Source organism: Thermomonospora echinospora (assembly GCF_900108175.1).
Classification (GTDB): Bacteria; Actinomycetota; Actinomycetes; order Streptosporangiales; family Streptosporangiaceae; genus Thermomonospora; species Thermomonospora echinospora.
The window spans coordinates 111,758-168,253 of record NZ_FNVO01000012.1; the positions used below are offsets into that span (position 1 = coordinate 111,758).

Below are 56,496 nucleotides of genomic sequence, written 5' to 3' on the forward strand. Positions count from 1 at the left end.
ATTGTGGGAGCTGGCCGACCATCGGATGCTGGGGGAGGTCGTCACCGGGCTGCGCGGCCGGATCAGCGCGTTCCTGCGCGCCGCGACGGCCGCACTGGAACCCGACGCACTCGAACGGCACGCCGCCTCACACGATGAGCTGCTGGAAGCGATCACCAGCGGCGACGCGGAGATCGGTCGCGCGGAGATGACCCGACACATAGAGCTGGCCACTGAACGGCTGCGCGGCACGCTGGACGAAGGGGATGGCGATGACTGAGCCGCCGCTGGTGGTCATCACCGACTCCGACCTGCCGGGCGATGAGCCAGAGCGGATCCTCCGGTCGGCCGGCCTGCGGGTGCGCCGTGCCTCCTGCCGCAGGGCCGAGGAGGTCGCCGAGGCGGCCCGGGACGCGACGGCGCTGCTGGTGCAGTGGGCACCGATCACCGCACCGGTGCTGGACCGGCTGGACCGGCTGCGCTTCGTCAGCCGCCTGGGAATCGGCTACGACATGATCGACCTCGCCGGCGCCACGGCGCGGGGAATAGCCGTGGCCAACACCCCTGACTACTGCGTCGAGGAGGTCGCGGCCCACACCATCGCCATGGTCATGGCGTTGGCGCGGCGGCTGCCCGGCCTCGACCGGGCGGTGCGGGGCGGCCGCTGGTCGGCGACCGGCGACGGGGCCGGCGCGCTGCGTCCCTCGCGGGCCACTGTGGCCGTCATCGGCTTCGGCCGGATCGGCTCGCTCGTCGCCGCACACGCCGCCGCCCTGGGGTTCCGCGTGGTGGTGCATGACCCGCATGTGGACGAGGCGGCCGTCCGGGCGGCCGGACACAAGCCGTCGCAGCTGGAAGAGGCACTGGCCGTCGCCGACATCGTCACTTTGCACGTGCCGCTGACCGACCTCACCCGGCACCTGCTGAACGGCGAGACCATCGCCCGGATGCGGCCCGGTGCGCGGATCGTGAACACCTGCCGGGGCGAGCTGATCGACGAGACGGCGCTCGCCGGCGCCCTGGCGTCGGGTCATATCGCCGCGGCGGCGCTCGACGTGTTCGAGCAGGAGCCGCTGCCCGCCGCCAGCCCACTGCGGGATGCGCCCGGCGTGCTGCTGACGCCCCATGCCGCCTGGTACTCACCGGACTCCCTCCAGGAACTGCCACGCCGCGCGGCTCGCCAGATCGTCGATTTCCTGCAGGGCAGGCCCGTCCCCTCGATCGTCAATCCCGAGTACGCGACCGCTCGCACAGGAGGCAGCGCGTGAGTGGAGAACGCATGGCCCTGATCACCGGGGCGAGCGGCGGTATCGGCGCGGCGACCGCGAGGACGCTGGCCCGGCGCGGCGTGGACGTCTGGATCACCTATTCAGCAGACGAGGACGGCGCCCGGCGCACCGCCGAGTACTGCGCCGCCCAAGGGGTGCGGACGGCGCTGTCCCGGCTGGATCTTCGTTCCCCCGAGGACGCCCGCCGCCTGGTGGCCCAGGTCCACGGTGAATGGGGTGCGTTGCACGTCCTGGTCAACAACGCGGGCGTATGCCCGTACACCGCCTGGCCGGACATCGAGCCGGACGAGTGGGACACCGTCATGGACATCAATGCGCGCGGCACGTTCTTCCTGATCAAGGAAGCGATCGCACTGCTGCGCCGTGCCGGCGGGGACAGAGCGATCGTCAACGTCGCCTCGCTGGCCGGACAGGTCGGCGGCATTTCCACCAGCGTTCACTACGCGGCGAGCAAGGCCGCCGTGCTGGCGATGACCCGCTCGTTCGCCCGCCTGCTGGCCGGTGAGGGAATCCGAGTCAACGCCGTCTCGCCAGGGCCGGTGAGCACGGCGATGACCGATGCGCTCGACCCGGCCGTACGCGACGGACTCACCGGGTCCGTGCCGCTGGGGCGGCTCGGACGGCCCGAGGACGTCGCACACGCGATCTGCCTGCTCGCCTCCCCGGAGGCCGCGTTCACGACGGGCGCCACCTATGACGTCAATGGTGGGCTGAGGACGGATTGAGCGCCGTTGCGGCTGAGATGGCTCGCCCGTGAGGGCCATCGCCCGCCTGTGACCGGGCCACGGGCCGATGGCGGCCGGGACGTGGAATCGCCCGGCCGCCCGCGGTCACAGATCGGCGGCCAGATCGCAGATCCGTTCGATGAGCCGGACCCGGTCGGCGTGTGTGCCGGCGACGGGTGTGACGCTGAGGGTGGTGACGCCGGACTCGGCGAGTGCGGCGAGGCGCTCGCGCACGTACGACTCGGTGCCGATCAGCGAGGTGTCCTTGAGCAACTGGTAGGGGACCTTGGCGGCGGCCTCGTCCTTGCGCCCGGCGAGGTACAGGTCCTGGATCTGCTCGGCCTCGCGTTCATAGCCGTACCTGCGGACGAGATCGTTGTAGAAGTTCCTGCCCTTGGCGCCCATGCCGCCGACGTAGAGGGCCACGCCCGGGCGGGCGAGATCGAGCACCCCTTCGACGTCGGCGCCGATCGCCAGGAAGGCGGTCGCGACGATGTCCAGCTCACCCAGCGCCGGGTCCCGTTTCGCCCTGCCCTCGGCCAGCGCGGCGCCCCAGACCTGCCCGGCCCGCTCCGGCAGGTAGAGGATGGGCTTCCAGCCCTCGGCCAACTCGGCGGTCAACGCGACGTTCTTGGGGCCCAGCGCCGCGATGAGGATCGGGATCCGATCGCGCTCGGGGCGGTTGATCAGCTTGAGCGGCTTGCCCAGGCCGGTGCCCTCGCCGGGCGGCAGCGGGATCCGGTAGTGCGTGCCGTGGTGCTCCAGCCGCTCGCGGCGCCACACCGCACGGCAGATCTCGATGGTCTCGCGGGTGCGGTCGAGCGGCGCAGAGTACGGCACGCCGTGCCAGCCCTCGATCACCTGCGGGCCGGAGGCGCCGATGCCGAGGACGAACCGCCCGTCGGAGACATGGTCCAGGCCGGCGGCGGTCATCGCGGTCAAGGTGGGCGTCCGCGAGTAGAGCGGTAGGATCGCCGAGGCGATCTGCAGCCGCTCGGTCCTGGCCGCGATGTAGCCCATCTGGCTCACCGCGTCGAAACTGTACGCCTCGGGCACGAACACGATGTCCAGCCCGGCGCGCTCGTAGTCGGCCAGTTCCTGGACGGTCTCCTTGAATCCCCCCGCATAGCTGAGCGACATTCCGATGCGCATCCGCGACCTGCCCTTTCCAAGCCGAGCGGGACCCGGCATGCCTCCCGCGGTCACGCGTGGTCCTCGGTGGGCCCGGCGAGTGACCGGTCCCGCCAGTACTCGTCCCGGAGCAGCCGCTTGTACAGCTTGCCCGTCGGTTGCCGGGGCAGCGGCGAACGGAAATCGATCGAGCGTGGGCACTTGTAGTGGGCGATACGCTCCCGGCAGTGGTCGATCAGCTCGGCGGCGAGTTCGGGGGAGCCGCTCACCCCGTCGGCCGGCTCGACGACGGCGTGGACCCGCTCTCCCATCTCCTCATCCGGGACGCCGAAGACCGCGGCGTCGGCCACCTTCGGGTGCAGCGCGAGAACGTTCTCGGCCTCCTGGGGATAGATGTTCACGCCGCCTGAGTTGATGACGTACGCGCGGCGGTCGGTCAGGTACAGGAACCCGTCGGCGTCGAGATATCCGATGTCGCCGAGCGTGCTCCAGCCCCGTCCGCGCGGATCGCGGGTGCCCCGGGTCTGCTCCGGATCGCCGTGGTACTCGAAGGGGGACGACCCCTCGAAGTAGATCGTCCCGGGCTGTCCCACAGGAAGCTCCGTCCCGTCCTCGCCGAGGACATGGACCGGCATGTCGAACATCGCTCTGCCCACGGTGCCCTTGTGTGCGAGCCACTCCTGACAGTCGCAGTAGACGAAGCCGCACCCCTCGGTCCCGGTGTAGTACTCGTGGATCACCGGGCCCCACCACTCGATCATGCGCTCCTTCACCTCCACCGGGCATGGCGCGGCGGTGTGCACGACGCCACGGAGGGAGGAACAGTCGTACCTGTGACGCAGCTTCTCGGGCAGCCGCAGCAGGCGGATGAACATCGTGGGCACCACCTGGGTGAAGGTGACCCGGAACCGTTCGATCGCGCGGAGGAACTCCTCGGCCTCGAACCGCTCCTGGAGGACCACCGTCCCGCCCATGCGGTGGACGATGAGCGCCACGAACAGTGGGGCCGCGTGATAGAGCGGCGCCGGCGAAAGGTGGATGGTGGTGTCGGTGATGCCGAAGAGCCCGGCGATCGCCTCGCCCGCCGGATCGTGCGGATACTCCTCGGTGGGCAGCGGCAGCTTGACGCCCTTGGGGCGGCCGGTGGTCCCGGAACTGTAGAGCATCCGCGCGCCCTCGGCCTGATCGGCGATGGGGGTCGCGGGCCGCCCGGCCAGCGCGGTTTCGAGCGGCTCCCATCCCACCGGCACGTCCTGGCGGCCGCCGATCAGAAGGCGGCGCTCGACCGCGGGGGCGTCGATCGCCTGGGCCGCCGCGATCGTCGCGTCCGTGGCGACGAGGACCCGGGCCGTGCAGTCGTTGACGATGCGGCCGAGCTCCTCGGCGTTCAGCAGGGTGGAGCACGCGGTGTAGTGGAGTCCTGAACGCTGGGCGGCCCAGACCACCACGAAGAACTCGGGTCTGTTCTCGGCCACCAGCGCGATGTGGTCGCCGCGGCGCAGCCCGGCCGACCGGAACAGATGCGCCAGCTGGTTGGCGGCCTTCTCCAGTTCGGCGTAGCTGATGGATCGGCCGTCCGCCATGACGACGGCCGGCTTGTCCGGGGTGCTGAGCGCATAGGCCCCCGGGTGCATGGCTGTCTCTCCCAGCATCGAGGTCACCTCGCCTCGTGGTGCGCGTAGCCGGGCGGCGGCTGGAAACCGCCGAGGAGGTCCCGCAGGAGCCGGGCGAATCCGGTGGCGGTGCGATCCTCCAGGTAGGGGGCCACGATCTGGATTCCGACCGGAAGGCCGCTGCGGGTGCGCCCGATCGGTGCCATCGCCGACGGCAGCAGCGGCATGTTGATCAGCCCCGACCAGGTCGTCATGTCGGAGAGGTAGCTGCGGGTCTCACCGTTGACGGTGGTCCTGCGATCCTCCTGCTCGGGGGTGTGGTCGTGCGGAATGGCCGCGGTGGGCACCACCGGGCAGAGCAGCACGTCGTGGTCCTTGAAGAACTCGGCCCATCGGGCGCGGATCCGGTGCCGCTCCTCGTCGTAACGGTGCCAGTCGCGCGCCCGCTGGGTGACCAGCCGGGGATGGAAGACCGCGTCGATCTCCTCGGCCTCCATCGCCAGGGCGGCCCCGAACTCCTCGTCGCCGAGCACGCCGGCGCCGACGCCCATCAGCAGCCCGAGATAGACCCGATGCGACTCCTCCAGCCCGACCGGCCGCGCCGTGTCGTCGACCTTGGCGCCCGCCTTCCGGATCGCCTCGACCGCGTCCTGCATGACCTCGAGCACCTCGCGGTCCACCGTGCAGTAGGGGTCGTCGAGCCAGGCCGCGATGCGGAAGTCCGCCAGCGAGGTGGCGCGCGGAGGAGGCAGTTCCAGGCGCCAGGCGACCGCGCGTTCCGGGGCGGCGCCGCTCAGGATGTCCAGCCCGAGATCGAGGTCTTCGGGGGAGCGTCCCATCGGACCCAGAACGGCGAGGTCCATCTCGCCCAGCCCGCCCGGGGAGGGGGGAATGTGGCCGTGAGCCGGGATGATGCCATGGCTGGCCTTCAGCCCGTAGACGCCGCAGTAGTGCGCGGGGGTGCGGATCGAGCCGGCGATGTCGCTGCCCAGTTCGAACCCGGCCAGTCCGGCCGCCAGTGCCGCGGCCGAACCGCCGGAGGACCCGCCCGGCGTGCGGTCGACGTTCCAAGGGTTGTTGGTACAGCCGAATATCGGGTTGAACGACTGCCAGTCCGTACTTCCCACCGGCACGTTGGTCTTGCCGAAGATTACGGCCCCGGCCTTGCGCAGCCGCGCCACCGTGTCGGCGTCGGTGTCCGGAACGTGCTCGGCCAGCTCCGGCACGCCGCCCGTGGTACGGATCCCGGCGGTCTCGATGGCGTCCTTCACCGTCATGGGCAGACCGTGGAGCGGGCCCCACAGCTCGCCTCTGGCCAGCGCCTCGTCGGCGGCCAGCGCGCGGCGGCGGGCCTCTTCCTCCGCGAGGGTCACCACCGTGTTGAGCCCGGGGTTGAACCGCGCCACCCGGCTCAGGTACTCCTCCAGCAGCTCCCGGCTGGAGATCTCCTTGTTCCGTAGGGCCTTGGCCAGCTCGCTGGCCGAACGGAAGGCAATGTGGGTCACGATGTCTCTCCTTCGCTCACTCGGTCATTTCGCCTGGACGGCCGGGCCCCCGCCGGGCGTGCCGGCGAGGGCGGCGACCACTTCGGCCGCGGCGCGCTCTCCGGAACGGACGGCGCCGTCCATGTAGTTCATCCAGATCGCGGAGGTCTCGGCCCCCGCCCAGTGGATCGCGCCGACGGGCTCGCGCAACGCCGGTCCGTAGCGCGTCCAGGCGCCCGGCGGCAGGTTCGAGCCGTAACACCCGTGCGTCCAGTCCTCGGTGGACCAGTCGGTCTCGGCGTAGTGGGTCGGCTGCATGGCCTGCCGGCCGAAGTAGCGCACGAAACTGCCCACCACGGCCGCCCGCCGGTCGCCTGCCGGCAACCGGGCGAGAGCGCGAGCACGGTCGGCGACGACGAATCCGATCAACGCTCCGTAGCTGCCGTCCGGCGGCGAGTCGTCGAAGACGGCCGATACGCACTCCTCCGGGGACAGTGCGCTCCCGGAGCGTCCGTCCGCTCGCCAGAACGGTGTCTCGTAGCGGCAATGGATCTTGATGGTGACCCCGGTCGCCATCCGCTGGTGAAGTTGCCGACGACTGCTGGGCAGAGCCGGCTCGTAAGCGATCCGGTCGGCGAGCGCGATCGGCACCGCGACGATCACCCGGCGGGTGGTGATCAAGCGTCCCGCGGCCTCCACGACGGCGCCGTCCCGGTTGTGTCGGATGCGGTGTACCGGCGAGCCGAGCCGCACGCCGCCTCCGCCCATGGCCCCGGCCCCATCGGTGCCGGTCGGGGAGGACAGCCGTTCCGCGAGACGGACCGCGAGGAGATGCGAGCCCCCGCTGAACCGCCGCTCCTGGGCGCCTCCGGCCACGTCGGTCAGCATGCTCGTCGATCCGGCGGAACGGATGTAGGTCAGCACGTGGAGCAGGGACAGCTCATCGGCCTCGGCCGCGAGAACGGACGAGAAGGCCAGCCGCAGGAGGGCCATCGTGGTCGGCTCGGTGACCCGGGAGGAAAGCCAGGTGTGCAGCGTCTGGGCATCCCATTCGCGGGCGCGCTCGGCCTGCCAGGGCGCCTCGACCGGAATCTCGGCGGCCAGCCGGTCCAGCTCGTCGAGCACGGGACGGGCCAGCTCGAACGTCTCGGGGGTACGGGCACCCCGCCAGGTCGTGCGCCCTTCGTAGTAGGTGGGGAAGGTCTCGACTCCCACCTCCTCGGCCAGGGCGGCCAGCCGGTCCTGAGTGGGCCCGATGTACTGCCCGCCCGCCTCGATCGTCCAGCCGTCGGGCATCGGCCGGTTCCAGGTCCGCCCGCCGACCCGGTCCCGCGCCTCGACCACGATCGCGCTGAGACCCGCCCGCCGTACATCCCGCGCGGCGACCAGACCGGCCAGACCAGCGCCGACCACCGTGACGTCCGCGTACTCCTCGACACTCAACCGACCCACCCCAACGTCATGTGTGCGTAGATCCAAGGTCACCCATGTCTAGCAGCGCGAATGAAGGCTGGCAAGACCGGTATTACCAGTCATTCAGAGGCCATTGAAGACTCGGGCTGGTTCGAGTATCTTGGCGCCACTGGTAATACCTGCTTTACCTGATCGAGGAGTGTCAGCTTGAGCGGCGCCGAACTGGGTGCTCCGGTGGTATCCATCGGCTTCCACCGCTCCCTCACCGCCGAGCAGCGCGGATGGGCGGCCTTCTGGTCCGTTCCCGGTCCGCGCGACGGCGAGGAGGAGTTCCCTCAACCCGGCGGCGGCGAGCGGTCGCGTCGACGCCGGGGCGACCTCGGTGGCGCTCGCCGGGGCCGTGGCCGTCGACAGAACCCACATCGGCACGTAGAGACGCGTGGTCCTGCGCCCCCAGGGCACCGGATCAGGAAGGACGCGGTAGATGGTATGTCAGGCATGACCAACTGAGCCGATGCCGCCATCGAGCGCCGTGGAGGGGACCATGAACCGAGCCGAAGTGGGAACGTCTCGAAAGGAGTCGCAGGCGAATCGCATCGCCCGGCTCCTGGTCGAGGACATCCGGCGGGGCACCTACCCCGTGGGCGACCGAATTCCCAGCGAGCGCCGCCTCGCGGAGCGCTTCGGCGTGTCACGTCCCGTGATCCGCGAGGCGGTGTCGACACTCACCGGTTACGGCCTGCTCGAGGTGCAGATGGGCCGCGGCACGTTCGTGACCGGGCAACCCACGGACGGCACCCCGGCCGAGCGTCTCAGTCTCCAGGACGTCGTCAACGTCCGCGAGGTGCTGGAGGTCGGGGCGCTGAGACTCTCCGCACGCCAGGGAAGCGACCAGGCAAAGGCGAAGGTCGCCGCCATCCTCGACGAGCTGAGCCGCGCGGTGGCGGCGCGGGCGGAGACCGCCGAGCTCGACAGCGCCCTGCACGCGGCGGTCGTCGAGGCGAGCGGCAGCCCGCTCCTGGTGTCCCTGTGCCAGGGACTGCAGCAGCAGATAGACGCGACCATCCGCATCTCACCGCACGGTCACAGCATGAGCGCCGAGATCCTCGCCCTGCACCGCGTGCTCGCGGACGGAGTGCTGCACGACCGCGTGGAGGAGGCCGTGGACGCATGCCGGCAACTGTACGAGGAGCACCGCGAATTCCTGCGAGGGCTGCTCGGCTGAGCCCGGAGGGGCCCGAACCTCTCCGCCCGGCCACCCCCGGACCGATCAATACCGATCTCTTCAGTTCCCTTCCGTGCACCCGTATCTCCGGTCCGCCGGTGCACAACGAGATAGAGGCCCCCATGACGAACTCTCATCACGTGAACGAGATCCACCCCGTCCCGTCCGGCCCACTTGAGGCGGTCCGGCTGCGCTCCCAGCACCTGGCCGATCCGCTCGCGGTGGACACCGCCCACCCGGTGTTCTCCTGGGTTCCCACGGGACCGGGCGGCGACCAGACCGCCTACCAGCTTCTGGTGGCCGGGGACCCCGAGTCGCTCACCCCCGGCGGCGCGGACCTGTGGGATTCGGGCCGGGTCGCCGGCGACCAGGTGAACGGCGTCGCCTATCAGGGCCGGCCGCTGACCAGCGGGCAGCGTTACTGGTGGACCGTACGCCTGTGGGGAGCGGACGGCGCGCCCGGGCCGTGGGCGTCGCCGGCCACGTTCGAGACGGGCCTGCTGGGCCAGGAGGAATGGCACGCGAAGTGGATCGCGGCCGAGGCCGGCATCTCCTCGCCGCTGCTGCGGACCGAGTTCGAGGTGCCCGGTCGTGTCCGCCGTGCCCGTGCGCACGTCGCCGCGCTCGGCTATTACGAGATGCGGCTCAACGGGCAACGTGTGGGCGACCACGTGCTGGATCCGGCCCCCACCGACTACGACCATGACCCCGGCCTGGTCGACGGCGAGGGCGAAGCCGCGCGGATCACCGGCCCGCGGGTGCTGTACTCCACGTACGACATCACCGACTTGGTGGTGGGCGGCGCGGACGGTGCCGCCGCGCTCAACGCGGTCGGGCTCGTCCTCGGACACGGCTGGTACAGCGGCGAGGACGACCTCGGGCCCAAGCCGTTCCACCGCACCCCGCTCGGGGACCGCCCGGCGGCGCTCCTGCAGATCGAGATCGAGCTGGACGACGCCCGCAGGCTGACGGTGGTCTCGGACGGCGACTGGCACACCGCGCCCGGCCCCGTTCTCTACAACGACTACGTTCATGGCGAGCGCCACGACGCCCGGCGCGAGCTCCCCGGGTGGGATCGCCCCGGATTCGCCGGCGGCCCGGAGTGGCGGCCGGTGACCGTCAGGCCCGCCCCGGCGGGGACGCTGCGCGCACAGCTCGTGGAGCCGATCCGGGTCATCGAGACGCGGGCCGCGCAACGCACGGTCTCCGATCGCGACGGCCGGCGGGTCGTGGACTTCGGCCAGCACGTCTCCGGCTGGACCAGGATCCGGGTGAGCGGGCCCGCCGGCGCGGAGGTCACGGTGCAGCACGCGGGCGAGGTGGACGACACCGGCGCGCTGGACCCCTCCGCCAATCTCGCGCCCTGGATGCCGGCGCGGCAGACCGACGTCTACGTGCTGCGGGGCTCTTCGGCCGGTGCCGGGGAGCAGGAGGTCTGGGAGCCGCGGTTCACCCTGCACGGCTTCCGCTACGCCGAGGTGAGCGTGTCCGACCCCGAGGTCACGGTGCATGAGATCGAGGCCCGGGTCGTCCACTCCGACGTGGAGATGCCCGGCGAGTTCCACTGCTCGGACGAGATGCTCGAACGGATCCACGCCAATGTGGTGTGGAGCCTGCGCGCCAGCCTCCAGGGGTTTCCGCAGGACGCGGCGGACCGGGCCGAACGGGTCGGTTGGCTCGGCGACCCCGGCTGGACGATCGAGGACTATCTCTACGGCTTCGACGCGCTCGGGTTCTGGCTGAAGTGGCTGGACGACCTGGCCGGCGCGCAGCTTCCGAACGGCCGATTCCCGATCGTCTGCCCCATCGCGTGGCGCGGCCGGCTGGCCGACTCACTGCCCGAGGAGATCCTCGACCAGATGGACGAGGAGGGGGAGGACTTCACGAAGATCTTCTGGCCGTACATGGACAAACCCGACTTCACGATGAGCACGTACCCGAGCATCGTGTGGAACCTCTACCGCTTCTACGGTGACCGGTCCATTCTCCAGGCCCATTACGGGCGGATGCGCCGCGGGCTGGACTTCATGCGTTCCCGCGCCGATGACTTCATCATCGAGGAGGGCTGGGGCGACCACATGGAGCCCCAGCCGGACGGCACGTGCAGCATCGACCCCAAGCGCACCCCCATCGCGCTGACCTCGACCGCGTGGTTCCACGCGGTGGCCACGATGGTCGCCGACACGGCCGAGACCATCGGGGCCCACGGCGACGCCATTCGCTACCGCGAGCTCGCCGAGTCCATCCGCACCGCGTTCAACAAACGCTTCTTCGATCCGGCCACCGGGCGCTATGCCACCGGATCGCAGACCGCGCAGGCGCTGTCGCTGTGGCTCGGCCTGGTGCCGGCCGAGCATCGCGACCGGGTCGTACGCGCGCTGATCGAGGAGATCAGAGATCGCGACGGGGGGCGGCTGAACACCGGGACCATGGGCACCGCGGCGCTGCAGCACGTCCTCAGCGAGGTCGGCGCGGCCGACGTGATGTACGAGATCGCCACCCAGCCGGCGTATCCGGGATGGGCGTACCAGGTGGCCAACGGGGCGACGACCCTCTGGGAGACCTGGGGCGGCGATATGCACTACAGCCGGAACATGAAGCTGATGGCCTCGATCGAGAAGTTCCTCTACAACGACGTGGCCGGTCTGGCCCCTGCGGCGCCCGGATGGCGGCGGATCAAGGTGAAGCCCGCCCTGACGCACCGGATGACCGCCGCGTCCGCCCGGGTGCGGACGGTACGGGGCGACGCGGTCGTCGACTGGCGGGCCGAGGACGGCGTACTGCGCATGGACCTGGAGGTCCCCGCCACCAGCGTGGCCGAGGTGTGGCTGCCCCTGTCCTCCCATGCGGAGACCCCCGTCCTGACGGCGGGCGAGGACCTCGTCTGGACCCCGGACGGCCTCGCCGATGGCGCCCGGAGCCGGGGAGTCCGGAGCGCCCGGCGTGCCGCCGAGCACGTCGTGATCGAGGTGGCGGGCGGCCTGCACACCCTGACGCTGACCACGAAAGGGGTGCGGCGATGAGCCGCGGGTCCCGCATCCTGGCATGCGGCGCGCTGCTGGTTCCCCTGCTGGCGGCGGGATGCGCGAACGAGGCTCGCGACGCCGACACCCTTGAGATCTCGACGATCTCCGGGGGGCCCAACGACCCCATCGATACCGTCGTACGGGAGTTCCGCGCCGCCAACCCCGGCATCACCGTCACCGTCAAGAAGGTCCCGTTCGACCAGCACCTGCAGGGCATACGCAGGCGGTTGAGCACCGGCCGGCCGCCCGACGTGGTCACCACCCTGCCGGGCTACGGCGAGTCCTCGTCCTCGGCCTCGCTCGCGGACAAGGGTCTGCTCCTCGACCTGAGCGCGAGCCCGTGGAGCAAGGAGATCCTCGAGGCCGACCGGCGCATCACCGGCGACGGAACACGGACCTTCGTCTACCCGGTGAGCTCACAAGCCGTCGGGACGTTCTACGACCCGAAGGTCCTCGCCCGGGAAGGGTTGTCGGTCCCCACGACGTTCTCCGAGGTCCTGACGCTGTGCCGGACCGTCGCGCGCAAGGGGAAGGTGGCGTTCGCGATGACCGGGCAGGAGGGGGCCGGCCTGACGATCTTCGTGGGTCTCGCGCTCGCGGCCTCGGACGTGTTCGCCGACGACCCCCGGTTCGGCGAACGCCGCCTGGCGGGTCAGGCGACGTTCGCCGGCACCGCTGGATGGGCCCGGTCGATGGAGCACTTCCAGCAGATGAAGGATGCCGGCTGTTTCGACAAGGGCGCCGCGGGCTCCAGCCGCGAGGCGGCGGCCCAGGCCTTCGCGAAGGGCGAGGCCCTGATGGCGGTCGGAACGACGGTGACGTTGCAGCTGTTCCAGGCCGGCGACGCGAACCTGAAGCTCAAGATGTTCCCCTTCCCCGGCAGCGACGACCCGGCCAAGGTGCGGATCCCCATCGGGCCCGCGGTCGGCCTGGTGGTGCCGAAGAAGGCCGGCAACCCCGGGCTCGCCAAGAAGTTCCTCGACTTCTACGCCGCGGGAAGGGAGCGGTACGCCCGGCTGGACGCCAGCGTCCCCGCCATCCCGGTGCGCACGAACAAGCCGGACGTGCCGGACTACGCGGAGGCGCTGAGACCGTACCTGCAGGCCGGCAAGACCGCCCCGATCATGGACCAGCACTGGCCGAATCCGGAGGTCCACACGCAGTACGCAAGCGGCCTGACCGAGATCCTCCTCGGCAAGAAGGACCCGGGGCAGACGTTGAAGGCCATGGACGCGGCCTGGACCGAGCGGGCGCCGTAAGGACGTAAGGACCCGTGAGGAGACACGATGACGGACACGATCACCCGCCCGTACGGACCGGTCACCGCCGCGCCGAGCCCGGTGAGGCCGAGACCGTGGTGACTTCGGTGCGGCGGCGCGAAGCACTCCGGGAGGCGACCGCCTGGGTCCGAAGAACCGGCGAGACCGGCCGAGCCGCCGCCTCGGCGCGCCGGGTGCCCTGGATCTTCGTGGCGCCGGCGGCCGCCCTGTGCTCGGCGGTACTGCTCATCCCGTCCCTGCTGGGCGCGTTCTACGCCTTCACCGAATGGGACGGGCTGACCGCCCCGAAATGGGTCGGGCTGGGCAACTTCGCCGAGTTCTTCACCAGGCCGGAAGGCACCGGCGTGCTGGCCCACACCCTGGTGATCGTGGTCTGCTACGTGGTCGGGGTGAACGCCGTCGGGCTCGGCCTGGCCCTCGGCCTGGAGCGCGCACTGCGGACCCGGAACGTGCTGCGGACGCTGTTCTTCGTGCCGGCCGTGGTGAGCCCGCTGGTCGTGGCGTACGTCTGGAAGTTCATCCTCGATACGCACGGCCCTCTCAACACCGCGCTGGAGGCCCTCGGGCTCGGCGCGGTCGCGCAGCCCTGGCTGGCCAAGCCCGAGACGGCGCTGCCGGCGATCATCGGCGTGATGGTGTGGCAGTTCTCCGGCTACCACATGCTGATCTACCTGGCCGGACTCCAGGGGATACAGGCCGAGACCCGCGAGGCGGCGATGGTCGACGGCGCGGGGAGCTGGCTGCTCTTCCGGCACATCATCCTGCCGCAGCTCAGGCCCGCGATCACGATCGGCGTCGCACTGTCGACGATCATTTCGTTCACACTGTTCGACCAGGTGATGGCGCTCACCGGGGGCGGTCCCTCCGGGAAGACGGAGACCCTCGGCACCTACGTCTACAAGCAGGCGTTCGTCAACGGCCAGTACGGCTACAGCGCCGCGGTCGCCCTGCTCCTGGTGGGCGTCGTGTGCGTGGCGGCGGCCGGCCAGCTCCGGGCGCTCCGCAGGGAGGATTCCTGATGCACCGGTATACGCGCTGGTCGGCCTTCCGCGAGATCTCCCTCTGGATCGCCGCGGTTCCCGTCCTGGCGCCGATGTATTTCGTCATCACGACCGCGCTGCGGCCACCCGGGGAAACGGCCGGATCGTCGCTGGCTCCGCCCGCCCGGCCCACCGTCGGCAACTTCTCCCAGGCCTGGGGGCAGGCGGGCGGGGACACGGTGTCGTTCGGGCAGGCGCTGCTCAACAGCACGCTGACCACCGTCATGGTGGTGGCGCTGCTCGTGGCCGCGGCCGCGCCCGCCGGATACGCGCTGGCCCGCCGTGGCTCCCGGCTCTCCGGCCTGATCTCCAGCCTGTTCACGCTCGCGCTGATCCTGCCGATCCAGCTCGGACTGATCCCCTTGTACGTCTTCATGGTCGAGACCGGTCTGGCCGGAACGCTGGCCGGGCTGGTGCTCGTCTACACCGGGCTGCAGATGCCGCTGGCGGTCTTCCTCTACACCGGATTCTTCCGGGCACTTCCGACCGCCTACGAGGAGGCGGCCCTGGTGGACGGCGCGTCCCCGATACGGATCTTCGCCCAGGTCGCGCTTCCCCTGGTACGTCCGGTAACCGTCGTGGTCGCGGTGCTGACGGGCCTGTTCGTGTGGAACGACTTCTTCATCGCGGTGGTGTTCGTCGGCGACACCGACAAGGCCACCCTGCCCGTCGCGGTCTACTCGTTCGTCGGCCAGTTCTCCACCAATTGGTCACTGGTCCTGGCCGGCGCCACGATCGCCCTCGTTCCCGTCCTCCTGCTCTACGCATTCATGCAACGCTCAATCACGCAAGGCTTCACCAGCACCCTCCACGGGTAAGTCCCTGTCCCGCTCGGAAACCGGGTCGTCAATGCCCTCGAAGAGAGCATGGTCATGATCCGTGACCAAGAGCGGTGGGGCCGCGTGGTCTGTGGCGGCAGGCAGGACAGCGCCAGAGGGTCGCGACTGAACGCCAGAGAGGATCGGCCCGGATTTGGCGTCAGCGGTACCAGAGTGCTGTGAGCGCCCGAAACCGCAGGCACTGGAACGAGAGGGGGTAGGCGGGCGATCCAACCTGGGACAGCACACCGGGTGCTGCGGGAAGGTGGGAGCGGCCCATGACCACCGGTACTGACGTTGAGCTCTGCGAGGAGCCTCGTACCGATGATCCGTCGCAGGCGTGCGCGGCCTCCTGCCTGCCCGGCATCGACCGGTGCCTGGCCCACGCTGGAGAGCAGGCCCGTGAGGAGTTCCTGGCCGGCCTGGTTCCTGGCGCGGCCATCGACATGGGCGGCGTGCCCTTTACCGCAGACCTGCTGGCCCGGCTCCTTGACGCCGTCCGCGACCCCCGGGCCGATAACCGCCCTAGCCTTGGCCGAGCTAGCTTCGTCGGGGCGTCGTTCTCTGGGAACGCCGACTTCGGTGGGGCGTCGTTCTCCAGGGACGCCCACTTCGGCAGGGCATCGTTCTCCCGGTACGCCGACTTCGGCGGGACGTCGTTCCTCGGGGATGCCGACTTCGTCGGAGCGTCGTTCTCTGGGGACACCCGCTTCAGCGGGGCGTCGTTCTCCGGGAACGCCCACTTCGGCAGGACGTCGTTCTCCGGGTACGCCGACTTCGGCGAGGCGTCGTTCTCCGGGAACGCCCGCTTCAGATGGGCGTCGTTCTCTGGGAAAGCCGACTTCGGCTGGACGTCGTTCTCCGGGTACGCCGACTTCATCAGGGCGTCGTTCTCCGGGGACGTCTACTTCGTCAGGGCTTTGTTCTCCGAGGACGCCTACTTCAACGAGGCGAAGTTTGCCAGTGAGGCAGGGTGGTTCTCCTGCCGGATCGGGATCTTGTCCCTGGACGATGTGGTGGCCGAAGGGGAGGTACGGGTGGAGGCAACGGCCGGCCAGGTGTCGGCCTGGCGGCTGCGGTCGGCGGGGCGGGTCGCCTTGCGGCTGCGCACAGCGCGGGTGGACCTGTCGGAGCTGGTGTGCAGCGGGCCGGTGAGCGTGCACGCTCTGGCCCGGCCGATCCCCGGCGTGCCGGATCTGGACGGCCCCACCCGGGTGGCGGTGACCTCGCTGCGCGGAGTGGACGCCGGGTCGCTGACGCTGACCGATGTGGATCTGAGGCAGTGCCTGTTCGCCGGGTTGCACCGGGCCGATCAGATTCAGCTGGACGGTCACTGCACCTTCGCCCCCGGCCCGGGGGGACGGCGGCGGGTGCTGGCCGAAGAACACCACTGGCACGCCGCACGCCGTACCGCCCGCCGCGGCGCCCCCGGCCCCTGGCGGCCCGCTCCCGACGGTGTTGAGGTGGTCGGGCCGCGGCGGATCGAGGTGATCTACCGGCAACTCCGCAAGGCCCTGGAAGAGGGCAAGAACGAGCCCGGCGCGGCCGACTTCTACTACGGTGAGATGCAGATGCGCCGCGCCGCCGCCCGCCGAGGAGAGCGCCTGCTGCTGTGGCTGTACTGGGTGACTTCCGGCTACGGACTACGCGCAGGCCGCGCCCTGACCGCCCTCATCGTTGCGGTCGCCGCTCTCGCGTTGGCAATGCAGCACGCCGGGTTCCCGGGCGCGCCGCCGTCCTACCTGGACGCCCTGCTGTACGCCTTCCGCTCAGCGTTCGCCGTCGACATCAAGACCCCCACCGTGCCCGAGACCGTCACCCGCTGGGGACAGGTCATTCGCATCGCCCTGCGTATCGCCGGGCCTCTGTTCATCGGCCTGGCCGCCCTGGCCATTCGCAACCAGGTCAAACGCTGAACCCCGCCACCAAGTCCGCAGCGCCACCGCGACAACCCGGCCTCAGCCTCCGACAGTGGCCGACCGGCCACGGCGCTTCCGCTGGTGTCAGGTTCACCGGGACCCGAACGGCCCAAGGCGTCTCACCCCACCTGACGCAGCCCAGGTCACAGCCTCGGATCTGTATCAGGCTAGTTGAGACAGGACAAGGACGGACGCGGCGACCGCCAGAGCGTCGATGGCCAGCGCCATCAAGTCGTCCCTGAACCGTCCCGTATTGCCGGTCGTGTGGGCCCCACGCGTCCGCCGGTGCTGCCAGCCGCCGTCGTCGGGCCGGTTGTTCCGGCGGGTAGCCATACCGGTCCGGCCAGGCCGTCCGGGGTTGTGATGCAGGTATGGACGGCGGTGGCCACCGGCGCATCGTTCCTGCCGGCAGCCGGTTACAACCTGAAGGCGGTGCAGGAGACGCTGCGGCTGCCCTCGATCACCGCCGCGGCCGTGGGCCGCAGGTGGGACGCCCTCTGGACATGATCAACTAGGGCGACTGCAACCCGGACTGCAACCAGAAACGATCAGGGGGGTTGCCGGTCTCGGTACCCGCCCTGGTCAGCGCTGGTGAGTCGCGTGGGACTCGAACCCACAACCTACGGATTAAAAGTGGTCCCCGACCATGTCGCCCAGTGCCACTCCAGCCCGGAAAGTGCCGATCCATTCGCATCAGCGCCACCCGCTATGTCATCCGGTGCCGTCCCGTGCCGATCGCTGAGAAAACCTCAGCGGGAGAAACGGCGGGCGGCGAAGCAGAGCGCCGCCAGGCTGAACAGGACCATGATGAGGAGTTCCAGTGCGATCGAGGGGGTCCAGCCGGCCCAGCTCGGCGAGGAGATACGGCCTGCGGGCAGTTCCAGGGCGACGGTTCGGCGCAGTGCGTCCACCGCGTAGGTCAGTGGGTTGACCAGTGTGAGAACGCTCAGCCAATCGGGCAGCCCGCGGACCGAGAACATGGCTCCAGAGGTGAAGAACAGCGGCATGAGCGCCAGGCCGAGTACCGCCTGGAACGTCTCGGTTCGTTTGATGAAGCTGGCCGCGAGCATCCCGACCATGGTCAGCATGAGTGCGATGAGAGCCAGCTCTCCCAGCAACAGCATGAGTAGCCCGGAGTCGTACGGAAGCCCTGACAGCCCGGCCAAGGCGAGAAGCAGCCCGCTCTGGATGGTGGCCGCCGTGGCACCTCCCAGGCACTTGCCGACCAGAAGCGTGCCGCGTCCGACCGGCGCCACGAGCATGCTTCGCAGGAAGCCTATTTCACGGTCCTGGACGATCGACGCCCCGGCGCTCAGCGCGGGCATCTGCACCGCCATGAGAAGTACCCCGGGAAAGATGTAGGTACGGTAGTCGACTCCTTCCGCAGCACTGTCGATCATGGCGCCCAGGCCGGTGCCGAGCACCAGCAGGAAGAGCACCGGATTGACCAGCATGAGTACTGCCTGAGAGCGGTTGCGCAGGACCCGGATCACCTCACGCTGCCAGAGAACGCGCACGGCGCGCAGCTCATGACCCGCCTGGCGCCGAATCTGAGGAGGGATCATCCGGTTCGGAAACGCCCCGGATGGCGGTTGGCGCGGACTGCCGACATCAGAAAGCATCATTTCGATCCTTTTCCGTCCGGCGCCGCCGATAGCGGGGCACGTTCATCGCGCCACCGCGGAGGGCCGGGAACTCCGCGGCCGGTGTAGTGGAGGAAGACGTCGTCCAGACTTGGCCTGGTGACCATGATCGAGTGAACGGGGACCGCGCTCGCAGCGCACAGTCGGGGCACCAACTCCGCCCCATTGGCCGCGTGTACCCGGACACCGTCCGGCCCCAGTGCGGGATTCAGGCCGAATCTGTCGCGTATCGACCGCGCCGCGACCGCGTTGTCTGCTGTCTGCAAGTGCACGACGTCGCTGCCCACCTCGGCCTTGAGCTGCTGCGGTGAGCCTTCCGCGATCACGCCGCCACCGTCCACGACTGCGATTCTGTGGCAGTGTTCGGCCTCCTCTAGGTAATGCGTGGTCAGAAATATGGTGATCACCTGCTGCTGCTGTAGTCGGTGCAGGTGGTCCCAGACCAGGGCACGGCTGTGCGGATCGAGGCCGGCTGTCGGTTCGTCGAGGAAGAGGACCTCCGGCCGGTGCATCAGGCTCCGCGCGATCTCAAGCCTCCTCTTCAGACCTGTCGAAAAAGTTCCCACCAGCGCCTTGCGCCGAGAGGACAGTGCCAGCAGATCGAGCAGGAAGTCCGCTCTTCTCCGCGACTCGCGCCGTGAGATTCCATACAGTTCCGCGTGGAAGCGCAGGTTCTCCTCGGCGGTCAGGTCGTTGTCCGCCGTCGATTCCTGGAAGACGACACCGACCCTACGGCGGACGTCATGAGGAGCCCTGACCACGTCGGCACCAGCCACCTCCGCTCGCCCGGCGGTGGGCCGGAGCAGGGTGCACAGCATGGCTATGGTGGTGGACTTGCCCGCACCGTTCGGCCCCAGAAAACCGAATGTTTCCCCCGCGTCCACCGTGATGTCCAGACTGCGCAGCGCCTCAACAGCGCCATAGGTCTTCCGCAGGCCACGGGTGCGTATGGCCGCCCCTCCGCCGCCGATCATATTCATCAGAGGCTCGGTACGGTCATGACGACATGGAAGGACCGGATATCCTTGATGTTCTCATTGATGGGTTCTCCGTCCACGGCGACCCACGCATGGGCTCCGAAAGGCTGCGTGCGCACACCGGTGCACCAGTCCGGCCAGCAGCCTCTCATCCGGCACAGCAGCGCGGTCGCGATGGATCGCTGCAGACACCATTGCCCTTTACAGCGCATACTGACGGCCACTACCGCATTGCGGGCGCGCAATGCGTCCTGTCTGGTGGCCGGGCGGGCGCCCCTGCGCGCGAACTCCAACGCCCGGCGCAGGCGCCGTGGCGGAAGCTTGGCCAGCACCCGAGCGATGCCGACGGCGCACAGGGCGGCTGGCCACTGGTACCAGGGCGGTGCCACGCCGGTCTCAATGAGTACCCGCTCGCTCATGAGGACAGCACCCTTGCATTCAACAACGCAGTGACCAGTGCTGTCACGTCGGCTTCGATCCGTTCGGCAGCTGCTGGATGGCGTTCGCGCAGATCAGTGATCACCGACTCGGCATTCCCCTCTTCCAGAATTCGACGCAATACCGTCGCTCCCGTGCCGTTCATCTGCCAGTATCGTCCATTGTTCTCGTCCAGCAGAACCATGCCGTGCTCGGTTTCGGTGATCATTATATGTGAGGCGAGTGAGTAGGTCATTCTGCCCTCCCTCTGGGAACGAGCACGCCACTCGGTCCAGCCGTCTGCGAAAGCGCTTGAAGCCAGGTCTCACAGGCCAGCGTGGGACCGAGGGGGACGTAGGGCCTGGTGTCCTTGTACAGCCCCAGCAGGACGTTGCGGAGCGCATCGGCATCGATGAGTCCCATTTTCGCGAGAAGCGAGTCGTCACAGAGTTCCAGCAACTCTTTCCTGTTCTTCGTCAGCCCGGTGAAGAACTCGGCACTGTAGTCGCCCTTCGTGCTCCGGCCGAGATGCCGCTGCGGTGCGATACCGCGCATCGCCGCGCTGAGCACGGGCTTGAACTGCCTGGTGGAGAGGCGGTCCTCCAGCCGTACCGACAGCGCGACCTCGACAACCCGGTCATCCAGATAGGGTGCCTCCAGGCTCACCCCGAATGCGGAGGCCATCCGGGAGTGCTGCCGATGGGCCGTGCCGTTTACTCGTGTTATCTGGATCATGTCATGCTGTACCGGCAGGTCGGACACCGGACGCAGGCCGTCTTCCGCGCTCTGTAGAAGTAGTTGCCGGACTTTCCCGACGGCGTCCCGCGTCGCCCACGGCGGCATCTTCGGAGCGATTTCCCAGTCGCCTTCCGGGGTTTCCCGGTGATCTGTGAGGTGATCGGCCACGGAGGAGACCCAGCGCGGATAGGACTTGCCGTTCAGCAGAAATCGCAGTGTGGTGGCCGTGGTCCAGCGGCGCTGTGCCTTCTTGGCCCGGATGTGCGGGATGGACTTCAGCGGGTGCCGACGGGCGAACGTGTGCAGACAGGCCAATCTCAAGTGGAAAAGTTCGTCCCCGTTGAGTCCGCGCAGGTGCCGGCTGGCGCCGGCATCGGAGACGACCCGTGCTAGATGCTCTGTCATCGCACGGACATGAAAGAAAGGCGTTGGTCCGTCGATCTCCTTGTCGGTCACCGCGGTCGGGGTGCACCAGGTGGGTGCGGTGTCGCGTTGGATGACCAGGTGGCGGGTGTTGGACAGGGCGGTCTGGCATTGGTCGGCCCAGGTCTTGTCGTCGTTGGAGGGGTCGAGGGGTTCGTAGTGGACGGTGATGAGGGGGTTGTCTCCGCGGGCTGCCAGGAAGCACAGGCTGGTGGAGTCCATGCCGCCCGATAGGTCGGCGCTGATGACCTGGCCTGGTCTGGTGCGTGCTTGGACCGCTTCGATCAGTGTTTGGCGCAACGTGGTGGCTCCTCGGTCCAGTGGCATGTCTGGTTCCGGTGGGGTCCACCACTGGATGGTCCGGGCGGTTCCGTCGCCGTCGATGCGCAGGTAGTGCCCTCCGTGCAGGGCGTGGATCCCTTTCCACAGGCATGCGTCGTTCAGGGGCCACGGTGGTCCGTAGGGGGCCAGCAAGTGCAGTGCGATCAGTTCGGTGTCGACCTCTGCACCGGTCAGCGATGCCAGGGTCCACGGCCGGTCGGCGGCCACGGTCACTCCGGCCACGGTTCCATGGAAGACCTGCCGGGCGGTTGAAATGCTGCCTTGGATCCGTACCGTTCCCTGAATCGAGGAGACCAGGTGGAAGCATCCCGGTACGAACCGTGCCACCGTGTCCAGGTCGCTGACCGAACGCACGCCGCGAAGTCGCTCGGTCAGCGTCGTCCGGCTCACTCCCGCCGGGCCGAACAGCACCACTTTGTTGTTTCCCGCATCAGCCGACACCACGTCGTTGTCCGACCAGCGGCCCACGATCCACGGCCGGCCTGAGCAATGCGAGATCACCTGTACATCCCCCGGCCACGGCAACGAAGCCGCCACCTCGGCGCCCACCGGATGATCCGGAAGAACCACAAAATCCATGAGAGTGAACCTTTTCCACACCCGTTCTGCCTACTCATCGACGTGACGTCCCGTCTTTGCACGCTCCGAACCGGTTGCGTGACCTGCGCCGTGCGGCCGGTCGCGGACCCGGGCGCCCGTTGCGCGGCTCCAGGCCACATGTTGAAAGAGGTCCAATGCCCCTGTGCCCGGACGATTCCGGTCTTCCGGCGCACAGCACTCGCCTCGCCCGGCTGCTGAGGTACAGAACGTGTTCGGTGCCGGAACACTGGCACCGAACACATTCCCGCATCGATCGGTTCGACTAGTCGAGCCACCAGCCGCCGAACAGGTCGACGTAGCCGCCCTTGTCGGTGATGCGCGTCAGCTCGGTGAAGTCACCGAGCTCGATCAGCGCCGGCGGCTCATAGGGCATGGCCGATTCGATCATGGGTATTACCTCCTCTCCACTGGTAAGAAACGGCCGGGCGAACGCATTGCCGCAGGTGCGCCCGGTGGCACCGTTCTCGTCGAGTCCAGTGCCTACTGATATGACTATGACGAATATGACCTGGAGAGTCCTTGGCCGTTAGGGCCCTATGCTTGACCATCAGCGCACTTGATCGTTCACGGCACGAACTCCTGACTAGGTCGTTCTCTGCAGGGCTCATCCGGACGGCCGATGAGTGAACCTTTCCACCATGTGGCCCTGGGCCCCGGGCGGCGGTGACCGGGCCCCGGGACGAGCCGTGCGGTGCAGGTCACGCGGTCGCTTCAGAGCGCGGAGGAACGGACCGATCGCCTTGTTCGCCAGGCGGAAATGATGTGAAAGAAAATCAGTGGCCATCGACTTGCTCGCTCAGGCCACGGTCGCCCGCCTCTCGCTTCCAGCGGCCCGATGTGCGCCCACATGTGCTCCCTATCGGTCTGCGTGCATCCGGTGGGCCGCGCTTTTCAGCATATTGTTGCGGTAGTCTTTCGGTGGCGTCCCGTAAGTGGCGCGAAAGATCCGACTAAAATGCGCACCATCGGTGAATCCCCAGTGCATGGCGATGGCATAGATGGGGCGCGTGCCGAGTTGAGGATTGGCAAGGTCATGTCGGCATTGTTCAAGTCGTCGGTGACGTATCCAGGACGCCACCGTGGTGCCCTTTTCCTGGAACAGCTTATGTAGGTATCGTGTGGAGATCTGGTGGGCTGCGGCTATACTTTCGGGACACAGCTCCGGATTGCCAAGGCTTTGCTGGATGAAGCCGAGGATCTCCGTGATCAGGGCCTGTTTCCCCGACAGCAGCGACTGCGGCATGTGGACGTGGAGCCGGTGAGCACAGGCGGCCTCCACCAGGTCCACCGTGACCCGTGCCAGTCCAAGTTCGTCAACCGTCGTGTACTCGTGCGCATGCCGCATGAGCTGGACAAGGTGGTTCCACAGCACGGCGGCGACCCCCGTCCGGGCAGAGAACGGAACCGAAACAATCCGGTTGATGTCGTTGGAGCGCAACTGGAGCGATGTTCGCGGGATCTGGACCACCATGACCGCAGTGTCGCCGCCCCGAGAAGAGAGGCATCCATGGAAGGGTCGTGAACTGTCGATGATGACGATCTTGCTGGTGCCAAGCGTGGCAGTCCGGCCGTTCTGTGAAATTTCTCCGCCACCATTAATTATTGCGCAGTAGGTGTCAGGATTCTTCTGCTGTATCAGCTTGGTGCTTCGATGGAACCGGACCGGGGGATGCTCCAGTTCCGAGATCAAGACTCCATTGAGATCGAGCACGCGCAGTGAGGCGTGAAAGTCGTCTGCGTGTTCGCTTGAAATTCGGCAGGGTGCGTGGAAACGTGACACTGTTTCGATCCAACGGGAGAGGCGCTCCTCCGGATGTAGCTCCGCGGTGCTGAAATATGTGATCAATTTCACACTCTCGTCGAGAACGTACCGGGTGCTGGTACGGGGAGCACGCACATGCCGAACGGGTGGCTCTGCCGCGGCCGGAGCAGGTGCTCTCTGTGCCCCCTTGTCAGCGAGGTCGGGAGGTCGGTCCCAACCGGGGACATAACGGATAAAAAGTAAGAAGCTGGGGTTGGGGCGCCATAGGGCCCTTGGGCCCCATCTCGCGCTACAAGGGCCCCGATGTGCTTCCTGGATCGCTCGCTGGCGGTGGATCCGTGCTCGACGAACACCCCTGTGCCCACGGCTCTGTGCCGAGGGCCGGCCATGCGCACCGGCGAAGGCGGCGGATGGCAGGACCTTTTCACCGCCGGTTCCGCCTGCTCACCGACGTGGCGGTCCCTTTTCCTTCTGGACCGGCCGCGTGGCCTGTACTGCGCGGCTCGCCACGGGGTCCGGTCGCCCACTGCCGGTGCCCGGGGTGAATAAGGCTCACTTCGCCCAGGGGGCGGCGACGCGTTTCCGAAGCCTGGTGCAGCTCAGAGGGCCTGGGCGGGTCTGGCTCAGGTAAATACGACCAGTGCCGCCGACGGCGGCCGAGGACGCGGTGGCACCTGTATGCTGCAACGAAATTCGAGGGATACCCGCATTCCGATCCCAGAGTTCCGGCGCCTTGGCAGAAGTTCCGCCGATGTGACCGCCCCGTCAGTTCTCAATGGCTGTGTCCGGCCGTATGCCAAGCCATTTTACTATCGCGGTCGCCCGGTTCTGGGCTTCCATCTTCGCGTATATTCGATTGATATAGTTCTTGACGCTCTTTTCGGCAAGGAAAAGCTGGGCAGCGATACTGGAGTTCGTGTGCCCCTGGGCGATGAGGTTCATGACATCGGTCTCACGTGCCGACAGGCCGAAGTGTTCTCTTCTCGCCCCCGGATTCCGCTCGACGCACGGGCACTGGCCGGCTTTGGCTGCGGTGACTAGTGCCGCGGCGGCGGTCGGTGAGAGGGGGTGCGCATTGCTCCGCACGGTGTCACGGATGGCGTCGGTCAGTTCCTCCACCGTGAACGTGTCGTGCACCAAGTAGCCGATGGCGCCGCTGCGGATCGCTGACAGCACCATATCGGGGTCATCGGCGTAGGTCAGTATGATGACCCGGCTGACCTCACTGAGCATTGCGACGCTGGTAATCCCGTCGCCCTCGGGCATGGGCATGTCCGATAGCACGACATCGGGCTTGATCTGCCAGGCCAGGTCCACGGCACGACGGCTGTCCCCCGCCTCCCCGACTATTTCGAGGTCATTGCTGGCTTCGAGGACCGTGGTGAGGCCCGACCGGATGATGGGGCTATCGTCCACCACCATGATCCGGTAACGCTCCATGTCTCCCATCCGACTCTCCCAGACTCCCGACAGGCAGGTCTTCGTGATGCCCGCGGTCGCGGTCGACCACGGCAGATGGTTCGAGCTTGCAATCGGCTGTAAGGTTTGTCATGACCGACATTCGGGGGTCATGGCTCACGGTCCGCCATAGAGAGGTGACGATTGGTCGAGGACGAAGTGGGCCGCCTGCCGGGCGAGGTGCCGGTCCTGCATGTTGTGCCAGCAAGATGAACTCTTCGTGAAGTAATCGATGGCTGTACCCGGTATTCGGGAGGGCGTCGTCCGGGAGTCGGGGCCCTCGGACCACGCTCTGGCTCGCACGGTGCTCCGTTTCGCCATCGCGCTGCGCTGCGGGGGCGTGACGGCGGCGATCATCGCCGCGAGTGTCAGCGACGGTACGGGCATATCCCGTGTCTGGCAGGTGTTGGTGCTCGGCGGGTTGGCCCTGTGGGCGGTGTTCTTCACCGTGGTGGCCGTACGGCACGGGTTGAGGTTCCCGTTGGTGGCCGGCGATACCGCCGTAGTAGCGCTGGCGCTCCTCGCACAGCCGCGGTTCATCCCGGTCTCGGCCGTCGTCGACGAGAGCACCTGGGCCATCATGCTGGCCAGCACCGCCATCTACGTCGCGCAGCTCTCCCTGCGCCCGGCCGCTGGACTGCCGTTGGCGCTCACGGTGATCGTCGCGTACATGGTCGGTGTCCCAGTGTCGACCAGCCAGGTCCGGGTGTTGTTCGTGCAGGCCGGGGTGGTCAGCGCCATGATGGAGCTGTTGCGCCGCGGGGGCCGCAGGGCGGACGCCATCGTCGCGGACCGGGACCGCGAACGACAGCGGGTCATGGTCGAGGCGGCCAGGAGGGCAGACGAACGCCACCAGCGGCTGCAAATGCACGATTCGGTGCTGGCTGTCCTCAGCATGGTCGCCTCGGGCGCCATGCAGGCCGACTCACCGGGCCTGCGCAGGGGCGCGCAGCAGGCCCTGGACGTCGTCGAGGAGTTCGCCGCGCCTCCGGCCTCCGACGGCGGCGTCCTTGTCGACCTGGTGGGAGGGCTCAGGAAGCTGGTCACCGAAATGTCCTCCCGTCTCGACATCGAGGTCGCACACCACGAGGCCGCGCGGATCTACGTACCGGAGTCGGTCGCCCTAGCGGTCATCGGCGCGGCAGGTGAGGCGCTTCGCAACATCGAGCGCCATGCCGGGGTGGCCCGGGCGGTCGTTCGTGCGGAACGGCAGGGCGACCTGGTGACCGTGGAGATCACCGATCGGGGTCTGGGCTTTGATCCAGACCGCCTCCCCGATGACAGACATGGGATCAAGAGGTCGATCGTGGAACGTATGAAGGTGGTCGGCGGATCCGCCGCGGTGTGGTCTCGGTCAGGAGAGGGAACCCGGGTTACATTGCGGTGGCCCGGTGACTGAGACATCGGCGGCATCCCTCTTCGCCGTCCGTTTCAATCGCGCATTCGATGTTGCCACGGTCATCGCGGTCGCGGTGTGGCAGACCACCGCCGCGTTCGCAGCACTGCTCGTCTACCTCGGCCAGTACCGCTCTCCCGAGGCGGCCGTGGCCCTGTGGGCCCTGCAGCTCCTGATCATCGCCGTCGGGGCAGCGCTCTTGATCCGGGGAGTCCGGCGTACCTCGGCGACCTGGCTACTGATCATGATAGACCTGGCCATCGGTGCGGCCATGGCGGTCAACTGTCCCGGCGAACAGCTACTGAAGATCAACTGGGCGTGGGCCACGGTCGGGCTGATAGGAGTGCTTCTCCTGCTCCACCGGCCGATGCGCGAGTTGGTGTCGCTGCTGGCGGTCAATGCGGGCGTCATCTTCTTCGTCCTGCTGGCCGCAGGCAATGTCAACCGGCACACCATCGCGGGATTCGTGACCCTGCTATACGCCTCGGCCAGTATTCAGCTGGCCATGATGGCGGGGGCACGGGTGTTTCGATTCAGTGGTGGCATGGCGGCCGAGGCCGCGGCCGAACGCTGGGAGATCAAAACACGGGAAGGGGTCATCGCAGAGGTCGCTGCGGCACGGCAAGCTCGCTACCAGATGATCCGAGCGCTCATTGCGCCGATCTTGCGGGGGTTGTCCGACGGCACCGTCGATCCGGCGGATCCTGGCGTACAGCACCGATGCGCCACCGCCGAGGCCGTGCTCCGTCAACTGCTGGCCGAGCGTGAGGATGCCTCTCACCCACTGCTGCGGATCCTGCAGCCCGGCATCGACGCCGCGGTGCATCGCGGTGCCGTGGTTGACACGGCCCTGGTGGGAGAGCTGCCGCCGATGACCGAGCAGAGGGGGTACGCCCTCGCCGGCGTCCCGCTCGCCGTCCTGGCGACTGCGCGCAGGTATGTCCGCGTCACAGTGGTCTCCACCACGCCCGGCCACGTCAGCATCTCGGTGCTTACCGACGGCGACGTCGCCGTCCCCGGCGACGTCTCGGTGGACGGAGTCACCGTCACCACCGATCATGATGGTGACCTGCTCTGGCTGGAGGCACGATGGGAGAGGTCGTGAGCATCGCCGTCGTCGACGACCAGGACGTCGTACTGTCCGGGGTGCGAGCGTGGGTCACGGAGGACCTCGCGGGACGGGTCGAGATCGTGCACACCGCCACCGATCTCGGCGGTCTCGACAGCGGACCGGCGGCGACGGCCGACGTGCTGGTCATCGACCTGCGGATCGGCGGCGAACTGGTCTTCGACCAGATCGCTGAACTCGCCAAGGCGGGCCGCCGTATCGTGGTCTTCTCCCAACACGCCGAGGCCGAATGCGTACATCGCGCCGAAATGGCCGGCGCACATGCCTACATCACCAAGGAGTCCAACGAAGGCCAGCGGCATCTCATCGAGGCGATCCTGGCCGTGGCGGCCGGGGACACCTATACCACTCCGTCGCAGGCCGGCGCCATGCTCGCCGATACCCGCCGCGATCGGCCCAGGTTCTCCGAACAGGAACTGCGCACCATGCGTCTGTGGCTCGGTGGCCTGACCCGGGCGGCAGTCGCCCGGCAGATGGGGATCAGCGAGCATACCGTCAAGCAGTACCTCGCTCGGGCCCGAGAAAAGTACGCCAAGGCCGGCCGCGAGGTCCCGACCAGGATCGACCTGTACCGCGAGGCCCAGCGAGACGGGATCGTGGATGCTTGACCCCGCCTTGTCCTTCCGGCGGTTGCGGAAGCCGGGTGCGGGTGGAGGCATCGGCCAGGTTCACCGGCCGGCCGCCTGCCCTGCCGGGACTGTGAGCGGTCAGCGAGCGAATACGGCCACCCTGCGGGGCCCGGAACGGTAGGCGATTCCACCGTCCCGAACCATCCGTGTCATCACTGAGATGGTGTTTGAGGGATGATCAGCCGCTCCTCGAGCATCTCGCGGACGGACCACGCCGACTCCTCACCGGTGTCCCCTGAGGCTCGGAGACCGCCGTACGGTTGCTGGTCCGTACGCCGGCTCGGAGCCTCGTTGATCAGGACCCGCCGAAGTCCAGCGCTCGGCCGCCGTTGGCGCCTTCGGGACATCGCAATGAACAGGCTGGCCCGAAGACCCCACCAGGTGTCGTTCGCCCAACACAACGCCTCGTCGAGGTCGTCGAATAAGTCGGCCGAGGGTGCCGTCGCCGTGATCTCAACGCCGGGCATGACGAGCCGACCGTAGGGCGGGACCGCCATGCTGGCATGACTGTGGCCATGCCGACGGGCCGGACAGCACACTGTCCGGCCCGTCGGCAGTAGGGGTGTGGGACGGGATGTCGGCCCGCCTACGGCGCTGTGACACGGCTGTCCCGGGAACGGCGGGGATGCAGCCCGTTCGGGACATCCAGGGCCTGGTCCGAGCCGTTGAGGGAACATGGAACGAACTGGGGCCAATCGGGCGGCGGGCATACCGAACCAACCTGGGGGTTTGCCCAGGTCAGGCTGGGTGGGTTACGTGGGACTCGAATCCACAACCTACGGATTAAAACTGGTCCCCGTCCCTGCCGGCCCGTGCCACGCCGGCCCGGAAAATGCCACTCCGTTCACATCGGCGCTGTCCCCCATGCCGCCCGATGCCGTCCCGTGCCGATCGCTACCGGGATCGCCGAGCGAACAACGAGCGAACACGGCTATCAGACCGTGATCTGCGCGTACGCGGTCAGAAGTCGGCATTCCTGAGCCCGGTACCCGCGAGGTCAGGAGTGTGGACCCGGCCAGGGCCCGGCCCTGACCTCGCGGAGGAACGGGTCCTCGTCGCCGGTAGGTGCCGGATTCGCCGCGTGGACGGCCGTGAACCGCCTGATCGACCCCCGGGGCATGGACCGCGCCGGCGTTGTGGCCGCGGCCGCCGTCGTCGGGTTCTTCGGCAACGAGTGGGTGGCCCGGCATCGAATCCGCAGCGGCCGCCGGATCGGATCGGCCCGCCGCCGGCGGGCCGACTCGCCCCGCGTTCTGGCGCACCATCTGACGGCGTGATCCGCCTGGGGACGGTCATCGGCGCCGAGCTTGGCGTGCGTGGAACGCGGCGGCCTTGACGCGGCTCTGGCAGGAGGTGGAGGGATCTTCTCATCCGACGGTCGCGGGTTCGAATACTGCCGGGTGCGCCCCTCCCAGCAGCCGATCAAGGTCCTGACCCGGACGAACGTCCTTCGCTCCCGGTCCTGGAAGACTCTGCCTACGTTTGCCCAGGCCAGCACACAGGTCAGAGAGGCCCCGGAACACCCCGGAGCCTCTCCACCGCAGTCGCCGATCATGCCGTCAATGCGTCCTCGATGCGTTGGTCGGCGACGTCTCGTTGTCCATCTCCGCACTTCGCGTAAACGCGCGACATCACGTTCGCCCCGTGCCCAGCACGGCCGGCCGAATGTCCCGCCTCAGCAGCGGAATTGGTTGACCTCCCATCTCTCGAAGGACCGGCCGAGGTCGGGGCGCCACGACTGCCCGGCCAGAACGGTGCTGTAGTACTTCCATCTGCCGCTGGAGTCGGTGGTCCTGATTTCGGCGCAGTACCCGGAGGCGACGTAGTAGCCGTCGGCATAGGGCCAGCCGAAGCCGCTGGCGCAGTCCGTGCGCTGGCCGACCGGCAGGACCTTGTCGTAGTAGCCTTCGGCGTAGATCTTTCCGTAGCCCCGCCAGTCGAACATCACTCCGAGGCCGATGTCGCCCTGGTTGCTGATGTAGCTGGTTCCAGGCGAGCACGCTCTGGCGCTTGAGGGGGATCCGGCGGGTGCGGCGTTCGCGGTAACGCTCAGCGGGAGCGTGGCGGCCACACCCAGGACCAGCACCGTCGATCTTTTCCCGTACTTCATCGTCCTCCTGCCTTCTGGAACGTGTCGGGTTCTCTCTGATCGAGGGTGCGGGACGAAGAGGATCATGTCGTTATGGCGAAGTGCACACTTCTTTAGTGAGCGCACACTGCCGAAGGAACCGGCGCGAAGAGGGACACCGTCGGCAGGGAGACCGCCACGTGGCCGTGGAGGCTTGAGCCCGGAAGGCAGAAGTCCGCCTCACCGGAGCCCAGCGGCTCCGCTGTCCTGGGCCTTGCGGGAACTGGTCGCCGCTGTTCGGCGGAACTCGCGGGGTGACAGGCCATAGGCGGCGCGGAAAGCCTGGCTGAAGTGGGCCGGGCTGGTAAAACCCCAGCGGGCCGCGATGGCACCGATCGGGGTGGCGGTGAGGAGCGGGTCGCTCAGGTCGCGTCGGCACTGTTCCAACCGGCGTTCGCGGATCCAGCCGGCGAGGGTGTGCTCTTCGGCCCGGAACAACTGGTGCAGGTAGCTCAACGAGATGTGGTGGGCGGCGGCGATCGCACTCGGGGTCAGGTGCGCATCGCCCAGATTTGCTCGGATGAAAGCGTGGATCTGGGCGAGCAACGCGCGCCGCCGGCTGCCCGGCGGTACCGCGCTGCTGGCGTCCAGTGCGCTGGCCAGCGCGGCGGTCAGGACGTCCAGAGTCAGGGTGGAAACTCGCCAGGCCTCGGCCGCGCTGAACTGCTCGAGGCGCCGGGCCAACTCCAGCAGGTACTGCGAGGCCAGCGCACCGATACCCTGATCGCCCCGGATGCGGACCGCGCTGAGCTCCCGCAGGCCCCGCTCGGGTAGGGGCAGCACCGAACGCGGGAACTGCAACGAGAGCAGTTGGCCGCCCGCAGGGTCCGTCGATCCGAATCTGGTCAGGTAGGGACGCGAGCTGTCACGGAGCATCAGATCCCCGGCACGCAATTCTGCATCCCGGTCAGCTTGTTCTCCTATGGCGTGACCACGCACGGCGAAGGTCACGAAAAAGGTCTCCGGGTCGGACTTGCGGATGAGCCTGGGCGTGCGCTGGATCGTCAGCGACCTCGCAGTTAACAAGGTTGCCTGAACGGAGCCGAGCCCGCCGAGAGCGACATGGGCTTGGAACGTGCTTTCTAGATTCGACTCGCTGTGCGCATCAAGCGGCATCCACATTTTCGAGCTCATCTCGCGCCAGAAGGCGAACCGCTCTTCCGCCGGAATGGCGGCGAAACTGACCACGTCCATGACCCACCAAAGCCGTTGACGCTGCCGGGTTGGACCAGCAGCATCACCCGGACGACCTCACTGACGCAACCGCCGGCGCCGACCGGTGCGACGACGGCCAGGGCGGGCCCGCAGCGATGACATGCGTGAGCGGGCCCCGGACGTGCGACAACACCGCCCGGGGCCCTCATCCCGTCCATGCCTGCGCCGGTCCTCGATCACCATCGCCGCCGACATCTACGACCGCGTCGCGGCCGAGGAGATCTACGCGACGCTGCTTCCTCACCGCGAGCGCCGGCGGGTGCCACGAGCCTGTCGGTGGCGCTGCGCCCGGTCGCCCATACCCGCGGCGAGCTGGCGGCCTTCCTCGGCTGCGACCACGAGGCTGCCGCCCACTTCACCCGGGTCGCCACCATCGCCGACCGTGGGAACGCGCCCCGCTGGGCCGCCGAGGCCCGGTCGCGAACGGCCGCTTGGCCTTCCGTCTCGTCCGTCCAGCAGACCGTCGAGCGAGCCGCCGCCTCCGCGATGGCCGTGCCGCCCGGCTCCGCGGATACCGTGCCGCCCGGCTCTGCGGATCCCGGCGAGCGGCGGCGGTGAGGTCGTGGAACGCGCCGTCCTGGATCGGCGATCACGACCTCAGCGGTCGAGAGCCTGGCGGAGCTCCGCGGTGTCCACGCCGAGCGAAGCCAGCAGCGGGCCGCATGGCTCTGCGGGCTCGGCGACCAGTACGGCCAGCAGGTGGGTGGTCCCGGTGGACGGATCCCCGCGCTCGTGGCAGCGCAGGCGTGCGCGGGTCAGGAGCCGTCCGATCTCCTCGTGCATCGTCGGGCGGAACGGATCCGCCGTGGACGGTTCCGCAAGCGCGTCCACCATGGCGGCGAGCGTGATCCCTCGCTCCCGCAGCAGCTCGGCGCCCTTGTTGGTGCGCGCCCACTCGGCGCGGAGCCTCAGTCCGGCCTCGGCGAGCTGGTCGTCCAGGGCGAGCATGCCGAGCAGCAGATGAACGGGGGTCACCTCGGAGTGTCCCAACCGTACGGCCTGGCGCTCGGCCTCCAGACGCACCGTGGGAATGACCGGCGATCCGAAGCCGCCGCTGGACAGGACTCTGGCCAGGCGGCCCCAGTACATGCCCCGCTCGTTGAGCATGCCCATGTTGCGCAACCCGGCGACGCCGTCGGGGTTCCGCATACCGTCCTGGCGCGCGCTCGGATGCACCGCGAGCCTGGCGATGAGATCGTCCCGGTTCACTCGCCGTTCGAGCAGCGCCTCGCACGCCCGGTTGCCGCGATCGTGCAGCAGACCCATGAGGAGGTGGGACGCGTTCGCCCGCGACACACCCAGCTCCCCGGCCCGCATGAGCGCTTGGGCGAGCGCGGCCGTGAGCGCTCCGGTCGGCCGTGGCGGCACCTCGTCCTCGCTCGCCGCCCATGCCGCCTCGCGCAGCAGGGCCGCGACGGCGTGGCCGCCGAGGGGCTCGCCGTCGCCGGCACGGTCCTCGCCGACCCAGTGCTCGGCGCCCTTCGCCGTGATGACTCCCATCAGCGATCCGCTGTCGCGGACCCGGGGAGCCAGCAGGTCCTTGGCCGCGGACTCGCCGTCGAGCAGCGCGAAGAGCACGTGCTCGGTCCCCACGTCCGGCCGCCCGTCCCGGATAGCCCGGCGGAACGCCTCGACCAGAGTCTCCCTCAACTCGCGAGAGGCGTCGGTGGTGGCGGTGTGCGGTTCGGGCCGCATGTCGATCCTTTCGGTCGCGGGCTCGGTGAACGGCGGTTTCGATCACCGTTCGGCAGCCTACGAACGCGCATCGAACCGGGGCATGTGCCGATCGGCCCGACCTCATGGCCGATCGGCCATCATGTCGGAGTAGATCGTCCAGACCCGGCATACCGACTGACCGAAGGTGAGGTGCCCGCAGTTGCCTGCGCCGTCCGGATGGGCTCGTACTCGCGCGGCGGCCGCCGTCCGCGAGGCGCGGACGGCCGTACGTTCGGCGGCGCGGCATGTGGTGGCCGCCGAACTGGCGCTCTTCCTCGTCGCGCTCGCCGCCGGATTTCTGCAACTGCTGTGGTCGCCGCCGGCGCCGGCTCGGGTGGCGGCCGTCGCCGCGAGCGCGTGCTGGGCCGCACTGCTGCTCCCCGCCCGCAGACGCTGGCCGGTCGCGGCCCTCGCGGCCACGGCGCCGGTGCTCGCCGGCGGGAACGTTGGGGCCATGGCGGTCCTGCCGATCGTCTCGTACGCGACGGCACGGCGCGTCCATCCTGCCCGGCGTCTGTGGGCGGTCGTACCGGCGACCGCGGCGGCCGGGCTGCTCCTTGCCCTCGCCGTCGAACGGAACGCGCCGTACGGACTGGAAGCGGCCCTCGCCGGAAACGCGATCAGCGTCGCCGTTCTCCTCGTGTTCCCGGCACTCGCCGGTGCCCTGCGGGGTCAGCGCAGGCCGCGCGTCCGCCTGCTACGTGAACGCAACGCCTACCTGGAACGGGCACAGGGGCTGGCCGCTGACAAGGCGCGTATGAAGGAACGCGCGCGCATCGCCGCCGAAATGCACGACATGCTCGGCCACCGGCTCAGCCTGATCTCGATGCACGCAGGCGCCCTCGAACTCACCGCGGCCCGTACCGCGCCCGAGCTCAGCGGCCAGGCCGAGCTGCTGCGCACTTCCGCGTCCACCGCGATGAGCGAGCTGCGCGGCATCCTGGGAGTCCTCCGCGACGCCACGGACGAAGCCCCCGAAGCCGAACGCAGCGGGACCCGAGCCGACATCGCCGACCTCGTCGCCGAGTCCCGGAAGGCGGGCGTCGACGTGGAGCTGGTGTGGCCCGGCCCCGACCTAGCCGGTGCCGATCCGCGGACCCGGCACGCCGTGCACCGCGTCGTACGCGAAGGGCTGACCAACGTCCACAAGCACGCCCCGGCCGCGCGTACCAGGGTCGAGGTGACCGTGGAACGCGACCGGGTACGCGTCCGCGTGACCAACGGCCCCGTACCGGGCACGCGCCCGCGCTCGCCCGGCACCCGGCAGGGACTCGTCGGCCTCGAGGAACGGGTCGCCCTGCTCCAGGGCGCGCTGACCGCAGGCCCCACCCCCGAGGGCGGCTTCCAGATCGCAGCCGACCTCCCCGCCCACCCGTCCGTGCCCGCCGACCCCCCGGTGCCCAGGGAGGAACCCGAGCCGCGCGAGGTGCCGCCCCCGCTCGACGCCGAGGTGCTGACGCTGCCCCGCGTACTGGGCGCGGGATGCCTGGGCGCCCTGGCGGCCGTCCCGGTCGTCACCGGCCTGGCCGTGCTGATCGTCCTCAGCCTCCTAGAATGACCCGGTGATCCGGACCCTCATCGCCGACGACGCGACGCTCATGCGTGCCGGAATCCGCCTCATCCTGGAGCACGCAGACGACATCGAGGTCGTCGCCGAAGCCGCGGACGGGCCCGCCGCCGTCCGCGCCTGCCGCGAGCAGGAGATCGACGTCGCCCTGCTGGACGTGCACATGCCCGGCGGCGACGGGCTCACCGCCATCGCCGGTATCGCCCGGGAGTCGCCGCGTACCAACATCGCCATGCTCACCGCCTACGACGACGACCGCAACGTCGCCGAGGCCCTGCGCGCCGGCGCCATCGGGTTCCTCCTCAAGGACACCGCGCCCACCGAGCTGATCCGCGCCGTACGCGTCGCCGCCACCGGCGAGTCGATCCTGGCGCCGCAGATCACCCGCCGGCTCATCGAACGCCACCTCATCTCCGGCTCCGGCGGCGCCGAGGCGGCGGCCAGGAGCCGGATCGAGCGGCTCACCGACACCGAACGCGACGTGCTCCGCCTGGTCTCGGCCGGGCTCTCGAACGCGGAGATCGCCGAACGGCTCTACATGGCCGCCGGCACCGTCAAGGCGCACATCAGCCGCATCCTCACCAAGCTCGACTGCGCCAACCGCGTTCAGGCCGCCATCCTGGCCCACGACGCCGGTCTCCCCACAAGCGGCTGACCTCGTCCCCGCCCCTGACCGGAGCCCACCGAGTCCGGGTCGCTTCTGCGGTTTGCGCAACCGCAGTTCGAGTTCGAGCGGGAAGCGCTGGTCCGGGGAGCCGGTAACTCGAGGTGTGTAAAGGTGATCTTGTAGCGGGTCTGGTTGTCTTTACCGGATGCGGCCTGGATAGGCGGCGGCGAGTTCGTTGAGGGCGTCGGTCCAGCCGTAGGTTTTGGTGCCCTCGATGAGCCGGCCGGGATAGCCGGCGCGGATGCCGTCCTGGCGAGCGCGGGCGGCGCGTTGGCGGGCGCGTTTGTCCTCGATGTTGACGATGGCCGGCCACAGCAGCTTGACCACCGCGTCGTCGGTGGGGAAGTGCCCGCGGGCCTTGGTCACTTTCCGGAGCTGGTAGCTGAGGGATTCGATGCTGTTGGTGGTGTAGAGCAGCTTGCGGACGGCCGGGGTGAAGGCCAGGAACGGGACGAACCGTTCCCAGGCCGTCTCCCAGATTCTGGCCGCTTGGGGATACCGCCTGCCGAGGTCGGTGCCGGCGAAGGCGGCCAGTGCGTCCAGGGCGGCGTCGGGCGCGGTGTAGACCTTGCGCAGCTCTGCGGCCACGGCGGCGCGGTGCTTGCGTGGGACCGGCCGGAGGCTGTTGCGGATCAGGTGGACCACACACGAACTTGCGTACGGATGCCAGGCGGGGCATCAGTCCGTTCCACGGGCGGCGGTCACACAGTCCGGCCAGGGGCGCGGCCGGACCGTCCGGGGCGGTTCGGGTCCCGGGCCGGGCCGCCGAGCGAACATGGAGCGAACACGGGGACGAACCAGGGTGAAGCGGATGCCAGGCATACCGGGCATCCTGAGCGTTCGCCCAGGTCAGGCTGGGTGGGTCGCGTGGGACTCGAACCCACAACCTACGGATTAAAAGTGGTCTGCCCCCATGCCGACCCGTGCCATCCCAGGTCGGTGAGTGCCGTTCTGTCTCATCAGCGGCGTTTTTCGCGCTGACCGGTACCACCCTGTGTCAGTCCGTGCCGGAACCACCGAGCGAACAACGAGCGAACACGGCCGCCACACCGTACATAGGGTTAGCGTTGGTGACGCGTCATGTCTGGGGGATTTGCAGATGGGCTTTCGCTGAGCAAAAGTGCTCCGACTGGGACGTCCAGAACGTGGTCGACGAGACGCGGCCTATGGGAGACGTCATACGGATCTTCGGGATCTGTTGCCCGCGGCAGCAGGCTGACCTGCTCAAGGAGTCCGGTCTGCTTGAGGGGCGGGAACTTCAGGGGCCGATGCGGCCCTCCGCCAACCGCGCCGGATGCTCCGCGTGCCCAGCGGTATGCCCCAGACCCACGGCCACCAGGCCTTTCCCGCATGTGGGGAGCAGCGCTATGGTGCGGCTGGGTGACCATGATGTGCCCCGGCTTTGTGGGCGCGTTCTGGGGTCCTCATTCTTCGATCACGAGGAGCGCCCTAGGTGCCTAGAAGTTATCCTCCTGAGTTCCGGCGCAAGGTGCTGGAGCTGGGCAAGGCCGACCATCCTCCGTGGCAGGGCTTCCGCGGACCTGCAGATGCCCAGTCAGACCGTCTACGTCTGGCTGCGCCAAGACCGCATCGACGCCGGGCTGGAGGCGGGATGACTTCCGCCGATCAAGCCTAACTGGTCGCTATCCGACGTCGGATGGCCCAACTGGGGATTGAACTGCTGTCACCCGACGAGCGGTGGAGCATACGAGGCCACTAGCGCGGACGGGGTTGTGAAAGAGCAATCATCCTACCAGGGTCCTCCTGACCCAGGAGCACCACGCCGCGACTGATCATACCTCGATCAGAGCGGCCAAAAATGCTGCTGCGAAAGGATTATTTAAGGAATGAAGTAATAACCAGGGAAGGTTGGATGGGGCTGAATCAGTCGTTTCCCTTCGCAACGGCGAGGAGGTCGTCGGGGTTCCAGACCTTCTTAGCGATCTCGCGGTAGAGGTTGCCTCGCTCGATGACGTTGGCGGCTTTGAACTCCTCGTATGGTCTGAACGGTAGTCCACTGGACTTGATGAAAGAGGCGAAGCCGGGGTTCTTTTGGTAGCTCAAAGCATTGAGGCTGGCTGCGAGGATGTTCTGCCCGTAGTAGTGGGGCAGCTTCTGCTCATAAGGGTCGTCATGGTAGCTCGCATTAAACTGCTTGGGGAGCAACAGCAGGTTTCCGATCCGATTTCGGTGGCGAGCAAAGTCGGCCTCGTGGCTGAACTCATTGGTATGGCGCTCGTAGCGGTCGGCCCAGATATGTTCGACCTCGTGCTTCACCTTCGTGCCGTTGGTCAGTTCGATGTATAGGGACGCCTGGCCAGAATTGACGGTGATGTAGTCGGTGATTCGGGCGAGAATCTTGTGGAGCTGACCGCGATTTTGCTGGTGAACATATAGGTCGTCGTTACTGTCGAAAGTCTCGTCGATCTTATGCAGGTAGTCGCGGAGCGCCTTCGCCAACTCGTCGATGCCCAAGCTTCGGATGTCGCGCATGACATTAAACATGGCGTACTGCATCGTCGAGTAGGCGGTGGCGCGAAAGTTCCAGATGCGCCAGGCGAGTAGAATGTCGGTAAACCTGCCGACGATCTCCAGCTTCTGTTCGATGGTCTGCTGGCTGTCTTCGACTCGCAAGGGCGCAAGCAGCAGTTGGTCCTGCAGCGTGAATCCCAGGTCAGCGTTGTAGCGGATGTACCGTAGTGGGCTGTCGGGGGGAAAGGTGCCTGACGACGCTTCAAGAATCCGCTCATACTGGTGGCTGTAAAAGTCGAAGTCCCGGGTAACGAACTGGTAGAAGTCTGTGCGGGAATTCAAACCGATTCTCTCGTGAGCGCCGCGCAGCCAACGATGGAACTCGGTGCCGATGCGATCCCAATCCTCCGGACGAGCGCCCTTCCTGCGCTCACGGATCTTGGTGGAGTACTGACTGCGCAGCCACGTCTTGAGGAAATCCGAGCCAGCGTCGTCGGCACGCTCATTCAGGGCCCGGAGCCGCTTGCGCCAAAGGTCGTTGGCCTTGGTGCGCGGCTCACCGTCCTCCATGTTGGCCAGCAGATAGCCTTTGAGCATGTCGGACGGGGTCAGCTTGAGGCCACGGTCGTTCATCGTTTCGAAGATCGCGTAGGCGTCGTCATCGGTGTAGGCAGTGATCTGAACGAGTTGGACCCGATCCTTGAGCCAGTCGATGAAGAACGGCAGCGCGCGGCTTTTGAGCTCTTCGGGAAAGAGCCCGTCCAACTCGGTGTACCGTCCTACCAAAGTGTGGACCGACTCCGGCGCGTCGAGCGGAGGTTCGTGCTCGCCGTGCTCGAAAAGCGACTCCATGCAGTCCTTGCGGTCAGGGACGTCGAGGTTGAAGGATTTCTCGCCGAACTTCTCAGAGAAGATCAACTGGTCGATGTCAACCATGTCCTCACGGTTTTGCTGCAGCCGCCGCAGATAAGTGAGAAGGAGTGTCAAGCTGGTCAGGCGCTGTTGGCCATCGACGATGAAAGGCTGGCTGCCCTTTTGGGAGACGATGATCGATCCAAGGTAGTAGCCGCGGTACTTTGCGACGTCCCTACGTGCATGGTCAGGCTCGTAGAGTTCGAGGAACTTCGTGGTGAGATCGGCCACGAGCTCGGCCATCTGCTTGGACTCCCACTTGTACTCCCGCTGGTAGTAATCGATGGAGTACTTCTTCTTCTCCAGTACCTCGGCAATCGTCTTGGCGACGCCGTCGATGCTGCGGTCGATGTCACTCACTCGATTCCTCTAGCGATCTCAGCCTATGAGGTAGACGATTTGGTCTTCCAACTCAGCACCTGACCAGGTGCACCGGCATCGAATGCAGTCTTGCTTATCGAACTGATAAGGTTCCAAATGCTTTGGTCGCCTAGGTGCTGCATGTGTGCCGGAATGTCGCCTCGCAGCCCATCTAATAGGCGTAGCGAACTAGGGATACATCTTCGTTCTCCATAAACTCCCTGTAATCCTCTGTCGCTCGGCGTCGACGTTGGCTGGGGTGCTCGTATGGAGATTCTCTCATTGCGTCATACGTTGCATCCTCTCGTGCGTAGACCGCACTTGAGGGCACAAATTCGTCAATCTTCTTCTCTGGCTCACCGAGAATTACCAGCCCAACTTTTGGGTGACTTGCAGCGTCTGCTCGAGCAATTGCAGGTTCGGTAAACCCGGTGAAGGAAAATAGGATCCCCTGATCTGCTCTGACGTCCAAGAGTTTTCCTATGAATTCGTCTATAACTCCGATTCCAACCGGGGCTTTTCGTCGCTTGCATTCGACAATGATGAGTATCTCGCTGCCCGCTAGCTTGCCTGTTGCGCGAACATCAATCTGGCGCATCTTGCCACTCAACTGGCCATGGACCCGCTGATTGTGTTCCACCTTGGCCGCAGGATCGCCATCTTTGACTAGCTGGTAGACCTCCTTCTCATAACGGAGCCATCGAGGATCTGGCGACTTCTTTGAGGTGGGCTTGGCGGGGTTGCTTGTGGCACTCGGCTTCCGAAGCACTTCATAGGACGTCACCCGACCATCTAACCAGCATGTGGTGTGTGATGAAGCGCTGTAGGAAGGAGTGAGCTGTTTCCATCCTGATCGTGCTGGTCACGGGGTGGTTGCAGAGCAGGCGACCCGAGCACGAAGCAGTGAAGCTCCTGGTAGATGCGGAGTCGACCAAAACGACCGCCCTGCCAGGAGCTTCTGGTGCTGTTCTACCGCGCCGCCCTCGATCTGTCGCCCCGGACCCGCACCTTCGTGGCCGATCTCATCCGCGGCCACCGCCGCCGGATCGGGTCGCGCTGGCGGGTGCTGCCGCCCGGCCGCCAGGCGCTGCTAGTGCATCTGCGGCGTAACGAGACTTTCTCCGCCCTGGCCGCCGCGTTCGGCGTCGGGCTGGCCACCGCCCACCGCTACGTCACCGAGGTCATCGGCCTGCTGGCCGAACTGGCGCCCGACCTGCGGTAAGTGCTGAGGCATGGGGACATCCTTCCTGATGATCACAGGTGACCTCAGGTCAGCAGTCCGTGCTACAGGGGGAAGCTCAGCTGGGCCCGGATGCATCTGGTGCCCGGTGCGTTCCTTCGTCGTTTTTGCTCTGAGACCTGGAACGTTGCCCATGGCGGTTGGCGTGCCCTTGCGTTCCGGGCGCTGCTTCTTCGGCGAAGTGGTCCCTGGTCTGGTTCGGGTGGGAGGCATGTGTCTGCGTCATTGGCTGGGCCTGTGGGGTTCGAGAAAAAGTGTCTGTCCGCGTCGGGAGGCTTCCAAGGCGAGGCGGGCTCGGTCGGCGATGGCTGGATGAAGCCACTCGTCCAGGGCGGTTGGGGCGCACCATCGGAACCCGACGAGTTCATGTCCGTCGATCTGCATGCTGCGGGCTTGCTCGGTGTTGAGTTCGGCCGCGTAGTACAGCAGGAGCCGGTCTCCGCCATGCGGTGCCCATGCGATGACCGCCGGCGCCGGTGGAAGCGCAGGTGTGATGGCCAGCTCCTCGGTGATCTCCCGGGTGACTGCGGCCGAGGGCAGCTCGCCTGGGCGGAGGTAGCCGCCGGGTAGGTGCCATCTGTTCTTGTACGCCGGGTTCACCAGCAGGACCAGCCCCCGGTGGTCGGTCAGTACGGCATGGGCCGCTGTCTGCGGGGCTGCGATGCCGGTTGTCACGGTCTTTGGTGCAGGCGGGTGCCGGCGATGATGCTGCGGGCGTTCTTGCGGGTGAGGGTGGCGGCGACGTAGGCGCCGAGTTCGTGGGCGTGGTCGGGGGTGTCCCATTCGTGGGCGTAGGCGAAGGTGGCTCCGTCGCGGCTGAAGACCATGCCGATGAGGCTGAGCTGGCCGTCTTGGGTGGTGTGGCAGTGCCCGGCGATGGGGGAGTTGCAGTGGCCCTGGAGGGCGTGGAGCATGGTGCGCTCGGCCAGGATGTGGGTGCGGGTCTCGGCGTGGTCGATCATCTGCAGGAGTTCCACGATGCCTTCGTCGGCTTTGCGGCACTGGACTCCGACGACGCCGGCGCCGATAGCCGGGCACATCTTCTCCATGGCGACCACCTGGGAGATGCGGTGGTCCATACCGACCGCAGCTAGGCCGCCGCGGGCCAGGACCAGTGCGTCGACCTCGCGGTCTTCGTCCAGGCGGGTCAGGCGGGGGATGACGTTGCCGCGGAAGCGCTGCACGTTCAGGTCGGGCCGCCACCGCAACAGCTGGGCCTTGCGCCGCACCGCTGAGGTGCCGATCCGTGCCCCGGTGGGGAGTTCCTCGATGCTGCTGTACTTGGATCCTTCGGGGAACACGACGGCATCGTGGACGTCGTCGCGCTGCATGTAGGCGGCGAACACCAGCCCCTTGGGCAGGGGCACGTCGCCGGGGACGTCCTTCATGCAGTGCACGGCCGCGTCGATCTCGCCGACCATGAGGGCCTTGTCGATCTCCTTCATGAACAGGCCCTTGCCGCCCAGCTCCGACAGGTCGCCCTTGTACCGGTCGGCCGAGGTGGTGATGGGCACGTACTCGACCCGCAGCCCCGGGACGACAGACGTCAGCGTGTCGATGACCCGCCGCGCATACGCACGGGCGAGATGACTGGTACGCCCACCCAGCCGCAGCGGTCGCTTCGGCAGCGCGTCCCGGAAGTAGGCGGTGGCCGGTGTGAGCGCCTGCGGTGATCCGGAAGGAACGATGGTCATGGCGAGGGCTTCCCGGTCGTAGGGCGATGGGACGGCCGATCACTGAGGGTATCGGCGACGGTCAGGGCCGCATGGCTGGCCACGCGGGACGCGCCCGCGCGCAGGAGCATGGTGTACTCCTCCGCGAGGATCGCAGGTGGGAGAGCCGCGCACTCCCCGGAGACGGAGAATGCGACGAGCGGGGCGTCGGTCCTGGCGCGTAGGCCGGCGAGGATGTCGGCGGAGAAGAGAGCCGGTTCGATCAACAGGGCGTTCGCGCCTTCGGCCAGCATCAGCAGGCCCCGTTCCACGGCGGCGGCCGTGTGCCCGCCCACCGGAAGCTGGAACCGCCGGGACTCTGCCGGGGGCGTGATACCCATGGTGGCCCGGTATCCGCTGTAGAGGCCGGAGCACATGATGAGGTGGGGCATCACCCCGACGTGGCCGAGGCCCGCCGCGCACAGCGCCCGACGGCAGGCCTCGACCGAGCCCGGAACCATCGCCGCCGGGCCGACCACATCCGCTCCGGCGGCGGCCTGGGCGACGGCTTGGCGGGACAGGGCCGCGATGGTGCCCGCTTCGTCGGGCCGCCCGTCCTTGCTCAGATGGCACTCGCCGGAAGGCAGGTGGGAGCACAGGCACGTCTCCGTCCACACCTGCAGGCGTGGGCACGTCCGCTTGATGATGCGGATCGCTCGCGCCATCACCGAGCCGGGATCCTCACCGTGGATGCCGGACGATCCGGCCTGGTCGGCGGCGAACAGCTTGACCGCCTCGATGCCCGCCGCCTGGACGCGTTGGGCCACCCAGGGCAGCTCCTGCACGGTGTAGGCCCGAAGCGACCCCTCACTGCGATCTTGGCGAACCAGGATCACCATCGCCAGCAAGGCTGGGCGGAGCGTCCAAGCGGCGGATCCGAGCACAAGCCACCTTCCTTTGAACAGGGCGCAGGGGGTCTGGGCGGGGGCGGCGTCCCAGGGATGGGGGGTTCCACTGGGCTCGCCGCCCCCGGCTTGCGGAGGGTGAGGGCCGAGGGGGCGGGACGGCCCTCACCCTGGTCTTCAGGGTTTGCGCGCCACCAGCGCGTACTGGTGGACCGGCGTCGGCTCCCACGGGGCCGGGTCGGGCCACCAGTACGACGTCCAGACAACGCCCGGCTCGACCAGCTCCAACCCCTCGGCGAACCGGGCCACCTGATCGCGGTCACAGGTGACCCAGGCGGGGCCGCCCTGCTCCTCGAACAGCTTCACGGTCTTCTGGAAGCGGTAGCCACCGGGGGCGTCGGTCGTCTCATGGGAGAGCACCAGGAAACTCCCGGACGGGACGGCCTCCATAAGGCGCCGCACGATTGAGGTGGCCTCCTCGTCATCAGCGATGTGCGGCAGGACCGACAGCAGCATCACCGCGACCGGCCGGGAGAAGTCGAGCGTTCGCGCGGCCTCGGCCAGGATCCGGCCGGGGTCGCGCAGATCGGCCTCGACGTAGTCGGCCGCGTAGCGTTCGCCACCGGCCAGCAGGGCTCGGGCATGGGCCAGCACCAGAGGATCGTTGTCGACGTATACGACCCGGGAGCCGGGGGCCACACGCTGAGTGACCTCGTGGGTGTTGTCGGCAGTGGGAAGGCCGGCGCCGATGTCCAAGAACTGACGGACGCCCTCTTGCCCGGCCAGATGGCGGACGGCCCGGCACAGGAAGGCCCGCCCCTGCATGGCCACGTACGCGATCTCAGGGAACGCATCGGCGATCGCGTCGCCGACCTCCCGGTCGACGGGATGGCCGTCCTTGCCGCCGAGCCAGTGGTTCCAGACCCGGGCCGGGTGCGGCCTGGTGCCGTCGGTGTCGATGAGCTTGCGGGGGTTCATCGACGGTCGCTTTCGTCGCGGGCCTGGCCGGGCCGGTGGACGTACGGGGGATGCGTGGCCGGGTTTGATCCAATCCGGCTGGGGCTCGGTGCTCGGCAGACCGATGTCGACCAGCCTGCGCGCCGGTAGGCCGGGCTTACGCAGGTCTGCTCGCCATGGCCGGGGACCGATGGCCTCGACGCTGGCGGCGACGCGTTCCCGGACGGCCAGGCTGTCGGAGTGCAGGGCGTGCAGCACCGCGCCCCACAACTCGCGGGACAGCCGGACGCCGCCGACCCCATGGGGCGCGGTCACGACTCGCGGCACAGCTCGGTCCCGACGTACAGGGCCGCGTCCATGAGGTTGGCCGCCTCCACGATGGGAGCGCCGCCGGCCCAGCAGAACCACAGGCGGTCCTGGTCGGCGGAGCGGTGCTGCGCCCACACCTCCACCGATCGGCCGCTGTCGTGATCGGTGGCGGTCAGATGCCAGGACTCCACGGTGACGGCGAGCCCCCGGCCGCGCAGTAGCCCGGCCAGCGCCTGCAACGCGGCACGGCGCGGGTCGGTGGACGAGACGGCTTCGCCGTCCGTCATGGGGGCGGGCGGTTGGGTACTGCGGCTCATGGCCATGACCTCCGTTCGTGATCAGATCCCGGGACCTTCAGCGAGTGCACGCCGGGCCGGGGTCGTCTGCGTTTTCGCGAGGCATTCACCGGAGAGCGTGGTGGAGCGGATTTCCCGGGCCAACGTCGAAGCGTCCTGATGTGGTCATGAGTGGTTAGGCCACATTGGCCTTACTGACGGTCGGCCTCCGATTACGTTGAGGGCAGGGTCGGTGACCGACGGAGAGCGAGACGAGCTGCATGGAAAGGCAGGGAGACGAGCAGGTCTGCCCGGCCTGCCGGACCACCCGGCTGAGCCGCTACAACCCGAATCCGCTGTGTGGGGTCTGCCTGGCCAACGTCCGGGACGGCGCCGGAATAGTTCCGGTGTGGTTGTGGGACTCGGGCCCGCTGCGCCAGGCCCTGGCACGGGCGGACATGGCGGCCGTGCTGGCCATCCTGCGTGCCGCCGCCGGAATGAGTCAGCTGGAGTTCGGGCAGTTACTCGGCTGGTCCCAGTCGGTGGTCACCAAGATAGAACGGCGCAAACGCGACACCTTCCATGACGTCCGGGAGATTCTGCGGGTCGCTGATCTTCTGGAGGTGCCACGGCAGGCTTTGCTGCCACTCATACTGGGCAGGCCGGATATTGAGCTGGAATCCGACGAAGATGCCGCCTCCTGGGGAGACGCCGTGCAGCCGGGCAGAGAGCTGGATCGCCGTCAGTTCGCCGTGATGGCATCCGGGCTTGCGCTGGGTGCCGTACTGCCAGCTCCCAAGCGGGTTGACCGTGGTCATGTCCGGTACTTGCGGGCCTGTCTGGAGCAGTTGCAAGACCAGGACCGCATCATCGGCGGCGCCAGCCTACGCGCCCAAGCATTGCGGCTGTTCGGCCGGGCGCGCGCCATGTTGGACGAGTCGGATTACACCGAACAGGTGGGCCGCGAGCTGCTGGTCGTCACCGCCGACCTGGGGGTGGTTGCTGCCTGGCTCGCCTACGACTCTGGCGACCAGGCCACCGCACGAGCGTTGTACGGCGAGGCCGAGCTGATGGCTGGCAGCGCCGCCGACAACGAGCTGCTGGTGCACGTGTACGCGAACATGGCCCAGCAAGCCACCCATCTGGCCCGCATTACCGAGCGGCGCGGCAGGGCCCGGGAAGCACTGAGGTTCGCCGACCGAGCGGCCGATGCCGCCCGTCACCTGCCGTCTCCGGCACTGCATGCGCTCATCGCCTTGCGTCAGGCCGGTGCGCATGCCCAACTCGGTGACGCGGTGGCGTTCCGCGCCTCGATTGGTCAGGCACGACGCGAGATCGACCGTGGCCAGCACGAAACCGACCAGAATTGGACCGGATTCGTCACCCACTCGGAGATCACCGCATACGAGGCGATGGGTGCCTTCCAACTCGGCCGTCCTGACACCGCTGCCGGGCTCTACCAGATGGTGTTGGAAGATTGCCGACGCTCGCCCCGCGACCAGGTCTACTTCCGCGCCCGGCCCGCCGCCACCCTGTGCGCCGCCGGCGACCGCCAGGGCGCGGTCACCGAGGGCCTGGCCGTTGTGGGTGATCTAGGCAGCAAGCTCACTTCTGTGCGGGTCCTCAACGAACTACGGCCCGTCCGTCAGGCCGCCGGGGCATCGGCCGAAGAGTTCTGCGAACGGTTCGACGCCGCGGTCCGGATCCTCGCCCCACCGTCTACTGGTCGCGCAGGACACGTCCCGGTCGGGGGATCGGTGACATGACCGACCAGGTGACCTTCCGGCGGCTGGACGCCGCCGAGGCCCGCCGGCACCGTGACCTGGTCGCCGACATCCACCGCGACGCTTACGCCGACAGCATCGCTACCGGCGATGCCTTCGCCAGTGACGAGGCGTTCATGACCCGCTTCGACGCCTACACCGGTCGTGGTGGCTTCGACCTGGTGTTCGCCTATGCCGATGACACCACCGTCGGGCAAACCTGGGGCTGGGCCCTCGCTCCCGACACGGCCTGGTGGAGCGGGTTGGTGTCCGAGCCTGAGTCGGGGTTCACGGTCGAGGACGGCACCCGCACCTTCGCCCTGTCAGAGCTCATGGTGAGGCGGGCCTGGACCGGGCAGGGCATCGCCCACGCCCTGCACGATGCCCTCCTGAGCGCCCGTACCGAGCAACGCGCCACCCTGCTGGTACGCCCGGACAACGCCACCGCCTACAACGCGTACACCCGCTGGGGCTGGCGCAGGGTCTCTCAGTTGCGTCCCGGCTGGCCCGGCGCTCCGCTGATGGACGTCCTCGTCTTGGAGCTGCCGCTCGAATCCGCCGAGTGAGCCGTTCCGGTCTTTGTTCACCTCTGTGGTCGCGGAGCTGTGGACGGCGTCTTGCCGGTCGATGCCGTCGGAACCCCCTTCACCTGTACAGGCTTTGTGCCTCGGTCACCCGCACCGGGAAGCTCGCCGCACGGCTCAGCGGCGGCAGCGTCCCGCCTGTCCCGCCGGAGCCGCTCCAAGTCCCGCTTCACTCCACCGTCACCCGTACCTGGTAGGCCCCACGAGGCAGCCCGTATGAGGAGCGGGTGAAGGTGTAGGAGCAGTTCGTGCGCTGTGATCTAGCCGGCCACGAGGGGTCGTAGGGCGTGCAGGGGCCTGGGCAGTGCACCGGCTGTTGCCCGTTGCTGCGTGGTCGCGCCCTGCCGAAAACTCCTCTCTCCGTAGATCTCAAAGTGTGGATGTGAATCCTCGTCAGAAGGTCTTTGTGGAGAAGGCTCATCTCAGGCTTTTCTGTGATCGCGGGTGGAGTTGTGGGATGAGTGAATGACTTGACCATCTGGCATGAGGTGATTCCTGATGGTGGCCGGACCGCCCGTGATGGTCATCGCCGGTGTTCCGGTGGCGGGTGGTATCACCGAATGGGGGAATCGACATGGGCAATTGCAGGACCGGGTACCAGTCGGCCGCCGAGTGGTTGCGCTCACCGGAGCCGTTGCGGTGGCGGCGGACGTATCCGGGGCGGCTGGATCAGGTGGCGGTGGCGCGCCGGTTCGCGGTGTCGTTGTTCGCGGGCACCGGGTATGAGGACGAGGTGGGGTTCATCGTCACCGAGCTGGCCTCCAACGCGGTCCGTCACAGCTACTCCGGTCATCGCGGGGGCTGGTTCGGCCTGGAGGTCGTGCTCGATGACGTCGCCTATGTCGGGGTGACCGATCAGGGCGGCGGGGGCGTCCCGATCGTGCTGCCGGAACTGCCGGACCAGCCGATGACCGAGCACGGGCGGGGACTGCGGGCGGTCTCCAAACTCGCCATGGCGCTGGGCATCCATGGCAGCGGTGACGGCGGGCACACCGTCTGGGCGGATCTGGACCTGTGCGCCGAGACCGGCACTCGCCCCGACCTGCAGGCGGTGCTGTCGTCATAGCCGCAAGGAGGACCAGCCCGGTGATAGCGGGCTGGTCCCCCCTGCGGTCCACGATAGGCGAGCCTGACGCCGAAGCCCCGCCCGCACTCCTCCCACGGGGTTGCGGGCCGGGCCTTCGCCGCTTCGGAAGATGTCCCGCGACCTCGGACGCCTATCGCCTTCTCCGCGCCAAGGCGGTATGGGCGTGAGGGTGCGCATGCTCGGGGGCTTCGCGGTCACTTGAAGGGTCTATCGTTCCGGGTTCTGTTCGCCCTTCCCCTTATGAGCGGCACCCCCTTGCCGCGGTGTTCTTGCAGGTCGAGGGCGGGTTAAACGTATCGCTGATGACCCCAACTCGCCTATGAGGGCGACAAGACCATGCGATGTGCTGCGTGAGGGTGGATGCGGAGCGCCTTGCCCTGATGTTCCCCGCGGGCCTTCATCCCGCCGATCCTTCCGACTGCCCGGAGGCCGGCCGAAACGCCTGCGGCGCTTTGGCCCCTGCCTAGGCTGCTGGGGCGGCGCGTGGTATGCCCGGCGTGATCAGACCGCCCACATGAGGCTTTGCGACGCGAGGTCATGCGTTCGCTGTTCCCCGGATGTGGGTGAAGTCAAGGATTCGCGGGGTGGGAATTTGTAAAACGTGGTGACCGCTGGTTGGGAGAGGTAAGCCTTGCCAGCCGTTCCGGCGATAGGGGAAACGTGCATTCGGGCTTGAGATCCATGGTCGGTCGAGAAATCGTGGTGTCACGACAACGAAATGCGGCGGCGGAAATCCCCGCCGCATCCACCACCGAAAAGGAGTCGCGAAAATGGCCGCGAAGAAGAACACTGTCACCGCTCCCGCCGCCCCGGCCGCTGACATCGCCACCACCACCCCGGACACCGCCACCGCCCCGGCGTCCACCGCCCGTCCGGACGGTCCGGCTGGGGTGGTGTGGGACGCGGTGACGGCCAACCCCGGGGCGACGGTACCGGTCATCGCGAACGCGGCGGGGGTGGCCCGTGCGGTGGCCAAGGCCGAGCTGATCGCGCTGGCCACGTCGGGGCGGGTGGTGTGCACGCCCGGCGGGCGCGGCGACAACGGGCGTGCCCTGCCGGACACCTGGGCGCCGGCCCAGGACACGACCGACATCACCACCGTCCCGGTCCCGGGCACCGCCCCGGAGGGACCGGCCGCCGGTGCCGCTGAGGCCACCGTCCCGCAGGCTCCGGCGGTGACGGCGGAGGCGATTGCGGAGGCGATGCGGATCATGCAGGCCGAGGCCGATCGGCGGGCGGCGGCCGAGGCCGACCTGGCCAAGGCGATGGCCGAGGAGGAGGCCCGCCGGGCGAAGGTCCTGGCCGACCTGGCGAAGGCCCGTACCGCCGAGGACACCCGCCGGGCGCTGGCGGATCTGCTGACGGCCGTCACCACCACCTACGCGGCCGTCGTCGCCGGTGACGAGGCCGCCACCACGGCCGGGCTGGAGCGCATCCACACCGAGGCCAACAACGTACGGAAGGCCTCCAAGGCCGGCCCCGTCCGCACCGGCGCCAAGGGCACCGGGACGGTCCGCACCGACCGGGCCGCGCCCCGCCCGCTGCGGCCGGAGGTGGTCGCGCACCTGAACGCCCACCCCGGCAAGGAGTTCACCCCCGGCGAGATCGCCAAAGTGCTGGGCCGCTCGTCCGGAGCGGTCGCCAACGCCCTGGAAACCCTGGCCAAGAACGGCGAGGCCGTCCTGACCAGCGAACGCCCCGCCCGCTACACCGCCCCCACCGCCACCGCCACCGGCACGGCGGCCGGTGACGGCGACGCGTCATAGAACGCCTGACAGCCCGATCGGGGGCGGGACCGGCAACGGTCCCGCCCCCGACCGCATAGGGGCCGACATGGCACGTCACACCCCGGCAGGACACCCGCCACGGGCGGCGGGTGATCGGGACCGGGACGGGATGCCATGACGCGGCTGACGCCCCGTAGGCGCGTGTCCGGGCGTTGCCGTACCGGCGGCGGTGCTGGGCCGGTCGGTCTGTGCGTCGGTGCCGTTGGTGCGCTCGTTGGTCATGGCAGCCCTCCGGGGGAAGGCCGTGATGGGATCAGGTGCTGTCAGGTATCGACCACTGCACAGGCAGAACATGAGCACCTCACAGGTGCCCAAGGCCGCCCACGCCCGCGCCTAAGATCCGCCTACATTCGTGCCGACCTGCAAGAACTCCACGAGTGCGTCGTTGAGGTGACGCTGTTGGTAAAGCCGGGGAGGTGCCGAAAACCCGTGTGATCTCCTCGTTCGGCCGCCGCGAGACTCCTTCGAAGATCAGGCAGCCGGCTCCGTTGAGATGATCCGGTGGGGTGGTCATCGAGCTGTGGAGGTCATGTGGGCACATGGGGGCCGGGTCCGTTCGACGACGACACGGCCATGGACTTCGTCGATTACTTGCTGGACCTGCCGCCTGACCAGGTTCAGCAGGAACTTCGAACCGCAGTGCGCCTCGCCTGCGACGTCGGGGGCTACCTGGGGTATGTGGACGCCGTGCGTGCCGTCGCTGCGGCCTCGCTGCTGGCGGGCGTCGTTCCGCCTGGTTATGAATCCTCATGGACGGTCCCCCTCCGGCTCACACCGGACCTTGCGGCCGAGGCCATGGAGGCGATCGGTCGAGCCCACTCTGCGGGCAGCGATCTCCACGAACTGAGGGCTGAGAGCGGAACCTACGCCCGGGTGGATGAAGCGCTCAGACCGGTCCTGGCGGCGCTTCAACGAGGTGCACACCCTGTGGATCTAGGCCAGGAATCCCTGTTCTGAGACACCGGACACCCGGCGGCCATCGGCATCGCCGTGCGTCACCTCGGACACAACAATCCGCGTGATCTCCTCGTTCGGCCGCCGTGGGGTTCTCCGGTAAAGATCAGGCAGCCGGTGGGAGTCCCCTGCTTCGATCGGCCCACGTGAGCACCGGCCCTGCCAAGGCCAGACCTCTCGGCCCCGGGACACCCCGCATCGGCAGACCCAGAGAGCACCGGGTCCGCATCTGCGGAGCCTTCCAATCCGAGGGGCTGCGGCGGTGATTCATGGGTGTGGGGATCGGGTGACCGTCTCGGGTCATCCAGCAATGAACAACACGACATCCAACCCGGAAGCTGCCGGTATCGATGGGCCTGGTCCAGGTGCTGGGGACGAGGGGCGGCTGCTGCCGTCGGCCATGCGGTCGTGCTCTGGCACGGCCGACACGTCCGCGAACCAGGACACCAGCACCAACGACACGAGAAAGGAGTACCGCCTACCCCAGTGCCGGGAGAAGCGGCCGGTGAGCGGGCGTCTTTCGTCTACCTCGCCGCGCCCGTCTGGGGGTGGCCTTGAAGGTCGTTGCCGAGGTGCGGGTTCATGCTGCGGCCCCGTCCCGGACGGTCCGATGACCGGCATAACGCATAGCGCCGCATACGGTGCGGTGTGGTCCGGTACTGGCCGTGCGGGGGTGCGGGGCGAAACCGAACCGCTGGAAGGACCCCATGCCGTCTGTCCCTGCCGCCGCGACGCGCGCACCACTGCATACACCGGTGCGGGCCATGCCGGAGGTGGGGCATGACGCGGGGCCTGAGTCCGGCGGAGATCCGTTCGCTGCCTGTCACCATCGATCTGGTCACCGCAGGGCGCGCGCTCGGTGTCGGGCGTACCAAGGCCTATCAGCTCGCACGCGCCGGGCGGTTTCCGTGCCGGGTGCTGCGCATCGGCCGCAGCTACCGTGTGGCCACCGCCGACCTGCTGGCGGTCCTTGGTCTGCCCGCCCAGGGCGACCCTGCGCCTTTTGGCCGGGCGATGGAGGACGGGCGGCCTTCACAGCACGGGGGAGAGGACTGAATGGCCGCCACGGGAAGCACGTTCAAGACCTGCGGATGCCGCGACGAGACAGGAAGACTGCTACGCAAGAGGTGCCCGAAACTCCGCCGCGGCAACGGCCGATGGAGCAGTACCCACGGGACCTGGAACTACCAGATCGAACTGCCGCCCACCGCTGACGGCGCCCGCCGAGGCCCGCTGCGCCGCGCCGGGTTCCCCACCCAGGACGCCGCCGAAGCGGAGATGACCAAAGTCAAAGAACTCCTGGCCATCGCCGGCGACGACCAGCAGACCGCAGTTCAGATCGCCGATCTGATCGTGACCACCGTCCGCGAGACCAAAACCTTGCCCGACCCGCACCTGGTCCGCCTTAAGGTCCGTGTCGGGCAGGACCTGTCGCGGCAGGTCACAGTGGGGGAGTACCTGGAGCGGTGGCTGGCCGGGCGTCGGGGTCTGCGGGAGACCACCCGCCGCAGTTATGCCAACCACATCAAGCTCTACTTCATCCCGCACCTGGGCCACATCCCGCTCGACAAACTGCGAGTCCCCGACGTGGAACGCATCTTCGACGCCATCGATGAGCTGAACGAGGCCATCACCCGAGCCCGCGAATCGAGCGACCCGCAGCTACGCGCCAAGGTGAAAGGGCGGCGTGTGATCAACGCCGCTACCAAGCAACGGATCCGCGCGACGCTGCGAGCGGCGCTGAACCGGGCGATCAAGGAACGACTGATCGAAGTCAACGTCGCCTCCCTGATCGAGCTGCCGTCCGGCAAAGCCCCCAAGGCACTGGTGTGGACCGACGAACGCATCATCCAGTGGCGGAAAGATCTGGCCGCCCACACCGAGAGGATGGATGCCCGCCGCAGGCGCATGTCCGAGCTGGAGCCGCACAAGCGGATCGGGGACCGGATCAACCGGCTCGACGCCTACATCGGCGCCACACGCCCCTCCCGGGTGATGGTGTGGACACCGGCCCTGACCAAACGGTTCCTGGACCGGGCCCGTCAGCATCGGCTGTACGCCCTGTTCCACCTCATCGCCTTCCGTGGCCTGCGCCGTGGTGAGGCGTGCGGCCTGCGGTGGAGCGACCTGGACCTGAAGAACGGGGCGGTGACGATCCGCTGGCAGATCACCCAGATCGGATCGGAAACCTTCGAGGGCAAACCCAAGTCCGAGGCCGGCGAGGCCACCATCAGCCTCGATGCCTCCACCATCAAGGAACTACGGGCGCACAAGGCCCGCCAGAGCACCGAACGCTTCGCCGCAGGGGACGCCTGGGCCGAGACCGGTTATGTCTTCACCACCGAGACCGGAGGGCTGGTGAACCCGAACGAGGTGACCGAGCAGTTCGAGCACCTGTCCATGGAGGCCGGACTTCCACCGGTACGCCTGCACGACCTGCGGCATGGGGCGGCGTCGTTCCTGCTGGCGGCCGGTTACGACCTGAAGGTGGTGCAGGAGACGCTGCGGCTGTCGTCGATCACCATCGCCGCTGACATCTACACCAGCCTCCTGCCGCAACTGGCCCGCAAGTCGGCCGAGGACGCCGCCGCGATCATCCTCAACGCCGACACCGGCGACCGGCCCAAACACAGGGGCCGGGCGGTGGTGCTGATGCCACGGTGACCTGACGGGGCATGCCGACGGGTCGGACACCGCTACCGCGCGGTGTCCGGCCCGTTGTCGTGTCCCTGGGGCATCAGCCGGGGCGCCGGGCGTCGGACCGTGCTACGGGCTGTGGCGCGTTCGTGGGACGCCACCATGCGGAACCCGTCCGGGGCGCGGTGGGGGTTGGTTCGGGGGCCGGTTCGTGTCCCGGTCCGGGCCGCCGAGCGAACATGGAGCGAACACGACGGCAAACCGGGCGAAGCAGACGCCGGGCATACCGGGCTTCCTGCGGGTTTGCGCAGGTCAGAGGTGGTGGGTCGCGTGGGACTCGAACCCACAACCTACGGATTAAAAGTCCGGAGCTCTGCCAATTGAGCTAGCGACCCGCAGGGCAAGGGTACCGAGATCGCCTGGGGGTTCGCACCGTGGTATCGGGGGAGCGTGCCCGGAGGGGCGGCGCCGTGGGCGGCGGGGGCGCCCACGGCGCCGCGAGGGGAGGGCTAGAGGCCCGGGCGGACGGCGCCGTTGAACTGGCCCTTGTAGTAGGAGCTCAGCTTGACCTTCTGGACGCGCTTGCCGGAGCTCGGGGCGTGGATCATGTAGCCCTTGCCTACGTAGATGCCCATGTGGCTGCGGCCGCTGTAGAAGAAGATGAGGTCGCCGGGCTTCATCTTGCTATAGCGGACCTTGCGCTTGACGTGGGCGTAGATCTGGGTGGTGGTGCGGGGCAGCTTGACGCCCGCCTTGCGCCAGGAGCCGCCGGCGAGGCCGGAGCAGTCCCAGGAGCCGGGACCGGTGGCGCCGTAGCGGTAGGGGTCGCCGATCTGCTTGTAGGCGTATTTGACGGCCTTGGCGGCGCGCTCTTTCTGCTTTTGCTGCTTGGTCTTCGTGGTGGACGTCGTCGCGGCGACGGGCTGGGTCGCCGGTGCCGTCACGGTGGCCGGGGCGGTGGTGGCCGCGGCGGCCGGGGTGGCCGGGGTGGCCGGCAGGGCGGCCGCCGTCAGGGCCGCGGTGGCGCTCAGCGCGATTCCGCCCAGCATGAAACGAAGGTTGAGGGGGGTATTCAGGACTGCTCCTGGCCTAGCAGGTGATGCCTACCGGGCAGCCGGAAGTGGCGGACGGGAAAGGCCGTCCGTTGTTTCGGCTGAATGGCATCCCGAACCCGCGACGATGCGGGTGGGTCATCCCGGCTCCGTGCCTCTGGACTGCACGGACGCGGCGGGTCAGCAACGGCCGTTCGCACGGTGGAATGGTCGTCTCACCGCGGGCCTGGCTGACCGTTGTTCACTTGTCGCCGGCGATCTGGGTCGCCGCTGGACGGGAAGCACGCTAACCACAAGCGGGCGAAATCGGCAAATGTCGGCAGTTGCGGAGTGTGTCCGGCCGCTTGCGGTCAAACGGTGATCAAGGATCTACCTGCGGATCAATCGGCCGTTGTGATCGGGTTGTGACCTCAGTCGCATTGCGCGCAATCGCCCTGTGGCAAGGGCCTCCGGGAAAACGATCAAGGTGTGTGCGGCGTCCGGGCGAGAAGTGGATCAAGGGGCTCCACTGAAGAGGTCATGTGACGAAGCTCACGTGATCGTTGGGAAGGGCTGGCGGCGGAAAAGCCGTGAAGTGGCCCGCGAAACTATTTTCCGGAAGTTACCGAAATGTGATCTGACGGGGTTTGCGCGGCCCCGTCGGCGGACGATCCCGGGACGGCCGTAAGGGCGCCCACGACCCTCGTGAGCGCCCTTGTCGAGATGGGTCTTCCGGTTCGTCCGAAAGGCGGTCGTCACACCCAGGAGCCTCCCGAGGCGTCGACGTAGGGCGCGTTCGGCGGGAGCGGTCCGGGCGGTGACGGCCTGTCCCGTACGTCCGCCATCGCCGCGGCCTCCTGGCGGTCCCTGATGACCTTGGCGAGGGTGAAGGTCGAGGTGATGACGTACAGCATGCCGAGCGCCAGGAACGCCCGGATCCAGGTCGGCGCGGGCATGAAGGCGATGCCGAGACCGACCCCGGCGGTGGCGACCGTGAACGAGAGGGCCGACTGGACGAAGAAGGCGGTGGTGCCCTTGAGCTGGAACAGAGCGTTCATGGGACCACTGTGCGCCGCCGCCGGAGGGGGCGCCTGAGTACGAGGACGGGTCCACCTACTCAGCCGGCCGGAGGGCGGGTGAGTAGGCGGTGCGGCGAGCGGGCACCGGCACGACGACTTGGAATGAATATCGTTTTCATGTGACACTCGAACCGGCGGGGCGGCGCCGTCCCGCGCGTTCGAGCGCGTTCGAGAAGGGAAAACGATCATGTCCTTGACGGTCAGCGACCGGTTGCTGGAGCGGGCCCGCCGGGGTGAGGTGCCCGAGGACGACTTCGTGGCGTGCGTGCGCGAGTCGCTCCCCTACGCCTGGGAGGTCATCAGCGGGGTGGCGGCCCGGTCGCGCGAGACGGGCGACGGCTTCGCCGACAACCGGGTGCCGCCGCCGGACGAGACCTCCCGGGGCCAGTTGCTGCGGGCGCTGGCCAGCGACGCCATGCGCGGCGCGCTGGAACGGCACTTCGGGGTGCGGCTGGCCTTCCAGAACTGCCACCGGGTGGCGGCCTTCGTCCCGGACGCCCCCGGCCACGCCGAGCGCTACGCAGCGTTCGTCTCCCCGCGCGGGCAACTGCTCAACCAGTCCCCGGACCTCGTGGACTGCTGAGCCGTAATCCGGACGACCCCGGGCCCGGCCCCTCGGCGGGCCGGGCCGGAACGCCCGGACGGACGGGTACGACGTGTCGTCCGGCTGGAGGGGCGTGCGGCCGGGCCGCGACATCCCCGGGCGCGTGGGTACGAGGTGCTGTCCGGGGCGAAAGGCCGCG

The 56,496-nt window shown here is 68.1% G+C and carries 51 protein-coding genes, 2 tRNA genes and 1 pseudogene (1 of these 54 running past the window's edge); 26 read left to right on the top strand and 28 right to left on the bottom strand.

Annotated elements, in window-relative coordinates; genetic code table 11:
- The 3 genes in view from C4U03_RS24980 to C4U03_RS24990 are tightly spaced (each overlapping or abutting the next) and all read left to right on the top strand, a layout consistent with a single transcriptional unit that may run on beyond the window.
- A protein-coding gene (locus C4U03_RS24980; protein ID WP_103940659.1) for a GntR family transcriptional regulator crosses the window boundary here: on the top strand, positions 1-259 show its 3' end. The gene continues 419 nt to the left of window position 1, outside the view; 259 of the gene's 678 nt are visible here — the last part of the coding sequence; its start codon lies off the left edge, out of view; its stop codon occupies positions 257-259.
- Positions 252-1,247, top strand: a complete 996-nt coding sequence (locus C4U03_RS24985; protein ID WP_103940892.1) for a C-terminal binding protein — start codon at positions 252-254, stop codon at positions 1,245-1,247. Before C4U03_RS24980 ends, C4U03_RS24985 begins: the two co-directional genes overlap by 8 nt.
- On the top strand, positions 1,244-1,993 hold the full coding sequence (locus C4U03_RS24990; RefSeq protein WP_200827451.1) for an SDR family NAD(P)-dependent oxidoreductase: 750 nt from the start codon (positions 1,244-1,246) through the stop codon (positions 1,991-1,993). Before C4U03_RS24985 ends, C4U03_RS24990 begins: the two co-directional genes overlap by 4 nt.
- A 105-nt stretch (positions 1,994-2,098) precedes the next feature.
- Here the strand turns inward: C4U03_RS24990 and C4U03_RS24995 are convergent, their stop codons facing one another.
- From C4U03_RS24995 to C4U03_RS25010, 4 genes are read right to left on the bottom strand one after another with little or no spacing between them, the layout of a single operon-like run.
- Complete coding sequence (locus C4U03_RS24995) at positions 2,099-3,145, bottom strand: LLM class F420-dependent oxidoreductase (protein WP_103940663.1); 1,047 nt, start codon at positions 3,143-3,145, stop codon at positions 2,099-2,101.
- A 50-nt stretch (positions 3,146-3,195) separates the two neighbouring features.
- The gene (locus tag C4U03_RS25000; protein WP_235018103.1) at positions 3,196-4,776 is read right to left on the bottom strand and encodes an AMP-binding protein; all 1,581 of its coding nucleotides are present in this window, start codon (positions 4,774-4,776) and stop codon (positions 3,196-3,198) included.
- A gap of 5 nt (positions 4,777-4,781) precedes the next feature.
- The gene (locus tag C4U03_RS25005) at positions 4,782-6,242 is read right to left on the bottom strand and encodes an amidase (protein WP_103940665.1); all 1,461 of its coding nucleotides are present in this window, start codon (positions 6,240-6,242) and stop codon (positions 4,782-4,784) included.
- 24 nt (positions 6,243-6,266) lie between these two features.
- Entirely contained in the window at positions 6,267-7,664 is a 1,398-nt protein-coding gene (locus C4U03_RS25010) for a flavin monoamine oxidase family protein (RefSeq protein WP_200827452.1), read from the bottom strand.
- Between the two features lie 514 nt (positions 7,665-8,178).
- Here C4U03_RS25010 and C4U03_RS25015 point away from each other — a divergent pair.
- From C4U03_RS25015 to C4U03_RS40590, 7 genes are all read left to right on the top strand, one after another.
- Positions 8,179-8,859: a FadR/GntR family transcriptional regulator gene (locus C4U03_RS25015; protein WP_160147090.1), complete on the top strand. Its 681-nt coding sequence runs from the start codon at positions 8,179-8,181 to the stop codon at positions 8,857-8,859.
- A gap of 122 nt (positions 8,860-8,981) precedes the next feature.
- Entirely contained in the window at positions 8,982-11,882 is a 2,901-nt protein-coding gene (locus C4U03_RS25020; RefSeq protein WP_146087511.1) for a family 78 glycoside hydrolase catalytic domain, read from the top strand.
- Positions 11,879-13,144 (top strand): ABC transporter substrate-binding protein, encoded by a 1,266-nt coding sequence (locus tag C4U03_RS25025; protein ID WP_103940673.1) that lies wholly within the window; start codon positions 11,879-11,881, stop codon positions 13,142-13,144. The genes C4U03_RS25020 and C4U03_RS25025 overlap by 4 nt, the downstream gene beginning before the upstream one ends.
- Positions 13,145-13,158: 14 nt before the next feature.
- Positions 13,159-14,184, top strand: a complete 1,026-nt coding sequence (locus C4U03_RS25030) for a carbohydrate ABC transporter permease (RefSeq protein ID WP_200827453.1) — start codon at positions 13,159-13,161, stop codon at positions 14,182-14,184.
- Positions 14,184-15,023: a carbohydrate ABC transporter permease gene (locus tag C4U03_RS25035; RefSeq protein ID WP_103940675.1), complete on the top strand. Its 840-nt coding sequence runs from the start codon at positions 14,184-14,186 to the stop codon at positions 15,021-15,023. The genes C4U03_RS25030 and C4U03_RS25035 overlap by 1 nt, the downstream gene beginning before the upstream one ends.
- Positions 15,024-15,301: 278 nt before the next feature.
- On the top strand, positions 15,302-16,939 hold the full coding sequence (locus tag C4U03_RS25040; protein ID WP_103940677.1) for a pentapeptide repeat-containing protein: 1,638 nt from the start codon (positions 15,302-15,304) through the stop codon (positions 16,937-16,939).
- Positions 16,940-17,305: 366 nt separating this feature from the next.
- Entirely contained in the window at positions 17,306-17,449 is a 144-nt protein-coding gene (locus C4U03_RS40590) for a hypothetical protein (RefSeq protein WP_160147091.1), read from the top strand.
- A gap of 242 nt (positions 17,450-17,691) precedes the next feature.
- Here C4U03_RS40590 and C4U03_RS25045 read toward each other — a convergent pair whose 3' ends face one another.
- From C4U03_RS25045 to C4U03_RS25080, 8 genes are all read right to left on the bottom strand, one after another.
- Positions 17,692-18,567 (bottom strand): ABC transporter permease, encoded by an 876-nt coding sequence (locus C4U03_RS25045; protein ID WP_235018104.1) that lies wholly within the window; start codon positions 18,565-18,567, stop codon positions 17,692-17,694.
- Positions 18,564-19,565: an ATP-binding cassette domain-containing protein gene (locus C4U03_RS25050; RefSeq protein WP_103940681.1), complete on the bottom strand. Its 1,002-nt coding sequence runs from the start codon at positions 19,563-19,565 to the stop codon at positions 18,564-18,566. The genes C4U03_RS25045 and C4U03_RS25050 overlap by 4 nt, the downstream gene beginning before the upstream one ends.
- Positions 19,565-19,981, bottom strand: a complete 417-nt coding sequence (locus C4U03_RS25055) for a lasso peptide biosynthesis B2 protein (protein WP_103940683.1) — start codon at positions 19,979-19,981, stop codon at positions 19,565-19,567. The genes C4U03_RS25050 and C4U03_RS25055 overlap by 1 nt, the downstream gene beginning before the upstream one ends.
- Entirely contained in the window at positions 19,978-20,235 is a 258-nt protein-coding gene (locus tag C4U03_RS25060) for a lasso peptide biosynthesis PqqD family chaperone (RefSeq protein ID WP_103940685.1), read from the bottom strand. The genes C4U03_RS25055 and C4U03_RS25060 overlap by 4 nt, the downstream gene beginning before the upstream one ends.
- On the bottom strand, positions 20,232-22,061 hold the full coding sequence (locus C4U03_RS25065) for an asparagine synthase-related protein (protein WP_103940687.1): 1,830 nt from the start codon (positions 22,059-22,061) through the stop codon (positions 20,232-20,234). The genes C4U03_RS25060 and C4U03_RS25065 overlap by 4 nt, the downstream gene beginning before the upstream one ends.
- A gap of 283 nt (positions 22,062-22,344) precedes the next feature.
- The gene (locus C4U03_RS25070) at positions 22,345-22,470 is read right to left on the bottom strand and encodes a lasso RiPP family leader peptide-containing protein (RefSeq protein WP_103940689.1); all 126 of its coding nucleotides are present in this window, start codon (positions 22,468-22,470) and stop codon (positions 22,345-22,347) included.
- A gap of 468 nt (positions 22,471-22,938) precedes the next feature.
- Positions 22,939-23,928, bottom strand: a complete 990-nt coding sequence (locus tag C4U03_RS25075; protein WP_146087512.1) for a helix-turn-helix domain-containing protein — start codon at positions 23,926-23,928, stop codon at positions 22,939-22,941.
- A gap of 681 nt (positions 23,929-24,609) precedes the next feature.
- Complete coding sequence (locus tag C4U03_RS25080) at positions 24,610-25,293, bottom strand: response regulator (protein WP_235018105.1); 684 nt, start codon at positions 25,291-25,293, stop codon at positions 24,610-24,612.
- Between the two features lie 241 nt (positions 25,294-25,534).
- On the opposite strand from C4U03_RS25080, the gene C4U03_RS25085 reads away from it, so the two are divergent.
- The 3 genes from C4U03_RS25085 to C4U03_RS25095 are packed head-to-tail and all read left to right on the top strand — an operon-like array spanning position 25,535 to position 28,435.
- Positions 25,535-26,701 (top strand): sensor histidine kinase, encoded by a 1,167-nt coding sequence (locus C4U03_RS25085; protein ID WP_103940693.1) that lies wholly within the window; start codon positions 25,535-25,537, stop codon positions 26,699-26,701.
- Positions 26,694-27,803 (top strand): hypothetical protein, encoded by a 1,110-nt coding sequence (locus tag C4U03_RS25090; protein ID WP_103940695.1) that lies wholly within the window; start codon positions 26,694-26,696, stop codon positions 27,801-27,803. The genes C4U03_RS25085 and C4U03_RS25090 overlap by 8 nt, the downstream gene beginning before the upstream one ends.
- Positions 27,788-28,435, top strand: a complete 648-nt coding sequence (locus C4U03_RS25095; protein ID WP_103940697.1) for a response regulator transcription factor — start codon at positions 27,788-27,790, stop codon at positions 28,433-28,435. Before C4U03_RS25090 ends, C4U03_RS25095 begins: the two co-directional genes overlap by 16 nt.
- Before the next feature lie 173 nt (positions 28,436-28,608).
- On the opposite strand, the gene C4U03_RS43025 is transcribed toward C4U03_RS25095, so the two are convergent.
- Positions 28,609-29,166 carry an aldehyde dehydrogenase family protein gene (locus C4U03_RS43025; protein WP_146087513.1) on the bottom strand — a complete coding sequence of 186 codons (558 nt, stop codon included), beginning with the start codon at positions 29,164-29,166 and terminating at the stop codon, positions 28,609-28,611.
- A 381-nt stretch (positions 29,167-29,547) separates the two neighbouring features.
- On the opposite strand from C4U03_RS43025, the gene C4U03_RS25105 reads away from it, so the two are divergent.
- Entirely contained in the window at positions 29,548-29,733 is a 186-nt protein-coding gene (locus C4U03_RS25105; RefSeq protein ID WP_200827454.1) for a hypothetical protein, read from the top strand.
- A gap of 398 nt (positions 29,734-30,131) precedes the next feature.
- On the opposite strand, the gene C4U03_RS40600 is transcribed toward C4U03_RS25105, so the two are convergent.
- Both C4U03_RS40600 and C4U03_RS25115 read right to left on the bottom strand, forming a co-directional pair.
- Entirely contained in the window at positions 30,132-30,566 is a 435-nt protein-coding gene (locus C4U03_RS40600; protein WP_160147093.1) for a hypothetical protein, read from the bottom strand.
- A 198-nt stretch (positions 30,567-30,764) separates the two neighbouring features.
- Positions 30,765-31,778 (bottom strand): helix-turn-helix domain-containing protein, encoded by a 1,014-nt coding sequence (locus C4U03_RS25115; RefSeq protein ID WP_103940701.1) that lies wholly within the window; start codon positions 31,776-31,778, stop codon positions 30,765-30,767.
- A gap of 297 nt (positions 31,779-32,075) precedes the next feature.
- Here C4U03_RS25115 and C4U03_RS41250 point away from each other — a divergent pair, with 297 nt between their 5' ends.
- Positions 32,076-32,357: a hypothetical protein gene (locus C4U03_RS41250; RefSeq protein WP_200827455.1), complete on the top strand. Its 282-nt coding sequence runs from the start codon at positions 32,076-32,078 to the stop codon at positions 32,355-32,357.
- Between the two features lie 39 nt (positions 32,358-32,396).
- On the opposite strand, the gene C4U03_RS25125 is transcribed toward C4U03_RS41250, so the two are convergent.
- The gene (locus tag C4U03_RS25125; protein WP_103940703.1) at positions 32,397-33,494 is read right to left on the bottom strand and encodes a Clp protease N-terminal domain-containing protein; all 1,098 of its coding nucleotides are present in this window, start codon (positions 33,492-33,494) and stop codon (positions 32,397-32,399) included.
- A 181-nt stretch (positions 33,495-33,675) separates the two neighbouring features.
- On the opposite strand from C4U03_RS25125, the gene C4U03_RS25130 reads away from it, so the two are divergent.
- Positions 33,676-35,073 carry a sensor histidine kinase gene (locus C4U03_RS25130; protein ID WP_146087514.1) on the top strand — a complete coding sequence of 466 codons (1,398 nt, stop codon included), beginning with the start codon at positions 33,676-33,678 and terminating at the stop codon, positions 35,071-35,073.
- Between the two features lie 4 nt (positions 35,074-35,077).
- Positions 35,078-35,737, top strand: a complete 660-nt coding sequence (locus C4U03_RS25135) for a response regulator (protein WP_103940707.1) — start codon at positions 35,078-35,080, stop codon at positions 35,735-35,737.
- A 150-nt stretch (positions 35,738-35,887) separates the two neighbouring features.
- Here the strand turns inward: C4U03_RS25135 and C4U03_RS25140 are convergent.
- The 4 genes and pseudogenes from C4U03_RS25140 to C4U03_RS25155 all read right to left on the bottom strand — a co-directional run.
- Positions 35,888-36,400: pseudogene (locus C4U03_RS25140) on the bottom strand (transposase); the annotation flags it as partial.
- Positions 36,401-36,604: 204 nt separating this feature from the next.
- Positions 36,605-36,673: transfer RNA gene (locus C4U03_RS40605), tRNA-OTHER, on the bottom strand.
- A 960-nt stretch (positions 36,674-37,633) separates the two neighbouring features.
- Positions 37,634-39,493, bottom strand: a complete 1,860-nt coding sequence (locus C4U03_RS25150) for a DUF262 domain-containing protein (RefSeq protein ID WP_103940713.1) — start codon at positions 39,491-39,493, stop codon at positions 37,634-37,636.
- A 172-nt stretch (positions 39,494-39,665) separates the two neighbouring features.
- Entirely contained in the window at positions 39,666-40,277 is a 612-nt protein-coding gene (locus C4U03_RS25155) for a restriction endonuclease (RefSeq protein ID WP_146087515.1), read from the bottom strand.
- 177 nt (positions 40,278-40,454) lie between these two features.
- On the opposite strand from C4U03_RS25155, the gene C4U03_RS25160 reads away from it, so the two are divergent.
- Positions 40,455-40,715, top strand: coding sequence for a helix-turn-helix domain-containing protein (locus C4U03_RS25160; RefSeq protein ID WP_160147094.1), 261 nt, complete (start codon positions 40,455-40,457; stop codon positions 40,713-40,715).
- 240 nt (positions 40,716-40,955) lie between these two features.
- Here C4U03_RS25160 and C4U03_RS25165 read toward each other — a convergent pair whose 3' ends face one another.
- From C4U03_RS25165 to C4U03_RS25185, 5 genes are all read right to left on the bottom strand, one after another.
- Positions 40,956-41,408, bottom strand: coding sequence for an NUDIX domain-containing protein (locus tag C4U03_RS25165; RefSeq protein WP_160147095.1), 453 nt, complete (start codon positions 41,406-41,408; stop codon positions 40,956-40,958).
- On the bottom strand, positions 41,405-42,427 hold the full coding sequence (hemC, locus tag C4U03_RS25170) for a hydroxymethylbilane synthase (protein ID WP_103940718.1): 1,023 nt from the start codon (positions 42,425-42,427) through the stop codon (positions 41,405-41,407). Before hemC ends, C4U03_RS25165 begins: the two co-directional genes overlap by 4 nt.
- The gene (locus C4U03_RS25175; protein WP_146087516.1) at positions 42,424-43,284 is read right to left on the bottom strand and encodes a hypothetical protein; all 861 of its coding nucleotides are present in this window, start codon (positions 43,282-43,284) and stop codon (positions 42,424-42,426) included. The genes hemC and C4U03_RS25175 overlap by 4 nt, the downstream gene beginning before the upstream one ends.
- A gap of 183 nt (positions 43,285-43,467) precedes the next feature.
- Positions 43,468-44,268, bottom strand: coding sequence for an SAM-dependent methyltransferase (locus C4U03_RS25180; RefSeq protein WP_103940721.1), 801 nt, complete (start codon positions 44,266-44,268; stop codon positions 43,468-43,470).
- Positions 44,269-44,558: 290 nt separating this feature from the next.
- A complete protein-coding gene (locus C4U03_RS25185) occupies positions 44,559-44,873 on the bottom strand; it encodes a hypothetical protein (RefSeq protein WP_146087517.1) in 315 nt (104 codons plus the stop codon).
- Between the two features lie 239 nt (positions 44,874-45,112).
- Between C4U03_RS25185 and C4U03_RS25190 the strand changes: the two genes are divergently transcribed.
- From C4U03_RS25190 to C4U03_RS25220, 7 genes are all read left to right on the top strand, one after another.
- Complete coding sequence (locus C4U03_RS25190) at positions 45,113-46,597, top strand: helix-turn-helix domain-containing protein (RefSeq protein WP_103940725.1); 1,485 nt, start codon at positions 45,113-45,115, stop codon at positions 46,595-46,597.
- The gene (locus tag C4U03_RS25195) at positions 46,594-47,160 is read left to right on the top strand and encodes a GNAT family N-acetyltransferase (RefSeq protein WP_103940727.1); all 567 of its coding nucleotides are present in this window, start codon (positions 46,594-46,596) and stop codon (positions 47,158-47,160) included. The genes C4U03_RS25190 and C4U03_RS25195 overlap by 4 nt, the downstream gene beginning before the upstream one ends.
- Before the next feature lie 592 nt (positions 47,161-47,752).
- Positions 47,753-48,244 carry an ATP-binding protein gene (locus tag C4U03_RS25200; protein WP_103940729.1) on the top strand — a complete coding sequence of 164 codons (492 nt, stop codon included), beginning with the start codon at positions 47,753-47,755 and terminating at the stop codon, positions 48,242-48,244.
- Positions 48,245-49,035: 791 nt separating this feature from the next.
- Positions 49,036-50,031 (top strand): hypothetical protein, encoded by a 996-nt coding sequence (locus C4U03_RS25205; RefSeq protein ID WP_103940731.1) that lies wholly within the window; start codon positions 49,036-49,038, stop codon positions 50,029-50,031.
- A 552-nt stretch (positions 50,032-50,583) separates the two neighbouring features.
- Complete coding sequence (locus tag C4U03_RS25210) at positions 50,584-51,009, top strand: DUF4259 domain-containing protein (RefSeq protein WP_103940733.1); 426 nt, start codon at positions 50,584-50,586, stop codon at positions 51,007-51,009.
- Positions 51,010-51,786: 777 nt separating this feature from the next.
- Positions 51,787-52,062: a helix-turn-helix domain-containing protein gene (locus tag C4U03_RS25215; RefSeq protein ID WP_103940734.1), complete on the top strand. Its 276-nt coding sequence runs from the start codon at positions 51,787-51,789 to the stop codon at positions 52,060-52,062.
- A complete protein-coding gene (locus C4U03_RS25220) occupies positions 52,063-53,670 on the top strand; it encodes a tyrosine-type recombinase/integrase (protein ID WP_103940735.1) in 1,608 nt (535 codons plus the stop codon).
- A 292-nt stretch (positions 53,671-53,962) separates the two neighbouring features.
- Here the strand turns inward: C4U03_RS25220 and C4U03_RS25225 are convergent.
- From C4U03_RS25225 to C4U03_RS25235, 3 genes are all read right to left on the bottom strand, one after another.
- Positions 53,963-54,038 (bottom strand) — tRNA-Lys (locus tag C4U03_RS25225).
- A 114-nt stretch (positions 54,039-54,152) separates the two neighbouring features.
- Complete coding sequence (locus tag C4U03_RS25230; RefSeq protein WP_103940736.1) at positions 54,153-54,692, bottom strand: C40 family peptidase; 540 nt, start codon at positions 54,690-54,692, stop codon at positions 54,153-54,155.
- Positions 54,693-55,429: 737 nt separating this feature from the next.
- Positions 55,430-55,732 carry a YiaA/YiaB family inner membrane protein gene (locus C4U03_RS25235; RefSeq protein WP_103940737.1) on the bottom strand — a complete coding sequence of 101 codons (303 nt, stop codon included), beginning with the start codon at positions 55,730-55,732 and terminating at the stop codon, positions 55,430-55,432.
- A gap of 208 nt (positions 55,733-55,940) precedes the next feature.
- Between C4U03_RS25235 and C4U03_RS25240 the strand changes: the two genes are divergently transcribed.
- On the top strand, positions 55,941-56,336 hold the full coding sequence (locus tag C4U03_RS25240; RefSeq protein ID WP_103940738.1) for an SCO5389 family protein: 396 nt from the start codon (positions 55,941-55,943) through the stop codon (positions 56,334-56,336).
- Positions 56,337-56,496 lie beyond the last annotated feature (160 nt).

Bases quoted from the DNA above. Each gene is read 5' to 3' on its own strand.
- C4U03_RS24985 (WP_103940892.1), top strand. From the start codon at position 252: ATGACTGAGCCGCCGCTGGTGGTCATCACCGACTCCGACCTGCCGGGC.
- C4U03_RS24995 (WP_103940663.1), bottom strand. From the start codon at position 3,145: ATGCGCATCGGAATGTCGCTCAGCTATGCGGGGGGATTCAAGGAGACC.
- C4U03_RS25000 (WP_235018103.1), bottom strand. From the start codon at position 4,776: ATGCTGGGAGAGACAGCCATGCACCCGGGGGCCTATGCGCTCAGCACC.
- C4U03_RS25015 (WP_160147090.1), top strand. From the start codon at position 8,179: ATGAACCGAGCCGAAGTGGGAACGTCTCGAAAGGAGTCGCAGGCGAAT.
- C4U03_RS25020 (WP_146087511.1), top strand. From the start codon at position 8,982: ATGACGAACTCTCATCACGTGAACGAGATCCACCCCGTCCCGTCCGGC.
- C4U03_RS25025 (WP_103940673.1), top strand. From the start codon at position 11,879: ATGAGCCGCGGGTCCCGCATCCTGGCATGCGGCGCGCTGCTGGTTCCC.
- C4U03_RS25035 (WP_103940675.1), top strand. From the start codon at position 14,184: ATGCACCGGTATACGCGCTGGTCGGCCTTCCGCGAGATCTCCCTCTGG.
- C4U03_RS25040 (WP_103940677.1), top strand. From the start codon at position 15,302: ATGACCACCGGTACTGACGTTGAGCTCTGCGAGGAGCCTCGTACCGAT.
- C4U03_RS40590 (WP_160147091.1), top strand. From the start codon at position 17,306: ATGCAGGTATGGACGGCGGTGGCCACCGGCGCATCGTTCCTGCCGGCA.
- C4U03_RS25045 (WP_235018104.1), bottom strand. From the start codon at position 18,567: ATGATGCTTTCTGATGTCGGCAGTCCGCGCCAACCGCCATCCGGGGCG.
- C4U03_RS25050 (WP_103940681.1), bottom strand. From the start codon at position 19,565: ATGAATATGATCGGCGGCGGAGGGGCGGCCATACGCACCCGTGGCCTG.
- C4U03_RS25055 (WP_103940683.1), bottom strand. From the start codon at position 19,981: ATGAGCGAGCGGGTACTCATTGAGACCGGCGTGGCACCGCCCTGGTAC.
- C4U03_RS25060 (WP_103940685.1), bottom strand. From the start codon at position 20,235: ATGACCTACTCACTCGCCTCACATATAATGATCACCGAAACCGAGCAC.
- C4U03_RS25065 (WP_103940687.1), bottom strand. From the start codon at position 22,061: ATGGATTTTGTGGTTCTTCCGGATCATCCGGTGGGCGCCGAGGTGGCG.
- C4U03_RS25070 (WP_103940689.1), bottom strand. From the start codon at position 22,470: ATGATCGAATCGGCCATGCCCTATGAGCCGCCGGCGCTGATCGAGCTC.
- C4U03_RS25080 (WP_235018105.1), bottom strand. From the start codon at position 25,293: ATGGGAGACATGGAGCGTTACCGGATCATGGTGGTGGACGATAGCCCC.
- C4U03_RS25085 (WP_103940693.1), top strand. From the start codon at position 25,535: ATGGCTGTACCCGGTATTCGGGAGGGCGTCGTCCGGGAGTCGGGGCCC.
- C4U03_RS25095 (WP_103940697.1), top strand. From the start codon at position 27,788: ATGGGAGAGGTCGTGAGCATCGCCGTCGTCGACGACCAGGACGTCGTA.
- C4U03_RS43025 (WP_146087513.1), bottom strand. From the start codon at position 29,166: ATGCCCGCCGCCCGATTGGCCCCAGTTCGTTCCATGTTCCCTCAACGG.
- C4U03_RS40600 (WP_160147093.1), bottom strand. From the start codon at position 30,566: ATGAAGTACGGGAAAAGATCGACGGTGCTGGTCCTGGGTGTGGCCGCC.
- C4U03_RS25115 (WP_103940701.1), bottom strand. From the start codon at position 31,778: ATGGACGTGGTCAGTTTCGCCGCCATTCCGGCGGAAGAGCGGTTCGCC.
- C4U03_RS25125 (WP_103940703.1), bottom strand. From the start codon at position 33,494: ATGCGGCCCGAACCGCACACCGCCACCACCGACGCCTCTCGCGAGTTG.
- hemC (WP_103940718.1), bottom strand. From the start codon at position 42,427: ATGACCATCGTTCCTTCCGGATCACCGCAGGCGCTCACACCGGCCACC.
- C4U03_RS25175 (WP_146087516.1), bottom strand. From the start codon at position 43,284: ATGGTGATCCTGGTTCGCCAAGATCGCAGTGAGGGGTCGCTTCGGGCC.
- C4U03_RS25180 (WP_103940721.1), bottom strand. From the start codon at position 44,268: ATGAACCCCCGCAAGCTCATCGACACCGACGGCACCAGGCCGCACCCG.
- C4U03_RS25185 (WP_146087517.1), bottom strand. From the start codon at position 44,873: ATGAGCCGCAGTACCCAACCGCCCGCCCCCATGACGGACGGCGAAGCC.
- C4U03_RS25190 (WP_103940725.1), top strand. From the start codon at position 45,113: ATGGAAAGGCAGGGAGACGAGCAGGTCTGCCCGGCCTGCCGGACCACC.
- C4U03_RS25195 (WP_103940727.1), top strand. From the start codon at position 46,594: ATGACCGACCAGGTGACCTTCCGGCGGCTGGACGCCGCCGAGGCCCGC.
- C4U03_RS25200 (WP_103940729.1), top strand. From the start codon at position 47,753: ATGGGCAATTGCAGGACCGGGTACCAGTCGGCCGCCGAGTGGTTGCGC.
- C4U03_RS25205 (WP_103940731.1), top strand. From the start codon at position 49,036: ATGGCCGCGAAGAAGAACACTGTCACCGCTCCCGCCGCCCCGGCCGCT.
- C4U03_RS25215 (WP_103940734.1), top strand. From the start codon at position 51,787: ATGACGCGGGGCCTGAGTCCGGCGGAGATCCGTTCGCTGCCTGTCACC.
- C4U03_RS25220 (WP_103940735.1), top strand. From the start codon at position 52,063: ATGGCCGCCACGGGAAGCACGTTCAAGACCTGCGGATGCCGCGACGAG.
- C4U03_RS25230 (WP_103940736.1), bottom strand. From the start codon at position 54,692: ATGCTGGGCGGAATCGCGCTGAGCGCCACCGCGGCCCTGACGGCGGCC.
- C4U03_RS25235 (WP_103940737.1), bottom strand. From the start codon at position 55,732: ATGAACGCTCTGTTCCAGCTCAAGGGCACCACCGCCTTCTTCGTCCAG.
- C4U03_RS25240 (WP_103940738.1), top strand. From the start codon at position 55,941: ATGTCCTTGACGGTCAGCGACCGGTTGCTGGAGCGGGCCCGCCGGGGT.